This is a genomic window from Rossellomorea aquimaris (assembly GCF_000935355.1).
Lineage (GTDB): Bacteria > Bacillota > Bacilli > Bacillales > Bacillaceae_B > Rossellomorea > Rossellomorea aquimaris_B.
The window spans coordinates 173014-230684 of record NZ_JXZC01000005.1 but is presented as its reverse complement, the minus strand read 5'-3'; the positions used below and the strand labels follow the sequence as shown (position 1 = coordinate 230684).

Annotated in this window: 49 protein-coding genes and 1 other annotated feature (1 of these 50 running past the window's edge); of the genes, 35 read left to right on the top strand and 14 right to left on the bottom strand. The window is 43.1% G+C overall.

Annotated features, from left to right (window positions below):
* Nucleotides 1-548: the 3' end of an acetate--CoA ligase gene (gene acsA, locus TV75_RS14240; RefSeq protein WP_044339446.1), read on the top strand. 1171 nt of this gene lie to the left of the window's left edge; 548 of the gene's 1719 nt are visible here — the last part of the coding sequence; the start codon falls outside the window, past its left edge; it ends in the stop codon at nucleotides 546-548.
* Nucleotides 549-855: 307 nt separating this feature from the next.
* Here the strand turns inward: acsA and TV75_RS14235 are convergent, their stop codons facing one another.
* Nucleotides 856-3804 (bottom strand): transglycosylase domain-containing protein, encoded by a 2949-nt coding sequence (locus TV75_RS14235; RefSeq protein ID WP_044339445.1) that lies wholly within the window; start codon nucleotides 3802-3804, stop codon nucleotides 856-858.
* A 185-nt stretch (nucleotides 3805-3989) separates the two neighbouring features.
* Nucleotides 3990-4199: a binding site (T-box leader), on the top strand.
* Nucleotides 4200-4271: 72 nt separating this feature from the next.
* Between TV75_RS14235 and tyrS the strand changes: the two genes are divergently transcribed.
* The gene (gene tyrS, locus TV75_RS14230) at nucleotides 4272-5534 is read left to right on the top strand and encodes a tyrosine--tRNA ligase (protein ID WP_044339444.1); all 1263 of its coding nucleotides are present in this window, start codon (nucleotides 4272-4274) and stop codon (nucleotides 5532-5534) included.
* Between the two features lie 338 nt (nucleotides 5535-5872).
* Here tyrS and rpsD read toward each other — a convergent pair whose 3' ends face one another.
* Nucleotides 5873-6475, bottom strand: coding sequence for a 30S ribosomal protein S4 (rpsD, locus tag TV75_RS14225; RefSeq protein ID WP_034765742.1), 603 nt, complete (start codon nucleotides 6473-6475; stop codon nucleotides 5873-5875).
* 338 nt (nucleotides 6476-6813) lie between these two features.
* Here rpsD and TV75_RS14220 point away from each other — a divergent pair, with 338 nt between their 5' ends.
* The 3 genes from TV75_RS14220 (at nucleotide 6814) to megL (ending at nucleotide 10648) form a co-directional block, all read left to right on the top strand.
* Nucleotides 6814-7419, top strand: a complete 606-nt coding sequence (locus TV75_RS14220) for a hypothetical protein (protein ID WP_044339443.1) — start codon at nucleotides 6814-6816, stop codon at nucleotides 7417-7419.
* Nucleotides 7420-7462: 43 nt separating this feature from the next.
* Nucleotides 7463-9295 (top strand): sensor domain-containing diguanylate cyclase, encoded by a 1833-nt coding sequence (locus tag TV75_RS14215; RefSeq protein WP_044339442.1) that lies wholly within the window; start codon nucleotides 7463-7465, stop codon nucleotides 9293-9295.
* Between the two features lie 171 nt (nucleotides 9296-9466).
* Nucleotides 9467-10648: a methionine gamma-lyase gene (gene megL, locus TV75_RS14210; protein WP_044339441.1), complete on the top strand. Its 1182-nt coding sequence runs from the start codon at nucleotides 9467-9469 to the stop codon at nucleotides 10646-10648.
* A 60-nt stretch (nucleotides 10649-10708) separates the two neighbouring features.
* On the opposite strand, the gene TV75_RS14205 is transcribed toward megL, so the two are convergent.
* Nucleotides 10709-11350 (bottom strand): phosphatase PAP2 family protein, encoded by a 642-nt coding sequence (locus TV75_RS14205; RefSeq protein WP_044339440.1) that lies wholly within the window; start codon nucleotides 11348-11350, stop codon nucleotides 10709-10711.
* 223 nt (nucleotides 11351-11573) lie between these two features.
* Nucleotides 11574-12059, bottom strand: a complete 486-nt coding sequence (locus TV75_RS14200) for a GAF domain-containing protein (RefSeq protein ID WP_044339439.1) — start codon at nucleotides 12057-12059, stop codon at nucleotides 11574-11576.
* 284 nt (nucleotides 12060-12343) lie between these two features.
* Between TV75_RS14200 and refZ the strand changes: the two genes are divergently transcribed.
* A complete protein-coding gene (gene refZ, locus TV75_RS14195) occupies nucleotides 12344-12997 on the top strand; it encodes a forespore capture DNA-binding protein RefZ (protein ID WP_044339438.1) in 654 nt (217 codons plus the stop codon).
* Nucleotides 12998-13046: 49 nt separating this feature from the next.
* On the opposite strand, the gene hisJ is transcribed toward refZ, so the two are convergent.
* The gene (gene hisJ / locus TV75_RS14190; protein WP_044339479.1) at nucleotides 13047-13838 is read right to left on the bottom strand and encodes a histidinol-phosphatase HisJ; all 792 of its coding nucleotides are present in this window, start codon (nucleotides 13836-13838) and stop codon (nucleotides 13047-13049) included.
* Between the two features lie 288 nt (nucleotides 13839-14126).
* On the opposite strand from hisJ, the gene ezrA reads away from it, so the two are divergent.
* Nucleotides 14127-15821: a septation ring formation regulator EzrA gene (gene ezrA / locus TV75_RS14185; RefSeq protein WP_044339437.1), complete on the top strand. Its 1695-nt coding sequence runs from the start codon at nucleotides 14127-14129 to the stop codon at nucleotides 15819-15821.
* Nucleotides 15822-15906: 85 nt separating this feature from the next.
* Here ezrA and brnQ read toward each other — a convergent pair whose 3' ends face one another.
* The gene (gene brnQ / locus TV75_RS14180; RefSeq protein ID WP_044339436.1) at nucleotides 15907-17247 is read right to left on the bottom strand and encodes a branched-chain amino acid transport system II carrier protein; all 1341 of its coding nucleotides are present in this window, start codon (nucleotides 17245-17247) and stop codon (nucleotides 15907-15909) included.
* Nucleotides 17248-17574: 327 nt separating this feature from the next.
* Here brnQ and TV75_RS14175 point away from each other — a divergent pair, with 327 nt between their 5' ends.
* The 6 genes from TV75_RS14175 to rarD all read left to right on the top strand — a co-directional run bounded on the left by TV75_RS14175 (nucleotide 17575) and on the right by rarD (nucleotide 25138).
* The gene (locus tag TV75_RS14175; RefSeq protein ID WP_044339435.1) at nucleotides 17575-18726 is read left to right on the top strand and encodes a cysteine desulfurase family protein; all 1152 of its coding nucleotides are present in this window, start codon (nucleotides 17575-17577) and stop codon (nucleotides 18724-18726) included.
* Entirely contained in the window at nucleotides 18723-19934 is a 1212-nt protein-coding gene (thiI, locus tag TV75_RS14170) for a tRNA uracil 4-sulfurtransferase ThiI (RefSeq protein ID WP_044339434.1), read from the top strand. Before TV75_RS14175 ends, thiI begins: the two co-directional genes overlap by 4 nt.
* Before the next feature lie 84 nt (nucleotides 19935-20018).
* Nucleotides 20019-20222 (top strand): alpha/beta-type small acid-soluble spore protein, encoded by a 204-nt coding sequence (locus tag TV75_RS14165; RefSeq protein ID WP_044339433.1) that lies wholly within the window; start codon nucleotides 20019-20021, stop codon nucleotides 20220-20222.
* A gap of 612 nt (nucleotides 20223-20834) precedes the next feature.
* On the top strand, nucleotides 20835-22418 hold the full coding sequence (gene mbcS, locus TV75_RS14160; RefSeq protein WP_044339432.1) for an acyl-CoA synthetase MbcS: 1584 nt from the start codon (nucleotides 20835-20837) through the stop codon (nucleotides 22416-22418).
* A gap of 126 nt (nucleotides 22419-22544) precedes the next feature.
* A complete protein-coding gene (locus TV75_RS14155) occupies nucleotides 22545-24143 on the top strand; it encodes an amidohydrolase (RefSeq protein WP_044339431.1) in 1599 nt (532 codons plus the stop codon).
* A gap of 77 nt (nucleotides 24144-24220) precedes the next feature.
* Nucleotides 24221-25138, top strand: a complete 918-nt coding sequence (gene rarD / locus TV75_RS14150) for an EamA family transporter RarD (RefSeq protein WP_044339430.1) — start codon at nucleotides 24221-24223, stop codon at nucleotides 25136-25138.
* Between the two features lie 199 nt (nucleotides 25139-25337).
* Here the strand turns inward: rarD and TV75_RS14145 are convergent, their stop codons facing one another.
* Entirely contained in the window at nucleotides 25338-26138 is an 801-nt protein-coding gene (locus tag TV75_RS14145; RefSeq protein ID WP_044339429.1) for an NAD kinase, read from the bottom strand.
* Between the two features lie 157 nt (nucleotides 26139-26295).
* Between TV75_RS14145 and sppA the strand changes: the two genes are divergently transcribed.
* Complete coding sequence (gene sppA, locus TV75_RS14140) at nucleotides 26296-27306, top strand: signal peptide peptidase SppA (protein WP_044339428.1); 1011 nt, start codon at nucleotides 26296-26298, stop codon at nucleotides 27304-27306.
* A 65-nt stretch (nucleotides 27307-27371) separates the two neighbouring features.
* Nucleotides 27372-27857 carry an RDD family protein gene (locus tag TV75_RS14135; RefSeq protein ID WP_044339478.1) on the top strand — a complete coding sequence of 162 codons (486 nt, stop codon included), beginning with the start codon at nucleotides 27372-27374 and terminating at the stop codon, nucleotides 27855-27857.
* A 279-nt stretch (nucleotides 27858-28136) separates the two neighbouring features.
* Here the strand turns inward: TV75_RS14135 and TV75_RS14130 are convergent, their stop codons facing one another.
* Entirely contained in the window at nucleotides 28137-29090 is a 954-nt protein-coding gene (locus TV75_RS14130; RefSeq protein ID WP_044339427.1) for an IS3 family transposase, read from the bottom strand.
* Entirely contained in the window at nucleotides 29087-29398 is a 312-nt protein-coding gene (locus TV75_RS14125) for a helix-turn-helix domain-containing protein (RefSeq protein WP_044339426.1), read from the bottom strand. The genes TV75_RS14130 and TV75_RS14125 overlap by 4 nt, the downstream gene beginning before the upstream one ends.
* Nucleotides 29399-29713: 315 nt before the next feature.
* Between TV75_RS14125 and TV75_RS14120 the strand changes: the two genes are divergently transcribed.
* The 6 genes from TV75_RS14120 to TV75_RS14095 all read left to right on the top strand — a co-directional run bounded on the left by TV75_RS14120 (nucleotide 29714) and on the right by TV75_RS14095 (nucleotide 35811).
* Entirely contained in the window at nucleotides 29714-30424 is a 711-nt protein-coding gene (locus TV75_RS14120) for a DUF2953 domain-containing protein (protein WP_044339425.1), read from the top strand.
* A gap of 15 nt (nucleotides 30425-30439) precedes the next feature.
* Nucleotides 30440-30919 carry a GerW family sporulation protein gene (gene ytfJ, locus TV75_RS14115; RefSeq protein WP_044339424.1) on the top strand — a complete coding sequence of 160 codons (480 nt, stop codon included), beginning with the start codon at nucleotides 30440-30442 and terminating at the stop codon, nucleotides 30917-30919.
* Between the two features lie 129 nt (nucleotides 30920-31048).
* Entirely contained in the window at nucleotides 31049-31549 is a 501-nt protein-coding gene (tpx, locus tag TV75_RS14110; protein ID WP_044339423.1) for a thiol peroxidase, read from the top strand.
* 131 nt (nucleotides 31550-31680) lie between these two features.
* Nucleotides 31681-32667, top strand: a complete 987-nt coding sequence (locus TV75_RS14105) for a class I SAM-dependent methyltransferase (protein WP_437176714.1) — start codon at nucleotides 31681-31683, stop codon at nucleotides 32665-32667.
* Nucleotides 32668-33098: 431 nt separating this feature from the next.
* Nucleotides 33099-34292, top strand: coding sequence for an acetate kinase (locus TV75_RS14100; protein ID WP_082051287.1), 1194 nt, complete (start codon nucleotides 33099-33101; stop codon nucleotides 34290-34292).
* A gap of 679 nt (nucleotides 34293-34971) precedes the next feature.
* On the top strand, nucleotides 34972-35811 hold the full coding sequence (locus TV75_RS14095) for an EcsC family protein (RefSeq protein WP_156142447.1): 840 nt from the start codon (nucleotides 34972-34974) through the stop codon (nucleotides 35809-35811).
* A 19-nt stretch (nucleotides 35812-35830) separates the two neighbouring features.
* On the opposite strand, the gene TV75_RS14090 is transcribed toward TV75_RS14095, so the two are convergent.
* On the bottom strand, nucleotides 35831-36148 hold the full coding sequence (locus TV75_RS14090; RefSeq protein ID WP_044339421.1) for a hypothetical protein: 318 nt from the start codon (nucleotides 36146-36148) through the stop codon (nucleotides 35831-35833).
* 209 nt (nucleotides 36149-36357) lie between these two features.
* Between TV75_RS14090 and TV75_RS14085 the strand changes: the two genes are divergently transcribed.
* Together TV75_RS14085 and argH are read left to right on the top strand one after the other, a co-directional pair.
* Entirely contained in the window at nucleotides 36358-37569 is a 1212-nt protein-coding gene (locus tag TV75_RS14085) for an argininosuccinate synthase (protein WP_044339420.1), read from the top strand.
* Nucleotides 37566-38960 (top strand): argininosuccinate lyase, encoded by a 1395-nt coding sequence (argH, locus tag TV75_RS14080; RefSeq protein ID WP_044339419.1) that lies wholly within the window; start codon nucleotides 37566-37568, stop codon nucleotides 38958-38960. Before TV75_RS14085 ends, argH begins: the two co-directional genes overlap by 4 nt.
* 65 nt (nucleotides 38961-39025) lie before the next feature.
* On the opposite strand, the gene TV75_RS14075 is transcribed toward argH, so the two are convergent.
* On the bottom strand, nucleotides 39026-39478 hold the full coding sequence (locus TV75_RS14075; protein WP_044339418.1) for a universal stress protein: 453 nt from the start codon (nucleotides 39476-39478) through the stop codon (nucleotides 39026-39028).
* A 108-nt stretch (nucleotides 39479-39586) separates the two neighbouring features.
* On the opposite strand from TV75_RS14075, the gene TV75_RS22145 reads away from it, so the two are divergent.
* Together TV75_RS22145 and TV75_RS14070 are read left to right on the top strand one after the other, a co-directional pair.
* Entirely contained in the window at nucleotides 39587-39739 is a 153-nt protein-coding gene (locus tag TV75_RS22145) for a hypothetical protein (RefSeq protein WP_172655772.1), read from the top strand.
* A gap of 234 nt (nucleotides 39740-39973) precedes the next feature.
* Nucleotides 39974-41068: a flavin monoamine oxidase family protein gene (locus tag TV75_RS14070; protein WP_044339417.1), complete on the top strand. Its 1095-nt coding sequence runs from the start codon at nucleotides 39974-39976 to the stop codon at nucleotides 41066-41068.
* A 172-nt stretch (nucleotides 41069-41240) separates the two neighbouring features.
* Here TV75_RS14070 and TV75_RS14065 read toward each other — a convergent pair whose 3' ends face one another.
* From TV75_RS14065 to TV75_RS14055, 3 genes are all read right to left on the bottom strand, one after another.
* A complete protein-coding gene (locus TV75_RS14065) occupies nucleotides 41241-41663 on the bottom strand; it encodes a hypothetical protein (protein WP_044339416.1) in 423 nt (140 codons plus the stop codon).
* A gap of 134 nt (nucleotides 41664-41797) precedes the next feature.
* Nucleotides 41798-42601, bottom strand: coding sequence for a proprotein convertase P-domain-containing protein (locus tag TV75_RS14060; protein WP_156142445.1), 804 nt, complete (start codon nucleotides 42599-42601; stop codon nucleotides 41798-41800).
* Between the two features lie 613 nt (nucleotides 42602-43214).
* The gene (locus TV75_RS14055; protein WP_044339414.1) at nucleotides 43215-43781 is read right to left on the bottom strand and encodes a TetR/AcrR family transcriptional regulator; all 567 of its coding nucleotides are present in this window, start codon (nucleotides 43779-43781) and stop codon (nucleotides 43215-43217) included.
* Between the two features lie 159 nt (nucleotides 43782-43940).
* Here TV75_RS14055 and TV75_RS14050 point away from each other — a divergent pair, with 159 nt between their 5' ends.
* The 10 genes from TV75_RS14050 (at nucleotide 43941) to TV75_RS14005 (ending at nucleotide 57475) form a co-directional block, all read left to right on the top strand.
* Nucleotides 43941-45998, top strand: coding sequence for an efflux RND transporter permease subunit (locus TV75_RS14050; RefSeq protein WP_044339413.1), 2058 nt, complete (start codon nucleotides 43941-43943; stop codon nucleotides 45996-45998).
* Nucleotides 45999-46000: 2 nt separating this feature from the next.
* Complete coding sequence (locus TV75_RS14045) at nucleotides 46001-47791, top strand: X-X-X-Leu-X-X-Gly heptad repeat-containing protein (RefSeq protein ID WP_044339412.1); 1791 nt, start codon at nucleotides 46001-46003, stop codon at nucleotides 47789-47791.
* A gap of 512 nt (nucleotides 47792-48303) precedes the next feature.
* The gene (locus tag TV75_RS14040) at nucleotides 48304-49380 is read left to right on the top strand and encodes a peptidyl-alpha-hydroxyglycine alpha-amidating lyase family protein (RefSeq protein WP_044339411.1); all 1077 of its coding nucleotides are present in this window, start codon (nucleotides 48304-48306) and stop codon (nucleotides 49378-49380) included.
* Nucleotides 49381-49502: 122 nt separating this feature from the next.
* On the top strand, nucleotides 49503-50750 hold the full coding sequence (locus TV75_RS14035; RefSeq protein ID WP_082051286.1) for an extracellular solute-binding protein: 1248 nt from the start codon (nucleotides 49503-49505) through the stop codon (nucleotides 50748-50750).
* 129 nt (nucleotides 50751-50879) lie between these two features.
* The gene (locus TV75_RS14030; protein WP_044339474.1) at nucleotides 50880-52109 is read left to right on the top strand and encodes a carbohydrate ABC transporter permease; all 1230 of its coding nucleotides are present in this window, start codon (nucleotides 50880-50882) and stop codon (nucleotides 52107-52109) included.
* A 1-nt stretch (nucleotide 52110) separates the two neighbouring features.
* Nucleotides 52111-52953 carry a sugar ABC transporter permease gene (locus tag TV75_RS14025; protein ID WP_044339410.1) on the top strand — a complete coding sequence of 281 codons (843 nt, stop codon included), beginning with the start codon at nucleotides 52111-52113 and terminating at the stop codon, nucleotides 52951-52953.
* Nucleotides 52954-53025: 72 nt separating this feature from the next.
* Nucleotides 53026-54183 carry an ROK family transcriptional regulator gene (locus TV75_RS14020; protein WP_044339409.1) on the top strand — a complete coding sequence of 386 codons (1158 nt, stop codon included), beginning with the start codon at nucleotides 53026-53028 and terminating at the stop codon, nucleotides 54181-54183.
* Nucleotides 54184-54252: 69 nt separating this feature from the next.
* Nucleotides 54253-55110, top strand: a complete 858-nt coding sequence (locus TV75_RS14015) for an alpha/beta hydrolase (RefSeq protein WP_052504565.1) — start codon at nucleotides 54253-54255, stop codon at nucleotides 55108-55110.
* Nucleotides 55104-56900, top strand: a complete 1797-nt coding sequence (locus tag TV75_RS14010; protein WP_044339408.1) for a glycoside hydrolase family 13 protein — start codon at nucleotides 55104-55106, stop codon at nucleotides 56898-56900. The genes TV75_RS14015 and TV75_RS14010 overlap by 7 nt, the downstream gene beginning before the upstream one ends.
* Nucleotides 56897-57475, top strand: coding sequence for a sugar O-acetyltransferase (locus TV75_RS14005; protein WP_044339407.1), 579 nt, complete (start codon nucleotides 56897-56899; stop codon nucleotides 57473-57475). The genes TV75_RS14010 and TV75_RS14005 overlap by 4 nt, the downstream gene beginning before the upstream one ends.
* Nucleotides 57476-57671 lie beyond the last annotated feature (196 nt).

The following is a 57671-nucleotide window of genomic DNA, read 5'->3' as shown; positions in this document are numbered from 1 at the left end:
TGGATGATCAAGGAAACGAAGTGCCTCCTTACCGCATGGGGAACCTGGCAATCAAAAAAGGCTGGCCATCCATGATGAACCAGATCTGGAATAATCCCCAGAAGTATGAATCATACTTTATGCCTGGTGACTGGTATGTTTCAGGAGATTCAGCTTATATGGATGAGGACGGGTACTTCTGGTTCCAGGGCCGAATCGATGATGTCATCATGACGTCTGGAGAACGAGTTGGACCTTTCGAGGTTGAAAGCAAGCTTGTAGAACATCCTGCGGTTGCAGAAGCAGGTGTCATTGGAAAGCCAGATCCGGTTCGTGGCGAAATCATCAAAGCGTTCATCGCTCTTCGCGACGGATATGAAGTGACGGATGATCTGAAAGAAGAGATTCGTCAATTCGTGAAAAAAGGATTGGCTGCCCATGCGGCTCCAAGAGAAATAGAATTCCGTGACAAACTGCCAAAGACCCGAAGCGGAAAAATCATGCGTCGCGTGTTGAAGGCATGGGAGTTAGACCTCCCTACGGGTGATTTAAGTACAATGGAAGATTAATAGATGGAAGAACCCCCGCTTGTTGAGCGGGGGTTCTTTTGTGGTTACTGTTTTGGTTGAGGTTGATGATTGGGGAGGTAAGGATGGGGTGGGTGCGAAGCTTGTCGGATTATAAAAAATGGCAGATAAAAATAGGATATGGCAGGTGAATTGAAAAAACGGCAGATAAAATAAGTATATGGCAGACAAATGTCCAAAGTGGCATGAAACATCAAAGGCCAGTCCCAGTCAATATTCCATCCCCCTAACCCAAAACAAAAAAACGAGCAAAAAGTAAACACTTTTCGCTCGTTTTTCAACTTGTAATTTAGTTCTCCTCAGCAGGTGGCTCAGGTTCAGCCGGTGGTTCGGTTCCTCCGCCATCGTCACCGCCTCCGCCATCACCGCCGCCATCATCAGATGGAGGTGGCGGTGGTGGCTCAGGCTTGTCTGGTTTAGGAGGGGGGTCGGCTGGTTTATCACCAGGTGGTTTCGGGTCCGTAGCCGGTTTTTCAGGCTTTGGCTCAGGCTCCGGTCTTCCAATTTGTACAGTGTTGGAAGGGGCAGATTGTCTTCCTGCTACGTCAACGGCAACCACAAAGAAATCACCATTTCCGCCGGATACTGAATAACTCCCGCCAGACTTGACACTCCCGACCTTTCCGCCGGATTTACTATATACACGATATCCGACGACATCACTGCTTGCGGACGACGTCCAAGTGATGGTATTTCCATTCGCACTTGCTTTTACCGTACCAGGAGCTGATCCGTCGTCAGAAATTTTATTTTCTGCGATCAGAACATTTTTAAATCGATTGTCACCTTCTGGAATAAGTTTATTTGGATCTCCAGGTACAGAACCAAATACATTCTTCACAAAGTCAGGATTCAAGATCACTCCCGGTTGTGAAAATTCCGCAGGCGTACTAGGCAGTGCTAAATACTTTTTGCCGTTTACCATCACATAACGGCTCATGAGTAAGCTGTCGTCTGTTTTGGTTGGTACGTACTTAGCGTTAAATAAATCACTTTTCACTAAGCCGGCTTGACTGCAGGCTTCTGATGGCAGTAAGCCTGAGATCGAGCAGAAGGATCTTCTTACGATGCCCTCCGGTGCTGTAAACGAAGCATCGGGATCAATCAGCTCAGGAGCCAGGTCCCTCGTATCATTCAATAAGTATGACCATAAGCGGATATTACGTAATCCATAATGTCCATACTGTGCCCGGGACCCCGGTGTATTTAATGAAGAAGGCGTGTCATACCCGAACCAGGTTCCGAATGTGATGCTCGGATTGGATGCGACAAACCAGTGATCCTTGTAGTCCTGACTCGTTCCGGATTTCCCGGCCCAGTCTGAACCAAAGTTCAGGTATTGCTTGGCGTAACGTCCCGTACCCAGAGAGTGATCAAGGGTATCTCTCATCATATCGATGGTGAGGTAAGCAGTCTGCGGACTAAATACATCCACCGGTTCTACTTTATGCTCGTAAACGACATTCCCTTCTTGATCGACAATTTTATCAATCATGTAGGCATCGATAAATTTTCCGCCATTTGCAAAGGTAGTATAGGCATTCACGTTTTCCTCCACCGTCACACCACTTGTCGTGGCCCCCAGTGCAAGGGACAGGTTATTGTCATATCGGCTGGTCAGTGATGAAAAGCCCATTTTCAGAAGGAACTCTTTAAAGGGATTCCGGTTATAGATATTGGCATACGTCCTTACAACAGGTAAGTTCAAAGATTCTGCCAGTGCATATCTTGCAGGGAAAAGTCCCCGTTCATTAAGCGAGTAGTTTTCAGGCTGCCATCCATTGATGTTCACGCCTACGTCAGGAATAGGGGATCCAGGTGAAATATATCCGTATTCCAGTGCCGGGGCATAAGCAAGTAATGGCTTCATGGTGGAACCGTTCGATCTCAGTGACTGGGTGGCATGGTTGATTTGTTCCGTTTTAAAATCACGGCCCCCGATGAAACTGATGATGCGACCGGTTTTGTTCTCGATCATGATCGCGCCGACCTGAACCGGTTGCTGCACTTCCACTTCTTCTCCTGTTTCAGGATCCGTTGCCGGTACAAATTTAGAAGGACCATACATTTCGTAGGCATCTTTGGTTTTCTGCATTTGATCATAGATTTTTTTATTGATGGTTGAATGAATTTCGTAACCGCTTTGACGTACGTTACGGTCAGCGAGCGTTCGGTATTTCTCTTCAAGTTCATCATTGTTTTCAAGATCTTGTTTTGAATATCCGTCTTTCTCAGCCAGTACATCCGTCATGATATCCACTGCTCTGCTTTCCAGTTCAGCTGTCAGCCATGGATATTGTTCGCTCGGTGATGGTTTAGGCTTGATAAAATCTTTCGATAGGTCATAAGCAACAGCATCATTGTACTCTTTCTTCGTAATGTACCCTTCCCGGTGCATTCTGTAGAGTACAGTGTTTTTGCGGCTCATTCCAGCTTCCAGATTCTCTTTCAATTCTCCGTTATTCGTAAATGGAGTGTAAGAGAAAGGAGCTTGTGGAAGTCCTGCAATGAACGCGGATTGAGGCAGGGTTAAGTCCTTGGCGTCCACTCCGAATATCCCTTGGGCAGCCGATTGGACACCGGCGATATTCCGGCCGGAAGAATTACGTCCAAGTGTAGCTACATTCAGGTACGCTTCAAGGATTTCGTCCTTTTCAAAGAAACGTTCCAAGCGAAGGGCAAGGAGAATTTCCTTTGCTTTTCGTTCAAAGGATACTTCATTCGTCAGAATTTGGTTTTTGATCAGCTGTTGAGTGAGTGTACTTCCACCTGATTGGGTAGAGGAATTGGTGAATTCCTGAAGTACGGCACGCATGATTGCTTTAGGTACGACACCGTTGTGATCTTTGAAGTATTCATCTTCCGTAGCAATGACAGCATTTCGCAGGTCTTCGGAGACATCTTTAAGCTTTACTTCTTCGCGCTCAAGATCAGTCCGCAGTTTTCCAAGATAGACCTTGTCTGCGAAGTAAAGCTGAGATGTTTCTTCATAGTTGTAAATGTCCTTTTTCATTTGGTCATAAGGACGAATCGGTTCTTCCTTCACGAGAGAAGCGAAATAACCCGCTCCGACTCCTCCTGCAAATGCAAAACCTAATACAAATAGAACGACAAGTATCAGGGATAGATTCCAAAATACTCCGTATGTAATTCTAGCTCGTTTTTGAACTCCAGTATTTGAAAAGAACCTGATTGCAGGATCTAATTTTTCGAGTAATTTGTTCCATTTTTCCTTCATATAAGCATTCCCCCCAGAACATTCCCATTATAGCATATTTACAGGAGAGCTGTCGGAAAAAGTCAAATAAAATGGTCTTTTATCATGTGTTTAGTTGACTAATATTTTAGAATGTGGTAAAAACCTTATATAGCTAAATGAATGAAGATCCGGCATAAAGTCGGATTTACTTACAAAAATGATTTGTGATCGCAATGAGAGGAATAAGTAGTCTGCCTTCCCTGTTATCAAGAGAGTCAGTGGTTGCTGTAAACTGACACAAATGGCCGATGAATTACATCCTGGAGCTTTTGCTGTGAACCTTTAGTAGCAGCAAACGGTTAAAGCCGTTATCTTTAATGAGTGAAGGATGTAATTCCTTAAATTGGGTGGTACCGCGCGACAGCGTCCCTGCATATATGCAGGGACTTTTTTGTTGTCTTTTTTTGGTATTCCCGTGCGTGTTTTACAAAAAAGGAGGAAAAAACATGGATTTGATAAAAGATTTGGAATGGCGTGGAATAACGTATCAGCAAACGGACGCTGAAGGGTTGAAGGACCTGTTGAATAAAGAAAGCATCTCGATTTACTGCGGGATCGATCCGACAGCAGACAGTATGCATATCGGGCATCTGCTCCCATTTTTAACATTGAGACGCTTCCAGAATCAAGGGCATCGTCCACTTGTGCTAGTGGGAGGGGCAACCGGATTGATCGGAGACCCGAGTGGTAAAAATGAAGAGCGTAAACTGCAGACAATTGAAGCGATTCAGGGGAATGTGGCGAGTATTAAAGTACAGCTGGAAAGTATCTTTGATTTCGAAGGGGAAAATGGTGCAGTGATGGTGAATAACTATGACTGGATCGGAGCAATGGATGTTGTAACATTCCTTCGTGATTTCGGTAAGCATGTGGGTGTAAATTACATGCTGGCAAAAGATACGATTTCATCTCGCCTGGAATCAGGTATTTCGTTCACTGAATTTACGTATACCATTCTTCAAGCCCTGGACTTCAATCATCTATACGACAACTACAATTGCAAGCTTCAAATCGGCGGCAGTGACCAGTGGGGAAATATCACGACCGGCCTTGAATTGATCAGACGTACTCATGAGGAAGAAACGAAGGCGTTTGGTTTCACGATTCCACTCGTGACAAAGGCAGACGGAACTAAATTTGGTAAAACCGAAAGTGGAGCGATTTGGTTGGATCCGAAGAAGACATCTCCTTACGAGTTCTACCAGTTCTGGATCAACGCGGCTGATGCAGATGTCGTGAAATACCTGAAATACTTTACATTCCTTTCACATGAAGAAATCGATGCATTGGCTGGGTCCGTTGAAACGGAGCCTCACCTTCGCAAGGCGCAAAAGGCGCTGGCTGAAGAAATGACAAAATTGATTCATGGCGAAGAAGCACTTGATCAAGCCATCCGCATCACACAAGCATTATTCAGTGGTGAAATTAAGACATTATCGGCTTCTGAAATTCTGGAAGGATTCAAAGATGTCCCTTCCTTCGAACAGCCTAAAGGAGAAGAGATCGGATTGATCGACCTTCTCGTAAATGCAAAAATCTCACCATCTAAGCGACAAGCCCGTGAAGATGTCGGGAATGGAGCGATTTACATTAACGGGGAACGTGTAACAGATCTTCAGCATGTGATGGATGAGAAAGATATGATTGAAGGACAATTTACCATCATTCGCCGCGGAAAGAAGAAATATTTTAGAATTCAGTACGTATAATACTATTATTGAATCTGACAGTGCGGTATCCGTTACTCTTTTGTGGAGCGGGTACCGTGCTTTTTTATGTGCGGAAGGGGGATTTGAAAATATATCGTATTAATTGAAAATAAAAGTGCCATTTTTGAAAATATATCGTGAAAATTGAAAATAAACGGTCCATTTTTGAAAATATATCTCAAATACTTCTTAAGAAGCGCTTCTCATAATTCCATCACATACGTAAAATATCGTGAATTCTACGATTTTCACTAATAAATGTCCAGACAATGACTTAATCTATTAAAGAAATCAAAAAAACACTGTCCAAAAAATGGACAGTGTCTTTCTTACAAAGATTAACGAGAGTAGAACTCAACGATAAGAGCTTCGTTAATTTCAGCTGGTAATTCAGAACGCTCAGGAACGCGTGTGAAAGTACCTTCTAATTTGTCAGCATCGAAAGTTAGGAATTCAGGAACAAAGCTGTTCACTTCCATCGCTTCTTTGATGATGTCAAGGTTGCGTGATTTTTCACGAACTGAGATTGTTTGACCAGGAAGAACGCGGAATGAAGGGATGTCTACGCGAGATCCGTTCACTGTTACGTGACCGTGGTTAACAAGTTGACGTGCTTGACGGCGAGTACGAGCAAGACCTAGACGATAAACAACGTTATCCAGGCGGCACTCAAGTAGCGCCATGAAGTTTTCACCGTGTTTACCTTGTAATTTGCCAGCTTGGTCAAATAGGTTACGGAATTGACGCTCAGTTACTCCGTACATGTGACGAAGTTTTTGCTTCTCTTGAAGTTGTAAACCGTACTCAGAGATTTTTTTACGTTGGTTTGGACCATGTTGTCCAGGAGCGTAAGGACGCTTTTCTAATTCTTTACCCGTACCGCTTAGAGAGATTCCAAGACGACGAGATAATTTCCAGCTTGGGCCAGTATATCGAGCCATGAATGACTCCTCCTTTATTGTTTTTATTTTGTTGTAAAATAAAAACACCTGTGAATAAACAATTATGTGTATTTTGTTTTCATGTACCTTCGCCCTAGCAGCAGAGGGTTACAAGATACACCTCAAGATGTAGAGGAACAAAATACGATCATAAAGGACTTCACTGAAGCTGCATTATTTTACACAAAGAATATTATATGACGCGAGAGAATAGAAGTCAAGGAAGTATTTCAGTATTCATAGATTTATGCAAAGGTGATGGGCTAAACAAAATAGTCCATAAGTCATTTCTTGTGATATAATAAAACTTGGAAAATATGTTAAATAGGTGAGTACCATTGAAAGAATCAATTAGAGAAAAAAACCTTCGACTTGTATTGATCGGCCTTTGCTTATTGATTGTTTTAGGAGGGTTTGTTTATTCCTCTGCCTCCTCTGAACAAGCGGATGTGCCTGAACAATCGATCCATGCGGAAGTATTATCTGCAGGAAACGGGGAACGGAATCCCGTCATTGCAGTTGCGAAGATGGTTCAAGATCAGCCTGTCCTTATTATATATGAACTTGATAGAAGCAATCAGTATTATTTTAAGGTATTACATAGTGTGTCTTTAAAGAAAACCGTGAAAAAGGTAGGGATCACTAAAGAGGAAAATGGGATCTGGGTCCAATTAGATAACAAACAGTGGGTGTTATTTTCGGATTCTTTAGAGGTTTTGCAAGAGGAGAAGGAAGCACCTTCTCGGCTCATTTCCAGTCAACAACCCTTTGAATATGATGAGCAGGATCAGATGATCGGCATTTCCTTAAGGGGAAACAAAGACCTGATTGAACTGGATTTGTCTGATCGAAAAGCGGAACCCGTGGAAGTCCATCCCTTATCCGTCGATGAGTCGTTATGGCTCGTTGTATTTCAAGAAGATCTGGTACTGGCTCAGGGTTAATGATGATAATAGTTTCACAAACCTTTTAGGTGTGGGTGAGAAAATGTATATAATTCATAATTCTTTGCTTGAATATAAGTCAAAGCTGTTTGATTTAATATATGAAGAATTGTCAGCCGAGTCAGGTCATTCTGCTCATCTGCAAAAGTGGCTGACGATCATTAAAGACTGCCTTGATATTGATCGGGCATTTTTATATTTTTATAGCGAGTCTGCCTATTTCTTATATCACCCCAGTGACAATGAGGATGTTCCCCTCACGCTTGCTGAAACAAGGGAGGAATACATTCTTCGTCCTGTTATGGTGGAGGAAGAGAATGATTTCACTATCCGTTTTCACTTTACGAATAAAGACGGCAGTCCTTCAGCCATTCTTCTAGTAAAGAGGGATGAACGTAAAGAGAAGGCAGACGATAGCTGGCTCCATTCTTTCTGGGAAGCAAGCAATCAATTTTTACAGCATACAGGTGGAATCCAGACCGTACGTGAAGATGAGAAACGGTACAGGGAATTATTTAAAGTAACGGAGATCTTTCACTCGACCAGGGATGTGCATACGCTTCTAGTGGAGATCATTGAAACGTTGAAGCAGGTGTTTCCAATCGATGAATTCCACTTGTTATTGTCTAACGACCGATATGAATTCGGGACACTTCCCATTAAAAACTTTGACTTTGATCATGCCGATGAGTCTGCCATGCAGGCATTTGTCAATGGGAATATTGAAGTCGGGGAACAGAATGTCCTGTATGCGCCTTTAAAAGGAAAGCAGGGAATCTATGGGGTGCTTGAGGTGAGGTCAAAATCCCATTCAACCTTTACGGACCAGAAAATCGAGTTCATTCGCCTGCTTGCCTATACGGCTGGGAGTGCCCTTGAAAATGCCAAACTCTACGAACAATCCAAAAGGCTCATCACCGATTTGCAGCTTATTAATGAAACCTCCCACCAATTGAACCTGAATTTGCGTTTGACGGATACGGTTATGTTCTTAAAGAAGCAAATTAAACGTTCCTTTCAAGCATCCGCCATCGGATTTGTTCTACATCAAAACGGGGAAGATAGAATCCTGGAAGAAAGCTCTTCTGTTTTTTTTGAAGAAGAAGGTGAAAAGTACATCTCCTATGTAAAGGCGAGAATCGAGAAGGAACGGGATGCAATCTTTATGGGAGATGTGAGCGATCGATTTGATCGAGGGGCGGCCTTTCCATCGGTCATGGCCGTGCCCATGATCCAGAATGAAGCCCTGTTAGGGTTTTGCGTAGTGTTACATAAAGAGCCTTACATGTTTTCATTTGATATGTACAAGCTGCTTCAGTCCTTCATTCATCACTCGACCCTTGCAATAACCAATGCAACCCTTCGTGAGAAGCTCGAACATATGGTCATTACCGATCATATGACCAAACTATTCGCGCGGAATTATCTCGATGATGAGATGGAATCTTCCATGAGTAAGGATTCATTGGGTACCCTGCTGTTAATTGATATCGATGATTTTAAAGCGATCAATGATAACTACGGTCATCAAATTGGTGATGAAGTAATCATCCGGGTGTCGAACCTGATTCAAGGGATCGTAAGTCATGATGGATTTGTTGCCAGGTGGGGTGGAGAAGAATTAGCGGTCTACTTACCTTCTCTTGATCTTGAGGATGGATGGGGAATTGCTCAGCGCATCGTCGAGCAGGTTCCTGTAAAAACAGATCCTGCCGTGACCCTGTCCTGTGGATTATCCACATGGAGAAGATGGGACGACCAATGCCCTAAGTCTGTGAAGGAATTAGTAAAGAAAGCAGATGAAGCACTCTATCATGCAAAGAATAATGGTAAGAACCAGGTTGTGAAAGATTGTGATGGAATCATCATGGAATAATGTCCTTCAAGAAGCCGGGGTCGACATGTCTCTTCCGGCTTCTACTTTTATGGGGGAAATCAGACAATTTTCCTTTATCACTTTAGTGTAACCGCTTTCTTTTTTGACAGGGTTATCATATTCTAGAATAGTAGTTACTTAGACTTAAAGGGATTACTGGGAGGAATACGTATGAAAGAAGAGAAGCGTTTTGAAACAAGGGTGATTCATGAGGGGTATGCATCATCTCAGCATTTTGATAGTTTAGCGCCACCTTTATACCAAACTTCTACCTATACCTTTGCAAATGCGAAACAAGGGGAAAATCGATTTGCTGGTGAAGAGGAAGGCTATATATATTCAAGACTTGGAAATCCGACGGTATCGATTTTGGAAGACAGGATGGCGTCACTCGAAGGGGGAGAGGCAGCCCTTGCCTTTGGTTCCGGTATGGCGGCAGTGAGCGCGGTGCTGTTTTCGTTAACAAAATCAGGGGATCATATCCTATGCTCTCAAGGGGTGTATGGCTGTACGTTCGGTTTACTTGAGCTGCTTCAAGAGAAATTTGCGATTGGGCATGATTTTTCTTCCATGGATTCAGAGGAAGAAATCCGAGGGAAAATCACAGAACAAACGAGCTGTATCTATGTAGAAACCCCGATCAATCCGACGATGCAATTAATTGATCTTGAGCTTGTGGTGAAGGTCGCCCGTGAAAAAGGGATTCCGGTAGTGGTAGATAATACATTCTGCTCTCCTTATTTACAACGACCATTGGAACTGGGATGCGATATTGTCATTCATAGCGCGACAAAGTACATCGGCGGTCACGGAGATGTGGTCGCGGGACTCGTTGTTGGATCACAGGAGAAAATGGCTGAAATCCGGATGACGACTCAGAAGGATATTGGAGGAATCATTTCTCCCTTTGATGCATGGTTATTGCTGCGCGGGTTAAAAACATTGGCCGTGCGAATGGATCGTCACTGTGAAAGTGCTGAAAAAATTGCCGATTTATTAGCAGGGCATCCGGCTGTCGAAACGGTTATTTACCCTGGACATGCAAATCACCCTCAGCACGCTGTCATGAAGAAACAAATGAAAAAACCTGGCGGGATGATTTCCTTTACGCTGAAAGGCTCTAAGGAAGAAGCCCAGAAGTTCATGGATGATCTCGAAATGATCAAGATCGCCGTCAGTCTGGGGGATGCAGAAACATTGATCCAGCATCCGGCGACCATGACTCATGCAGTCGTACCCGAAGAGTCAAGAAAAAGCATGGGAATCAGTGACACACTTCTAAGGCTTTCTGTAGGATTGGAAGCGTCGGAGGATATATGGAGTGATTTATCGCGTGCGTTGGATAAGGCATAAAGGAAAACAGGAAGGAACCAGGTTGACTGGTTTCTTCCTGTTTTTGTATGGCGATGATTTTTACTCTTTTAAATAGGCTTGATTTGATTTCTTTGTACTTACTCCATAAAGCTCAAAAATAATGCCATAGATGAACACCGTTAAAAAGATCGAGCCAACCATGTCGAGAACATAATGTTGTTTAACAAAAAGGGTTGAGACGATAATCAACGAACCCATTATCGGCACAAAGACAGAGTGGAACGAGTGTTTATTTTTAATATTGATATTGGCAAGAATGATTGAAAATGTCGTTAAAACATGGATGCTTGGAAATGCATTATACGGCTGGTCATGACTATAGATCATCCCTACCAGGTGGATAAACATTCCGTCTCCCGTAAGTTCCGGACGAGGTACGGTAGTTTGAAAAAAAAAGTAAATAACGAAACATATCAACTCACCGATAACAATAATGCTCATTGTTTTCATGAAGATATGGACGTCTTTATACCAAAAGTAAAAAAGGTACCCTAAAATAAACGCGTACCAGAAAATATAGGGCACAATGAAAACCGGCACGAATGGGATCCATTCATCAAGTGTTGTAGAAAGGATGACCGCTTCACGGGTATCCGTATTCAGTAGTGTGTATAACAACCCTAATGCCGGCATCACCAGCAAACATAATAAATAGGGTAAGTCTTTTTTCTTATCGCTCATATGACACCCCTCTTACCTGGAATTCCTTCTGGATATTGTATGGAATGGTCCAGTCTAAAGTTCTCATTTCCCTTACTAACTTCCCTATTTGTACGATAGAAAAACGTAAACTTTTTACCATTTACAGTTGTGACAACTTCAAAACTTCATTGTGATCAAAAAAAGACCCTGCCGAATATGAATGTTCATATTCGGCAGGGTCTTATCCAATTCTGATCCCGTATCAAAGATGTTTTAAAAGTTCTTCCACAAAAATCTCCAAGTACTTCTGCTCCTCTTCGTCAAATCTAGCTTTTTCCGGACTATCAATATCCAGTACCCCGATCAGTTTTCCTTCTTTCACGAGAGGGATGACGATTTCAGATTGAGAGGCTGCATCACATGCGATGTGCCCCGGGAATTGGTGGACATCATCGATCCGAAGCGTTTTTTGTTCACTTGCAGATGTACCGCAAACGCCTCTTCCTAATGGAATTCTTACGCATGCAGGCAGTCCCTGGAATGGTCCTAATACCAATTGATTGCTTTCTTCTTCATATAAATAAAAGCCTACCCAGTTAATGCGGTCCATAAATTGATTTAATAGGGCAGAAGCATTGCTTAAATTCGCCACTTGATTTGGTTCGCCTTCTAATAAAGCTTTCAGTTGTTTTGTTACAAGACCAAAGCCCTGTTCCTTTGTACCTTGATATTTTTCTACTTTAAACACCAACAACTCCCCCAATTCTACATAATATGCGCTATTTCACGTCTGTTTTTTCCCTTTAGCCCTCAAGGTAACAAATCCTGTCGAGAAATACTTAAAGGAAATCCACATGAAAACACGAATTCTTTGTGTAAACAAACTATAATAGAAACATCTATTGAACCATTTTTAGCATATTTCATCCTAACCTTCAATGAATAAGATTTTTTCATCAAAAGATTTTTAATAGATTGAATCCTCGTCACTGTTTTTTTCATAAGCCTATCATATTTGAAAGAAGGGGAAATATGAAAAAACTAGATACCTCCATACCCACGAAAGAAGCTATTTTTCAAGCAGCCGTGTATTTGTTTTATGATCATGGTTTTGATGGGACCTCAGTCCGGGATATAGCAAAAAGAGCGAATGTAAATCCTGCTACCATCTCCTATTACTTTAAAGGGAAGCAGGGAGTGTTGGAAGCATGCTTCACTCATTTCTTTGAACAGTATCTGCGCTTTCTTCAGGAAGAAGTGGAAGCCTTGAACTATGTAAGTGCTGATTTATGCTTAAAACGGGCAGTGTACAAAATCTTGAAATTTCAAAGTGAAAATCATCAATTAGCCAGATTTATCTGGAGGGAAGTATCGATTGATTCGCAGGTTGTGCGTGAAATCATTTCTTCCTATTTAATGAAAGAGCGACATTATATGAAACGGTTATTTGAACAAGGGATGAAGGATCATGCATTGAAGAAGCAGCCTGTCAGCTTTTTAGTGATCCAGCTCAAGTCCATGCTGACCATGCCGTTCCTCAATAGTCAGCAACTAAGGGAAGTATGGCAAATGTTTCCTCAGGAATATTATTTTATCGATCAATACTACAAGAATATCGATCAATGGATTGATTTGCTACTCGTTTCTGAAGCAAAGGAAGTCATGAAGAAAGAGCTTATTATCTAGGCAGATAGACAAAGAACTCTTCTCGTCTAGGAGAAGAGTTCTTTGTCTTTCAGAGTTTCATCTCTGCCCTGCCTTGTTCAATACCGGCAGCTGTATGGGCATCGGAACCGTAAACGGTTTTGATGCCTAAGGAAAGGGCTTGTCGGATGATATCTGCTGGCGGATAGGACTCACCACAATAGGGTTTAACCAGGCCTGCGCCATTATAATCCAATTCCAGATTTCCCGATTCCATCTCTTTTAATATCATGGAAGTTTTATCTGAAAAAGTATGGGAAGCGGGATAGAGCTGTTGAAATTTCTTTACGAGGGTCATATGACCGATCCGCTTAGGCTTATAGGGTCCCAAGTCAGCTCTGATCGACTTTAATACCGTATCATAATAGCGTTCGTAAATCGCATCGACGGATCCGTAATGCTCAATCATAGATTGGAATACTTCAGGGCTGAAGTCCAGACAATCCCATCTTCCCTCGTGCTGTAAAAAATGGACGGATAGAATGCTATCATCCAATCGAGGCCCGTAAGCATTTAAAAATTCCGCTGTTTCTTTTTCAAATCCAGCAATGTAATCAACCTCTAATCCTGAACGGATCGTGATTCTATCTTTATATTTCCCCTTAAGGATATCCAGAGTTTGAAAATATTCTAAAAGATGTGATGGGTCCATTCCGCTATCCTTGTCCGGTGTTGTATCTTCAAAGCCCTGGGGAAGTGGCGCATGCTCCGTAAATGTTATAGCAGAATAGTTTAAGGAGATCGCTCTTTCAATATACATTTCAAATGAATCCTCACTTCCATGAGGACAAAAAGGGGTATGAATATGTCCGTCCACTTTCACCAAAAGTCTTCACTTCCTTGTTTTTTAGTATGAAAAAGCACTGTGAAATCAAATTGCCGCCTTCACTTTCGCATATGCAATGAAAAGTAATATCAAAAATACATATAAAAAAGTCAATTTCCCCTTGATATTACTGAAAATGTCTTTTTATCACTGAAAAATTAGAAATTAATAGTCAAAAATTGTCGTTAACATGGTATCATTATAGCAATGAGAATTTATTAATGAAACAATGAAACATTCAAATTGATATAGATGTCTACTGAATAGTTGAACAGGGGGCTTAAGATGCAATACGTCATCGGTGGAATAATACTTATCTTAATCATATTCCTTATTGGTTTTATCTCTAGAAAAAAATATTATGCTGAAATCGATCGTTATGAAGCTTGGAAAATCGAAATTATGAACAAGCCGGTTTCAGATGAACTCTCCAAAGTGAAACAATTGAATATGACGGGGCAAACAGAGGAATTGTTCGACGGTTGGAGACAGGGATGGGATGAGATTGTTGCTGTGCAGCTTCCTGATGTTGAAGAACTACTATTCGATGCAGAAGAGTACACCGATAAATTTCGTTTTTCGAAAACAAAAGAGACCCTATCCTTGATCGACAAGGTCCTTACAGAAACTGAAGAGAAAATTAAGGAAATACTATCAGAATTAAATGAATTAATTGGCAGTGAAGAGAAGAACCGTGAAGAAATCCAATCTCTTCAGGAAGAATATAGAAACAGTAAAAAACAGTTACTTGCGTATCGTCATACATATGGTCAAACAGCTAAGTACATAGAGAATACCTTGGATAAGCTCGCTGAACAAATGAACCGATTCAATGAATTGACAGAGCAGGGGAATTATTTGGATGCGAGAGAAATCGTGCTTAGCCTGGCACAGGAAATGAAAGATGTTTCCTACAAAATGGAGACGATCCCTAAGCTGATCACCGATTGTGAAAATGTTTTACCATCTCAGTTATCGGAGCTTGAAGCTGGTTACGTGGAGATGAAGGACCAAGGATACATGCTTGATCATATCGAAGTTGGAAAAGAGGTCTCATCCCTGAAGGAAACCCTCCTCCATTTCAATAAAAATCTTGAAGAGCTTCATGTAGAAGAAGTAGAAGAAGGTATCCAGGAAATCAAGGTGACAGTCGAGACCCTATACGATTTGCTGGAAAAAGAAGTTCATGCCAAGCACTTTGTCCAACAGTATAAAGATCAGACGACTGAAGGATTGATCAAGGCCAAGGAAGATAATGAAGATATCCAATCTGAAGTAAGCTTAGTGAAACAAGGCTACCATCTTCATGATGCAGACCTTGGAACACCTAGCGAAATCGAAAAGAAAATCATTCACCTTTCAAAGCGCCACGAAATGTTGATGAATAAAGAAGAATCGAATGGCACAGCCTATTCCACTTTAAGTGATGAATTGAAGGAAATCAGAAATGGGCTGGAAGAACTGAATCGGGAGCAAAGTGAGTTTACCATCTACTTACAGAACTTGCGTAAGGATGAACTGGCAACCCGTGAGAAAATTCAGGAGCTGAAGAAGAAGGTGGCTGAAGCCAGCAGAATGATCTCAAAGAGTAATGTTCCAGGCCTGCCTGCAGATTACAAAGATCTTCTTGATGAAGTACATCTGAAGATCGAGCAAGTGAATGCCAGTTTAACGGAGAAGCCTTTAAACATGAAGTTTGTACAAGAAACATTAATGGGGGCTGAAGACACTGTCGATCATTTCTATACGAAGACGGGAGATTTAATCGATAATGTCCTTCTATCGGAGAAAATCATTCAATACGGAAATCGCTATCGCAGTAAGTATAGTTCAGTCAGAGATGGTCTTCAGTCTGCTGAAGAAGCCTTCCGTGACTATGATTACCGAAAAGCATTAGAAGAAGCCGCAACAACGATTGAAAAAGTAGAGCCGGGTGCTCTTAAGAAAATAGAGAAAATGATGGACCTTGAGGGAAAATGATAATCCTCACAAATTAAAAGGACTGATTTAGAATCTTGATTCTAAATCAGTCCTTTTTCATGTTTACCATCCCTTGGGATCGGTCTTAACTGGCTTCAAACGTGCGCTTCGTCTGCCCTGCAAGTGCGGCAATCACGAAGCCGATGATTGCACCGACCATCGCCGGTACTAACCAGCCGATCCCTTGTGTGTAGAAAGGAAGAAATTCAAGTGATTGACTGATGGCTGTCACGTCTACCCCAGCGGTTTTAATGCCATCAATTAAGCTGATTAAACCTGTTGGAATCAGGGCTCCCACGTAGACGAGAGAATAGCCGTTGAATCCATTGTGCATGAATGACAGTAAGATCAATACGATGGCCAATGGATAAATGAAGATGAGTACCGGTAATGATACCGCAATCAGCTGAGTCAACCCAATATTGGCAATAATCATACTAAATGCAGACATGATGATCACTAGCTTCGGATAAGATACCGGAAGAATCTTCGCGAAATATTGTGAACATGCAGAAACGAGTCCGACTGATGTAGTGATGCATGCAAACGTGATTGCCAGTCCCAGGATGACTGTTCCTAAAGAACCGAATAAATGACTCGCTGCCGCTGATAGAATGGCACCACCGTTAGCTTGAGTACCGATGGAATCTGTACTTGTAGCTCCAATGTAACTTAAAGATAAATAAACAAGTGCTAAACCGATTGCAGCGATGACCCCTGCAATGATCGTTATCCGAGTCAGGTTTGCTTTACTCGTCACACCACGGTCTTTAATTGAATTGATCACCACAATCCCAAACACTAAAGCAGCGATAGTATCCATTGTCAGATACCCTTCAATGAATCCTTTGAATAAAGGCCCATCCTGATAAGCGGGGTTCGGTGCCCCGAAATCTCCCATAGGAGTTACGATACTCTTGACCACTAAGATTGTAAGGATCACAATCAGGGAAGGTGTTAAAATCTTTCCGATTCTGTCTACGAGCTTTGAAGGGTTCATCGCAAGCCATGCGGTTAATCCAAAAAAGATGATCGTATAAATGAATAAAGGAGTTCCGTATTTTGCAACATCTCCAGGTAAAAATGGGATCACTCCGATTTCATAAGCAACCGTACCGGTTCTCGGAATCCCGAAAAATGGTCCAATGGCCAAGTACATCACAATCGTAAATACTAGTCCATATAAAGGATGAACTCGATTTGCAAGTGTCTGAAGATCTCCTCCAGATTTGGCGATGGCGATAACACCCAATAAAGGAAGTCCCACTCCAGTTATGAGAAAGCCGATAATACCTGTCCACACATGTTCTCCGGCTTGCTGCCCTAAAAATGGCGGGAAGATCATATTACCTGCTCCGAGGAAAAGAGCAAAAAGCATTAATCCTATCGTAAAGATTTGGCTAAATGATAGCGCTTTCTCTTTCATATATACCCCTCCGTTTGTAATCGTTATCATAAGCAAAAAATATCTTATCATAAGATTGTAGAAAAATGTCGAAAAACTAAATAATCTTACAATTTAGTATATTTAAATAACTTTCGTGGTTATTTCCTTTATGATTCTCGCAAAAATTCTGTCATTTTTCAATGATTATTTTTGGAAATTGCAAAAAATTATCGAAATAGCATAGAGAATTAGTATTACTACAATAATATCTTTCCCTGCACCATGAATATCATTTGGGTTCGGGATGATTTATGGTAAGATTAGTGATTGAATATATCTGCTAGCTTAGTAAAAGAGGGTGGAATCTTGATTTACTTAGATAATAGTGCAACAACCAAGCCATATAAGGAAGTACTGGATACATTTATTAAAGTGAATGAAAGTTATTATGCCAACCCTTCATCCATCCATTCTTTTGGAGGGCAAATAGAGAAATTAATTCAGCAGTCCAGGGAGCAAGTGGCTTCTTTATTAGAGATAAAAAAGAAAGAAGTGTTTTTCACTTCCGGTGGAACAGAATCAAATAATCTGGCGATAAAAGGGACGGCTTTGCAATACGGTCACAGAGGGAAACATATCATTACGACCAAAATAGAACATCCTTCCGTCCAGAATGCCGTAAAGCAATTAGAGGGGCTCGGGTATTCTGTGACGTATCTTGATGTGAATGATCAAGGCAGAATCCGGCCTGAAAAAGTAAAAGAAGCAATTCAGGATGACACCATTCTTGTATCTGTCATGCAAGTGAACAACGAAATCGGAAGTGTCCAGCCCATCCGGGAAATAGGGACGATGCTGAAGGACTATCCAAAGATCCTTTTTCATGTCGATGCCGTTCAGGCGTGCGGAAAGGTCCCTCTTATTTTAAATGAGAAGCTCATTGATTTATGCAGCATTTCCGCTCATAAAATTCATGGGATCAAAGGAACAGGAATGCTATTCGTGAGGGACGGACTCCAGCTTTCGCCTATCATATCCGGCGGGGAGCAGGAAGGTAATCTCAGAAGCGGTACGGAAAATACAGGGGGAATCGCATCATTTGCAAAAGCATTAAGAATGCACCTGGCGGAAAGTATACAGAAGCTTCCTTTAATGGAAGAAAACCAAAGGTATTTAAGGAGAGAATTGGAAAGGATGGAAGGTGTGACCGTTCATACACCCCTCTCACATCATGCCCCTCACATCCTTAACTTTTCCATACAGGATTTCAAAGGTGAAGTGGTCGTTCATGCATTAGATCGGCATGAGGTGTATGTGTCGACAACAAGTGCCTGTTCCTCCAAGCAAAGTAAGCCAAGTCAAACGCTACTATCCATGGGTGTACCAGAGAATCTGGCGAACAGCTCCATCCGAATCAGCTTATCTTTTCACAATACAATGGAAGAATGCCGGCAATTCATACAGTTATTAAAGAAGGAAATAGCTCTATTACAAAAGACAATGAGGAGATCACGATGAATTATAATCGCATACTAGTAAGATACGGTGAGATTTCAACAAAAGGTAGGAACAGAAAGCAATTTACAGCTAAGTTACGGGAAAACATCTTGGAAGCATTGAAGGATTTTCCGACGATCTCGGTTTCAGCAAGCCGCGACCGACTGCATATTCAGTTAGGTGACGAGAACGGAGAGGAGATTATCCCAAGATTGGAAAAGATATTCGGGATCCAATCGTTCAGCCCGGTTGTAAAGGTAGCCCAGGATATTGAAGAAATAAGCAAAGCAGGATTAGCGCTCGTTCAGAAGAATTTCGAGCCTGGAAAAACATTTAAGGTATCTGCCCGCAGAGCGGATAAAAAGTTTTCCATGGACACCAATGAATTGAATTACGAAGTGGGATCCTACATTCTTCGCAATATGGACGGTTTAAAGGTCGATGTGAAAAATCCCGATATTAAATTAAACGTAGAAGTGAGAAAAGAAGGTGTCTATCTCTCCTCTGAAATCTATCAAGGCTCAACCGGGATGCCTGTAGGGGCAAGCGGGAAAGCGATGCTGATGCTCTCAGGAGGGATCGATAGTCCGGTTGCAGGTTATTTAACGATGAAAAGAGGCGTCGAGGTGGAGGCCGTTCATTTCCATAGCCCGCCATTTACAAGTGAAAGGGCCAAGCAAAAAGTGGTCGATCTTTCGAAGAAGCTGTCTGCATTCAGCGGGAAGGTGAAGTTGCATATCGTGCCGTTCACGAAAATTCAGCAAACGATTCATGATCAGGTTCCTGAAAATTACACCATGACTTCAACGCGACGGATGATGCTCCGGATTGCAGATCAGATTCGCCATAAGAACGAAGGGTTGGCACTTGTGACCGGGGAAAGCCTCGGACAGGTGGCGAGTCAGACTTTAGAGAGCATGCAAGCCATCAATGATGTCACCAACACACCGGTGTTGCGACCGCTCATCGCTATGGACAAGTTAGAAATCATTGATATCGCTCAAAAAATCGATACACATGACATTTCAATTCTTCCTTACGAGGATTGCTGTACGATTTTCACTCCTCCAGCACCAAAAACAAGACCTAAAAAAGAAAAAGTGGAGTATTATGAAAGCTTCGTTGATTTCGACACCCTGATTAAAGACGCAGTGGACGAAACAGAAACCATTACGATCGATGGATCGACAGGTTTAAATACAGAAAAAGCATTTGACGAACTACTCTAAAATTTAGGATTATTTACCAACTGTTTTCTTTGCATGAAGCCATGTGTTTTCGCACAATCTATATTCACAAGGAGGTGAAAACACATGGCAAACAGAAGTTCAAATCAATTAGTAGCTCCAGGAGCTCAACAAGCAATCGACCAAATGAAATACGAAATCGCTTCAGAATTCGGAGTTCAACTTGGTCCAGATGCAACAGCACGCGCTAACGGTTCTGTAGGTGGTGAAATCACTAAACGTTTAGTTCAAATGGCTGAACAACAAATCGGTGGCGGATACGCAAAATAATTAAATACAATGGCTACAAGGAGCGAGATTCTCTCGCTCCTTTTTATTTTTTCTTTTTGGCTCTGTTAAAGTCTAATGTTGTTTTTTACTATGATGAAAGAGGATGGGATAAAACTAAAAATAGAAGTGTATTCTCAATACCGCTAATGATTTCCGTGCAAGACTACGCTTTCCGCGGGTAGCCCGTGAGCCTCCTCGGCAAGCCTGCGGGGTCTCACATAAGCTACTTTTCCCGCAGGAGTCTTCGTCTTGCACTCCAATCAACCGCTGGAAATAGCTAAAATCAAATGTACCGAAATTAAATAATAAACACACGAACAAATCTGTTAAAAATCAATAAATTTATGATGGAATCTCCAGCACTTGGAACCAAGCAAGATAATTATCGAGATATTTCCTTGCTACATAGAAGCACAGAGTGGATTGTAGCGGAAGGCACTTGACTCTTGGGGGAGATAGAGGAAAGGTCGAGACCCCAAAAGCAGCGGAGGTGAGTCGTTTGTCGAAAGTCCTCACAATTTGACTATAAACGAAATATAAACAAACAATTTAAAAAATTTAAATTTTTTTGTATAATGAAGAAGTAGTATCGACAAACAAGGGGGAGTCAGAATGAAGAGGGAAGAATTGATCGCACCGGAAAAGTACAATTTGGTAGAGGAAGTAGAGAAGTTTGCAAGTGATCAGGAAAAGCTTGCGATCAAGTGGGAAAACGAAGAAGGAACAAAGGAAGAAATTACATACTCACAGTTATTAAAAAATGTAAATAAAATTGGAAACGTTTTCTCCGGTTCGAACCTTGAAAAGGGGGATGTCATCCTGGTCATGGTTCCACGCTTAATTGAAGCGTACGCCGTGTATCTTGCAGCCCTTAAATCCGGCCTTGTTGTGATTCCAAGCTCGGAAATGCTGCGGACAAAAGATCTGGAGTATCGTATCGATCACGGGGATGTAAAAGGGATTGTAGCATATTCTCCATTTGTTGAGCAGTTTGAAAACGTAAGGGGAATGGAGAATCTTAAGAAGTTCGTAGTGGGAGAAAAGCAAGACGGCTGGATTGCAATCGAAGAAGAAATGAAGACAGCGTCTGAAGAACTATCATTCGCTGACACAAAGCGTGACGATATGGCGTTCCTTTCCTATACGTCAGGTACGACAGGAAATCCTAAAGGAGTAGTACACACTCATGGCTGGGCATATGCTCACTTAAAGACAGCTGCCCGTGAATGGCTATGCATCGAAGAAGGAGATACGGTCTGGGCAACGGCAGGTCCCGGTTGGCAAAAGTGGATTTGGAGTCCGTTCCTATCTGTACTGGGGTCTGGAGCTACAGGACTTGTTTATCAAGGGAAATTCGACCCCAATAAATATCTCCAAATGCTTCAGGACAATCGGGTAAATGTTCTGTGCTGCACACCGACAGAATATCGCTTGATGGCAAAAGTGGATAATCTCGGATCTTATAAACTGGATCAATTACATAGTGCGGTATCGGCAGGGGAACCATTAAACAGGGAAGTCATCGATGCCTTCAAGAGACACTTCAATATTGAAGTCCGTGATGGCTATGGCCAAACAGAAAATACGCTCCTCGTCGGCATCATGAAAGGCATGGAGCTGAAACCGGGCTCCATGGGAAAACCGACTCCCGGGAACAGGGTCGAAATCATCAACGAAGAAGGGTACCCATGTGAAGTCGGTGAAGTGGGAGACATCGCGGTTCATGTAGAAACACCTGCACTGTTCAAAAATTATTATAAAGATCCAGAAAGGACTGCGATGCAATTCAGAGGCGATTACTACATTACGGGTGATAAAGCGAAAAAGGATGAAGACGGTTACTTCTGGTTTGAGGGCCGCGGTGACGATATCATCATCAGCTCCGGCTATACCATCGGACCTTTCGAAGTGGAAGATGCACTGGTCAAGCACCCATCCGTCCAGGAATGTGCCGTTGTAGGAAGTCCCGATGAAGTAAGGGGACTGATCGTGAAAGCCTTTGTCGTCCTGCGTGGTGATGTGGATCAACAGGATCCGGAATTGATTCCTGCCCTTCAGCAGCATGTTAAAGACTTAACCGCACCTTACAAATATCCTCGTAAGATTGAATTCGTGAATGAATTGCCGAAAACAACTTCAGGCAAGATCAGAAGAATCGAGCTAAGACAAAAAGAAATGAGTTCAGTTAAAAACTAATCTGGGATAGGGAGCCTATAGGGCTCTCTATTTTTTATGGGGAACCATACACCTTTCCCCTTTCAGAATCTTCCTATAATATGGTACATTTGAAAAATAGACTTTTATGAAGAAAGGAAAAACATCATGGGCACTTTATGGAAAAACGGAATCATCTACACAATGGAAAACGAAGGACATCATGTTGAAGCAGTCTACACGGAAAATGGAGTCATCAAAGGCCTCGGCTCATCCGACGAATTGGAAAAGAATGAACAGTTCACGATCGAGTCCGAAGTAGATCTTGGGCAGAAAGTGATGTTCCCGGGGTTTGTAGATAGTCACATGCATCTGATCGGTCACGGCGAAACGTTAATGAGGCTGGATCTTTCCAGTATGAATAGCAAGCAGGAAGTGTTAGAGGCAATCAAAGAAAAGGCACAGGACCTGGAGAAAGGTCAATGGGTCATCGGTGAAGGCTGGAACGAAAACCTCTGGAGTGATGCGGAGGTTTTAACAAAGCAGGAAATTGATGAAGTCGTACCGGATCATCCTGTTCTATTAAAACGCATTTGCCGTCATGCCATGGTGGTGAATACACTCGCCTTAAAAAATGCCGGTATTGATGAAGGGACTCCAAATCCTGGCGGAGGGTTAATTGAGAAGGACGCAAGTGGTGCCCTAAACGGCCTGTTAAAGGATAAGGCCCAGGATCTGATGATCGATGCATTACCCCCGATCTCATCCGAGTATCTGGTAGAGGCCCTGACAAAGGGGATCGAAAGCTGCTGGGAGAATGGACTGGTCGGTGGTCATACAGAGGATTTAAGCTATTATGGAAACTTTAAGAAAACGTATGATGCATTTGTCAAAACCATTACCGAAGGCAAGAAAAAATTCAGGTCTCACCTGCTGGTCCATCATGAAGTGATTGAGGATTGGAAGGAAGATGGACATCACTTCCAGAGTGGCGATCAATTCATTGAATTCGGTGCCATGAAGATCTTTGCTGATGGCGCTTTAGGCGGAAGGACAGCCCTGTTAAGCTATCCATACGCCGATGATCCAAGTACAACCGGTGTCAGCATCCATACAAACGAAAGGCTTCTTGAACTTGTGAAAAAGGCAAGAAAGTATGATCTTCCCATTGCCGTCCATACCATCGGGGATCAGGCTTTTGAAAATGTAGTGGATGCCATCATCGAAGAGCCATCTCACTTTGAAAGACGGGATCGACTCATCCATGCACAAATCCTGCGGAAAGAACTGATCGAGAAAATAAAGGATCTTCCGTTGATCCTTGATATTCAACCAAGATTTGTTGCGTCAGATTTTCCTTGGGTAGTCGAGAGACTTGGCGAGGAAAACATGCAGTATAACTATGCGTGGAAAACCCTGCTTGAAGAAGGCATTCCATGTGCCGGTGGATCTGATGCGCCGATCGAACCGATTAATCCGCTATTGGGGATCCATGCGGCGGTTACGAGAACGAATCCATTGGATCCTGATAAAACTGAGTATCGCCCGGAAGAAAAACTGACAATGTATGAAGCCATATCCCTTTTTACAAAAGGAAGTGCCTATGCCTGTCATCATGAACATGACAGAGGCGTGATACGCGAAGGTTTTACAGCGGACTTTACCGTTTTAGACATTGATCCCTTCAAAGAGGATGCCGATCTCTTGTTAGACAAAGTGGTAGATATGACGATTGTGGACGAGTCTATCGTTTATAAAAAAAAATAAATAATCATTGCCCCCAAAACTTTTCATGGATATAATGGAGATATTTCGGAAATAGAAATAGTTTTGGGGGTGTTTTTATGAAGCAGAACGACCAAGCTGGAATCATCTACACAGCTTTTTCATATTTTTTATGGGGAATCCTCCCGATCTATTGGAAATGGTTAAATCATGTTTCCGCCTATGAAATTCTCGCTAACCGCATTTTTTGGTCCTTTTGGTTTATGCTCTTATTTTTATTCGTCAGTAAACGCTGGAAGGACTTCCAGGCATATATAAAAACATCGCTTACGAAAAAGAAGCAGCTGTTTGCGCTACTACTGGCTTCTTTATTGATCAGCATGAACTGGTTCATTTATATCTGGGCCGTGAATACAAATCAAATGGTGGAAGCGAGCCTGGGTTATTATATCAACCCCTTGGTAAGCGTATTGTTAGGGGTATTCATCCTGAAGGAAAGCTTGTCAAAGGCTCAAATCGTCTCCTTTGGATTGGCCGCGGTCGGGGTTCTGATCCTAACGATATCCTACGGTGACTTCCCATGGATCGCCATAGGTCTTGCATTCTCTTTCGGATTATACGGATTAGCCAAAAAGCTCATTCAGGTCGAATCATCCATCGGCCTGACCCTGGAAACCATGACCATCGCTCCAGTGTCCTTACTTTACCTAGGCTACATGTACAATGAAGGTTCCATGTCTCTATTCCATGTATCGTTAGGGACGGACCTCTTATTAATGGGTGCCGGGGCGGTAACCGCCATCCCTTTATTATTCTTTTCAAAGGGTGCTCAGCAAATCCCGCTTTACATGGTCGGGTTCCTGCAATACATTGCACCGACCCTCACATTGATACTTGGCATTTGGGTCTATAACGAAACATTCTCATTCACCCATCTCATTTCGTTTATGTTCATATGGCTCGCCTTAACCATCTTCACAGCTTCAAGAGTGCAGTACGCCCGAAAGCGAAGAAGGGAAGCGAGATTGTCTGCGTGATGAAATGCGAAACGCTCCAGCATGTGCTGGAGCGTTTTTTATAGGGACGGACCTTGGTTTTGTTCACTGGTAATAGGGACGGAACTTGCACTTGTTCACAATTTGGCACAACAACCGATCAAAGTGGCACAAGTTGGCCTGGTTTTGGCACAACAGACAGGAAAATGGGGTTCTGATACCCATTCAGAACCCCATTTTTTTATAAGAACGAACGCTTCACTTTTTCCCAGAACGAATTATCTTTTAATTTTACCGTTTTAATGATTTTATCGCTTAATTTCGCTTCGACTTTTTCCACGTGTTGAATACTGAGAGCCTCATTGTCCATCCCCATTGCAGGGTAGTCATTACCGTCCTGGACAATCTTAAGGACCAAACGGCGCTTATCACTGAGAATGAAGGAAGACCCGAGGGTACGATAGCGATTATTATTCAGGGACGCCATCTCGCTCACTTGAATACAAGGCAGCATGGGATCCACCACTGCTCCGCTGACGGATTTATTGTAAGCCGTACTTCCTGTCGGCGTTGCAATGATCATGCCATCTCCCCGGAACGTTTCGAAATGGTTTTCATCGATGAATACGTCCATGACAAAGGTTTTGATGATGCCGGAGCGGATGCTGAATTCATTCAGACAATGGAAGGAAGTTTGGTTATCAACGGTTACTTCTATGGTCGGATATTTGCGAACTTCGATTTGCTCGGTTGTCATCGCTTCAATCATTTTGGACGTATCGTCAATATGGAAATCACAATACATACTCAGGGTGCCACCTGTTGAAACGCCTGCATACAAGCAATCCTGCCTGAAGCCTGTTTGGCGGACGGCTTGAAGGAACGTTCCATCCCCTCCGATACTGACGATGATATTCGCTGTCTTTGGAGAATCGACAATGTTGAAATCATAGCGCTTGGCAAGCTCGTATAAACGGTCGAGCTTTGCCTGCATCCCTTCTTCGTGTAAGGCATAGAAATAAATATTTCGACGGTTATTCATCGTATGTACCTCCCTGGAATTAAAAATAAGATAATTTTTCCCATTTCCTTAAAATTTTGCTAGAATCTAACTTAGTGAATATTCTATCATGTTTTCACGTGAGAATGATATTCATATCCTTACATAAGATAGGGTAAACAAGGGAGGAATATACAAAATGAATGCAAAAAGATGGACGGCATTAGGTATTGCTGTTGGGTTATTTTTTGTTTCTGTCGTAGTCAATTTCGCTACATCTGCGGCAACCAGTGATTTTGATAAAGCATTTGAAGATATGTTTGGCGGAACGGAGGATGCTTTCGGTGAAGAAGTGATTGAAGAAGGAAATGCACAGAAACGAATCGCTGTTTTAGAAGTGGAAGGCGTCATTCAGGATACGGGCGGAGCTACATCCGTATTTGAAAGCCCTGGATACAATCACGAACTCTTTATGAAAAAGCTGGATGCGGTTCAAGAAGATAAATCTGTTAAAGGGATTATCTTGAAAGTGAATTCCCCGGGTGGAGGCGTAGTGGAGAGTGCTCAGATCCATTCGAAGCTTGTTGAAATCATGGAAAAAACGAAGAAGCCGATTTATGTATCAATGGGGGGGACTGCAGCTTCCGGAGGTTACTACATATCTGCACCGGCTACGAAGATATTCGCCAGCAAAGAAACATTGACCGGTTCACTCGGTGTCATCATGCAAAGCATCAACTACTCTGAATTAGCAGAAAAATATGGGGTCGATTTCGTGACCATCAAGAGTGGACCATATAAAGATATCATGAGTCCGACCCGTGAAATGACGGATGAAGAGAGAAAGATCCTTCAATCCATGATCGACAATTCCTATGAAGGCTTCGTGGATGTCATTGCGAGTGGCCGCGATATGTCCGAAGCAGAGGTCAAGAAAATTGCAGATGGAAGAGTATACGACGGAATCCAGGCCAAAGAAGCCAATCTGATTGACGAATTCGGCTATGTAGAAGATACCATCGAAGCCATGAAAAAAGACCATAAGTTAAAAGGTGCTCAAGTATTTGAATACACTGCAGGCGATCCTTTCTCTGAATTCTTCAGTATGGGTGCCAAGAAAATGATCGGGCAGGACATGGAAGCTGCGGCATTGATGAAGCTGCTATCCAAACCAAATTCTCCACGATTAATGTATCTATACTCTGAATAAGGAAGGTGAATGACGTGAGTGACACACAAGATCGTTCTGTACTACATGATGAAGAGCGGGAGCGTATCGAAATTCATTCGCCATCTCCCCATCAATCGGGGCTGGGCGATGGATATTACTTAGCAGGATTTTGGATAAGGTTTTGGGCATATTTACTGGACCTTATCGTGATTGGAAGCATTACACGATTAGTCGTCAATCCAATTTTAAAACTATTGGATATTTCACTATCGGAAGGCTCCATGTTTGCTCCTATTTCGATATTAACGAGTATTGTTTTTTATGGATACTTTATTTTAATGACAAAATACTTCAGCCAAACAATCGGTAAAATGGTATTCGGCATTAAGGTCATCGATTTAAAAGGGAAGAAGCCTTCGTGGGGAACGATTATCTTCAGAGAATTGATCGGTCGTTTTATCTCTACCACGATCTTCATTCTCTACGTGGTTGTAGCCTTTACGAATAAAAAACAAGGAATACATGATTTGTTCGCCGATACGACGGTGGTTCAGGAAAAGAAGAAGCTGGAATTTAGGCCTGCGCTTTAAATTAGAAACCAAACCTGTTTTGATGGGTTTGGTTTTTTTTATTGAGAGAAGTGTTTTATATTTACATTAATTGTAAGGAGACGCAATAACCGTAAAGAACGACGCAAATAATTGAAAAACGACGCAATTACGGTTACAAATGACGCAAATAATTAAAATAAGACGCAAATCCGGTTTGACCCCCTAATTACTGACGTTTTCTCCAAGGGTCTTACTTGTACTTAGTTTTTCATTTTGTTTTTCCTTCTTCGCTTTTATGAAGAAGGAAAAACCTTTATTTTAAAGGCTTAAAGCCATTTCTTCAGGAAAACCACTATCTTTGTATTTCTCATGAAACTTCACGGGTGACATTCTTCCAAGGCTTCCGTGATATCTACGGTGGTTGTAGAATTCCATAAACTCATCAATTTCGTAATACGCTTCTTCAAAATAGGTAAATTCATATCGCCTGAATAAATCACGTTCCAAGATACTAAAAAAGGATTCGATATAGGCATTGTAGTTTGGTGACCTTGGGGGAATCCGTTCATGAAAAACGTTGTTTTTCTCACAAAACTCCCCAAATAAATTACTGATAAATTGCGGCCCATTATCTGTTCTTATCACAATGCAATGGCCTTTAGAATCATCTATGACCTGTAACTGTCGTCTAATAATGGCTTCATTAAGCATTCCGGTTATATCTTTGGCTGTACACCTTGGTCCTCTGTAATATCCAACGATGGAGCGATCGAAGACATCAATTGCACATGCCACAAAGAAAAATCTCCTGCTTCCAACAATGCTTCCATACTTAATATCAAGCTGCCAAAGTTGATTAGGGGCAGTAATGATACGATTACGAACAAGTCGTTTGGGGTATTTGGGATTTCCATGTCGTTGTGGAAGTAGAATTCCTAATTTTTTGCACAACCTGGCTACCTTTTTATGATTAATTTGAAGGTCGTGTTCATCATTTAATAACTGAGCGAGATTCTTCACACCATACGTGGCACCATCGCCCTCGATGGCCTCCATCAAGAATTCCTCAATCTGCTCATCTGGGATGAAGTCACCTGAAGTAGTCTTTGAATACCCTGGAAAAGGACGCCCTCTTTTCTCTACCATTTCAACTGGTTCGTCAGTGGCATTATGGTAATAATACAGGGATCTGTTTGTCCCTGTTATTTCAGTGAGCTTAGTAATATGAAACCCCTCCTTTGCCCATACTCGAATCTCTTCTAAGACGGTCATGGCCGGTATTGGTTTTTTTTTAATAAGTTTCTAAGCATCGCAACTTCAAGTTCTTTTTCACCAAGCAGTTTCATCGCTTGTTCATATTTTGCTTTAAGCTCTTCTTTAGAAGGCTCAGTGGATAAGATAGCAGAAGCAGGATTTTCCATTTGATCACGTACCTCATCCTCATATTCCTTGATCCACCTTGTCAAAGTAGACCGTGAAATCCCAGCGTTTCGAGAAATAGATGAATAATTCCCACTCTCTAAAGCCATCCGTACATAATTTCTCTTTACTTCTTCTAAGGCTTCAATCTTTTTCGACATGGAACAGACCTCCAAAATTCCTCTGTATTTATGGTTCTAGTGTACTGTTTTTGGTACAAAAGTGTCCAAAGGAATTAGGGGGTCGTAAAGAATCCAAAGGGAAACGACGCAATTATTAAAAAGCAGGCGCCCGGATCGACCTCCACTGACCGAAAAATCATCCAGAGACCGGAAAAAAATCCACTATCGCAAGTATATTCTTCAAATATTACTCCTTTTTCCCGTTAAACAAGCCGCTTCCAAGCACAATATCTTTACCCCATAGTTTATTTTCCCGGGCAAAGGCCATAATAAGAGGTTGAAGGGTGTGAAAATATGAGCTGGTGGATTTGGACTTTATTGATCGTTATGGCACTTATCTTGTTAATATTATTTCTTCTTATTATAACGAAGCTGACCGTTACTCTCTCTTTGTACCACGGGAATGACAATGACCATTTCAAGGTGAAGCTTAGGGCATGGTTTGGCTTGCTAAAATATACAATCGATATTCCGTTAGTCAAACTCGATGACGATGGTCCGAATATTGTGTTTGAGGAAGAACAAAAAAGAGGCAATGAAAGCAATCCATCAAATAAAAAGACTTCTAAAAAGAAAATCACTCCAAATGATTTTATAGATAGTTTGAATGATACGAAGGAGATCATCATCCATGTCCAGTCACTTCACAGAATCATCAGGTCGTTTCTCAAGAAAGTCAAACTGGATCATGTGCATTGGAAGACGTTATTCGGCACTGGGGATGCAGCATCAACAGGGACGTTAACAGGGACAATCTGGGGTATGAAAGGGAGCATCATCGGCATTCTGAGCGGTTATATGCGCTTACAATCCATGCCCGTCATAGAGGTGACTCCGACATTCCAGCATGCTGTGATCCAAACGCAATTTTCATGTATTATCCAGTTTCGGATAGGGAATGCTATCCTAGTAGGTTTCAAGATACTTCGGTACTGGCGAGGCGGTATGGCTAAGTTCAAGACAAAACCCCTTTCCACAATTTCTGGAGAAAAACATTCAGTTTAATAAGGAGGTCTTTATATGTCAGAACATCCTATTGAAGGTCTAATGACCACGGCAATGGAAAATTTAAAAGAAATGATTGATGTGAATACGATTATCGGTGATCCCGTTGAAACACCCGATGGAAGTGTCATCCTGACAGTATCGAAGGTTGGCTTTGGATTTGCTGCAGGTGGAAGTGAATTCATCATTGATGGCAAAGGAAAAGAGGATGGTGGCGGAAAAGGCGGAGACGGCGGAAGTGACAAGTCATCCCCTAAACAGCAGCCATTCGGTGGAGGTAGCGGGGGCGGTGTCTCCATTACCCCGATCGCATTCCTGATCGTCAGCTCAAAAGGAATCAAGATGCTCCATTTAGATGAAAGCACTCATCTGATCGATCGCCTGCTGGACTTGGCTCCGGGTGCCATCGAGAAGATTCAGGGTATGATGAAAAAGGACGATAACAAGCAGGACAATAACAGTCAGGGTAATCATAATCAAAAACTTGATCTGTAAAAGATGGAGAGCTTACTCGAGTATGAGTGAGCTCATCTTTTTTTTGAAAACAATCCCTATGATTTGCTTTACCACATCGTTTTTCTGTACTATAAACATGTACATATTATTATGGAGGAGGAACAAATAATGGCAAACATTACATTTAAGAAAAACCCTGTCACTCTATTAGGTAATGAGGTAAAAGTAGGGGACAAAGCTCCCAACTTCACAGTATTAGCTAATGATCTGTCGGAAGTCACACTGAATGATTCCAAAGGCAAGGTGCGTTTGATCAGTGTCGTTCCTTCCATAGATACATTTGTTTGTGATGCACAAACACGCAAGTTCAATGAAGAAGCAACAAAGTTTGATAATGTAGAAGTATTGACGGTTTCCGTGGATCTTCCATTCGCGCAAAAGCGCTGGTGCGGAGCGAACGGAATTGAAAATGTCCAGACGCTTTCCGATCACCGCGACCTTTCTTTCGGTGAGGCATTCGGCGTACACATCCAGGAGCTTCGTCTGCTTGCACGTGCGGTATTCGTCGTAGACAGCAATGATGAAGTGACGTATGTGGAATATGTAAGCGAAGCGACTGATCACCCGGACTATGACGCTGCCGTAGAAGCAGTGAAAAACGCGAAATAATCCTGTCTAAACCAGAATATTCTTCAAGACATGCTGACCTGACTTACCCATGGTCAGCATTGTTTTTTTTACAAACGGTATGGACAGAGGTAAAATAGATGAATGAAATTGTGATAAAGGAATGAATGCCGATGATTAATTCGCCAGTCGAATCATTATTTGGAATAATCGATGAAACGGCTACACTGCTGCAAGAGGAATTAGCATGCAGCTATTTAGAGGCCGTAGCCGAAACAGGGGAAAACCTTTTTCAGGGTGACGTCCTGCAAGAGGAAGTAAGTGAACTGACCAAGAAACGTTTGAACAAGAAGTACGATGAAGTGAGCCTTTCTCAACTCGAGAATGAAAATATCCGTAAAGCCTTTCAATTCGCGATTTTAAAAGGAATGAAAGAAAACGTTCAGCCGAACCATCAAATGACACCGGACTCTCTTGGTTTATTTATTAGCTACCTGGTCAATAAATTCACCAAGGGCATGGACAAGCTCACCATCCTGGATCCGGCGATCGGGACAGGGAACCTCCTGACGACGGTCCTCAATCAGATGCCGGGAAAAGAAACGCAATCCATCGGGGTCGAAATCGATGAAGTATTAATCAAACTCGCCTACGTAGGAGCCGATCTTCAAAAACATCCACTACAGCTCTTTAATCAGGATTCAATCGAACCCCTGTTCATCGACCCTGTAGACCTTGTGTTATGTGACCTGCCAATCGGTTACTACCCGAACGATCTACGAGCACAGGATTATGAGCTGAAAGCAGAAGAAGGTCATTCATATGCCCACCATCTGTTTATGGAACAGAGCCTGAAGCACACGAAAGAAGGAGGATACCTTTTCTTCATCGTGCCAAATGGACTTTTCGAATCTCCGTACAGCGCACAGCTGCAAACGTATTTGAAAGAAAAGGCCGACATCCAAGGCTTCTTACAGCTGCCCCTGTCATTATTCAAAAATAAGAACTCAGCAAAGAGCATCCTGATCCTTCAAAAGAAAAAAGAAGGAATTAAGCCTCCTAAGGAAGTATTGCTTGCTCAGCTGCCAAGCTTATCAAATCAACGTGCCCTGCAGGACATCATGTCCAAAATCGATCAGTGGCTTGCACAGAATAAATAGTGATTTTTTACAGGACTGCCTTTGGCGGTCTTGTTTTTTTGTGTTTTATTCTCCATTTGTTGGGGGTATGAAGGAAAGAGGGGTTCGATTTTGATTTATCGACCGTTAAAAGTATATATCGACCGTTAAAAAAATATATCAACCGTTTTTTCATTTTATCAACCAAACTTTCACTATACCGACCGTTCTGCACAATTCGACGAAATTCGCCACCCGCCCGCGAAGTCCAACTTCTACCGTAACCACTCTTATCACTATGAATTCTAATTTTTGTGAAAATATTTAATTTAACATGAAAACGATGTCATTTCAAGCTTTTTCTTGAAATAGGTGGGAGTCAGTGATTTAATGGGGAATTGAGAGATAAAAAATGATTCAATGAACAGAATAAATAAGAGTCAAGAGATCGAAAACAAAAGGAGCGATACAACGTGGCAAAAAAAGTGATTGCAATTAATGCTGGAAGCTCTTCTTTAAAGTTTCAGCTTTTTGATATGCCTGAAGAAACGGTTATTACAAAAGGTCTTATTGAACGTATCGGACTGAACGATGCGGTATTTAATATAACAGTGAATGATGAGAAACGTGAAGAAGTAACAGATATCCCGAACCATGAAGTCGCGGTTAAAATGCTGCTTGAAAAGCTGACAGGCTTTGGCATCATTGATTCACTTGATGAAATCGACGGGATCGGACATCGTGTTGTGCACGGTGGCGAGGTGTTCAATGATTCCGTTCTGATTACGGAAGACGTAGTGTCTAAGATTGAAGAACTTTCTGATCTGGCTCCACTTCATAACCCAGCCAACCTTACGGGTATCAAGGCATTCCAAAACGTATTGCCTAATGTGCCAGCGGTTGCTGTCTTTGATACAGCGTTCCACCAATCTATGCCGGAAAGCTCCTTCTTATACAGCCTTCCTTATGAGTATTATGAAGATTATGGCATCCGTAAGTATGGCTTCCACGGTACTTCCCACAAGTATGTATCAGAGCGTGCAGCGGAAATGCTTGGCCGTCCGAAAGAGCAAGTTCGCCTGATCTCTTGTCACTTAGGTAATGGTGCAAGTATCGCGGCGATCGAAGGCGGTAAGTCGATCGATACGTCAATGGGCTTCACTCCTCTAGCAGGTGTTGCCATGGGAACACGTTCAGGTAATATCGATCCGGCCCTTATCCCGTTCATCATGGAAAAGACAGGATCAACGGCTGATGAAGTATTGAACATCCTGAACAAGAAATCCGGTATGCTTGGTGTATCCGGGTTCTCAAGTGACCTTCGTGATATCGAGCAACAGGCTTCTGAAGGTAACGAGCGTGCGGAACTGGCTCTTGAAGTGTTTGCCAACCGTATCCATAAATACATCGGTTCTTATGCATCCCGCATGTATGGTGTAGACGCAATCGTCTTCACAGCAGGAATCGGAGAAAACAGTACGCTTATCCGTGAAAGAGTCCTCCAAGGCTTGGAATTCATGGGCGTATACTGGGATCCTGCACGTAACCAGGTCCGCGGTAAAGAAGCATTCGTTAACTACCCGCATTCACCTGTAAAAGTCATGATCATCCCGACGAACGAAGAAGTCATGATTGCACGTGATGTAGTGGAAAAAGGAAATATCTAATAACGCAAACAGGATTGCCTTAATGGTGATCCTGTTTTTTTATAAGCTTTTTTTGCAAAGTTTGTTGTTTTTAACATAATTTCTGCAAGGCTCTGTCAATTAGTTTGTGCTAGATGGAGAGGGGAACTGCTCCGCTTTCCGCGGACGTTCGGCCGAGCCTCCTCAGCTTCGCTTCCGGGGTCTCGGCACGCCCGTACTTCCGCAGGAGTCTGCGCAGTTCCCCTCTCCATCTTTAATAGTTTTTTTGTGACAGAGCTTCAATGTGTAACAGAAAACAATATAAGTAGGAAAAATAATTCTTCTTTCCTAAAAGGACAAATCAATCTCTACTTAACTTAAATGAGATCGTTTGCTAAAAAGCTTGTTTTAATTATTTTCGATTAAGGATACATGCTCAGAAAGTTGATTGGAGCGGAAGGATGCTCGACTCCTGCGGGAATAGCTGGACAGGTGAGACCCCGGAGGCGCAGCCGAGGAGGCTCACCGCCAGCCCCGCGGAAAGCGAGCATCCTGGAGCGGAAATCAACTAGTACTTTTTCTTCTGCAATAGCAACATACTTTACGAAAGACCCTATTAATAATATCAGAGTATTCAAAAGACTTTCTTGTGTATAAGTGTTGTCCTCCCCAGATATGGTATACTATACGTAATTTAATGAATGTAAAAGGAGTGGGAGAAGTGAACTGGTCAGAACGAGATAAGCAGGTATGGCAGTCGATCAAGACGTGGAGAGATGAATTATTTGAATACGAAGCGAATGATTTGGAGCATACATATGTGAAATGGTTGGATTACGCCTTTGAATCGATCCCGGAAGATGTTCAGGCTCAATTTTTCCAGCGTCTGGATGGCTGGTTGTTTCACATGCATTCTCTTATTCAAGGCTCACAGATGCAAAACGATGCACGTGAGCGCATCCTTGTGACGGCAAGAGCTTTTAATCAAGATATTCAGACGGTTGAGGATCTTCATTATTTAACGATCGATCAGCTTCATTACATAGCGGAACAACATGCGGGACGTCATCGCATCTACTCTTTAATACAAGGAGGGGTGACGGGGACAGGCGGCCTGGTGGCGATCGGTTCAGATCTTCCTGCCATGCTTGTCATCAATCTGCGTTCGGTGCAGCTCATTGCCATCACCTATGGATTTGACGTTCAGACCCCATTTGAAATGATGACGTCACTGAAGGTGTTCCATGCAGCCACGCTGCCGGCAAGGCTTCGGGCACTTGCCTGGGAAGATCTGATGGAGGACTTGAATAAGAAGGATTCCAATTACTTCTATGACGGATCGGAGCAGCTGACAGACTATACGTGGCTGGAAGGGTCCATGAAGCAGGCACTAAAAGCAATGGCCATCACCATGTTCAAAGGGAAGAAATGGTCAGGTCTTCCTCTTGTCAGCATCGCCATCGGGGCTGGATCCAATTATCAGCTTTCCAGGAAAATCACTGATTTTGCGGAAAAGTATTATCAATACCGCTATTTGCGTGAAAAGAAAAATGATCAATAAACAAAGGGGGATGATGTACTCACATCATCCCCCTTTGTGTTTTTTCCGGATTGGTCCGGTACCAGATCCATAAATCATTGATTTCTGAAGCCCTCTCTGAAATCTCTCCATTGATCATGCAGGACCTTTCGAAATTGTCTTCTTGAGCCAATTCCGCCTGCAATCTCTCAATCTCCACTTCAATTTCCTGGATCCGGTCAGGAATCATTCCCCGTACGCGCTCCCATTCAAGAAGAATCAATTCCTGTTCCTCAGAAGAATAAGAGTGCCATTCCTTCAAGAATCGGGGAAGGTAGATTCCGAGCCTTGAATTATATGAGAAAAATTCGTTCTTCATCTATCCTGATGCTCCTTACGTATCATTCTTCTTTCATCCTACAATAAATGAACCGACAAGCCCAGCAGGAAGGCAATCTCAACATCATTTTATAAAATATTTATACAAATTAATGAATAAGTATTGATGATTTTCTGATAAACTGCTAATATAAATTCATCTTAAAGAATAATTATTCAATATATATAGATTAACAGGAGGAGATACGGATGAATAAAAAAGTGGTATTAGCCTACTCAGGTGGTTTAGATACGTCGGTTGCGGTTCAATGGTTAAAGGAAAAAGGATATGAAGTGATTGCGTGTTGCCTGGATGTTGGAGAGGGAAAGGATCTGGATTTCGTTCAAGCAAAAGCGCTGAAGGTCGGAGCTTCAAAAAGCTATGTGATCGACGCGAAAGAAGAATTCGCGAATGATTATGCCCTTCTTGCCTTACAAAGTCACGCTCTGTACGAAGGGAAATATCCGCTGGTTTCTGCTCTATCAAGACCTTTGATTGCTAAAAAGCTTGTGGAGATCGCTGAACAGGAAAATGCTACAGCGGTCGCCCACGGATGTACGGGAAAAGGGAATGACCAGGTGAGATTTGAAGTATCCATCGCGGCATTGAATCCTTCTTTAGAAGTGATCGCGCCGGTTCGCGAATGGAAATGGTCACGTGAAGAAGAGATTGAATATGCGAAGGATAAAGGGATCCCTATCCCCATCAATCTCGATTCCCCTTATAGCATCGACCAGAACTTATGGGGAAGAAGCAATGAATGTGGTGTACTTGAAGACCCATGGGCTGCTCCTCCAGAGGATGCATACGACTTGACGTCGAGCATTGAAGCATCACCGGACGAAGCTGATGTGGTCGAGATTACATTCTCTAATGGTGTGCCTGTTGAATTGGATCACGTTGCCCATCCACTAGATGAGATTATTTCCAAGCTGAATATCATTGCTGGTAAACATGGGGTCGGACGTATCGATCATGTGGAGAATCGTCTGGTCGGGATCAAGTCACGTGAAGTGTATGAGTGTCCAGCCGCCGTCACGCTGTTAAAGGCACATAAGGAACTGGAAGATCTTACGCTTGTGAAGGAGCTTGCTCATTTTAAACCTGTGATCGAGAAGAAAATGTCGGAAATGATTTATGAAGGCTTATGGTTTTCGCCACTGAATCAAGCGCTGAAGGCATTCCTTGATCAAACACAGGTGTATGTGAATGGTGTCGTCCGCGTGAAATTATTCAAGGGGCATGCCATCGTGGAAGGAAGAAAATCACCTAATTCCTTATATGATGAGAAACTTGCGACTTACACAAAAGCGGATGAATTCGATCATGATGCTGCCGTTGGATTCATTCAATTATGGGGTCTGCCGACAAAGGTTTCAGCAATGGTCAACGCTGAAAAGAAGGAGAAAGTGACTCTATGAGCAAGCTCTGGGGTGGACGTTTTACAAAAAAACCGGAAGAGTGGGTGGATGAATTCAACGCATCCATCTCCTTCGATCAGGAACTGGTCCTTGAGGATATCGAAGGCAGCATCGCCCATGTAACGATGTTAAAAAAATGCGGTATCCTCACTGTAGGCGAAGCTGATCAAATCCTTGAAGGACTTCATGTTCTTTACGGAAAGGCTGAAAAGAATGAACTTCAGTTTTCTGTTGAGTATGAAGATATCCACTTAAACTTGGAGAAGCAGCTGATTGATTTAATTGGTGAGGTCGGCGGTAAACTTCATACAGGCAGAAGCCGTAATGACCAGATCGCGACAGACATGCATCTGTTTCTAAAGAGACGAGTGGAGGAAATCGTCACACTCGTTGAGGATCTTCAGCAGGCAATCATTGTTCAGGCGGAAGAAAATGTTGAAACGATCATTCCTGGGTATACTCATCTTCAGCGTGCCCAGCCGATTTCCTTCGCCCATCATCTTATGTGTTATTTCTGGATGATCAACCGGGATAAGGAACGACTCGTTGACTCTCTTAAAAGAATCGACATATCCCCATTAGGCGCCGGGGCACTGGCTGGTACTACGTTCCCGATTGACCGGGAATATTCAGCTGAACTGCTTGGGTTCAACTCATGCTACGAAAACAGTCTGGACGCCGTAAGTGATCGTGATTTCATCCTGGAATTCCTGAGCAATAGCTCCATTATGATGACCCATCTTTCTCGCTTGGCGGAAGAGATGATCCTCTGGTCCACGGAGGAGTTTCGCTTCATCGAGCTCGATGACAGCTTCACGACTGGAAGCAGCATCATGCCTCAAAAGAAGAATCCTGATATGGCGGAGCTTGTGAGAGGGAAAACGGGGAGAGTGAATGGAAATCTTATCTCTCTACTTACCGTCTTAAAGGGCTTGCCCCTTGCGTACAACAAGGACATGCAGGAAGACAAGGAAGGCATGTTCGATACCGTTAAAACCGTAGTGGGATCTTTGAAAATCTTCACTGGTATGATCTCTACGATGAAGGTGAACACGAAACAAATGGAGGAAGCGGTAGGGAATGATTTCTCCAATGCGACGGAACTTGCCGATTACTTGGCGACAAAAGGGATTCCGTTCAGACAAGCCCATGAAATCGTCGGGAAGCTGGTTCTCTATTGTATTAAAAAGGGCTGCTATCTGAAGGATATTACATTGGAAGAGTATGGTGAGTTTTCTTCATTGATAGAGGAGGACATTTATTCGATATTGACTCCGTATTCGGCTGTTGAAAGAAGAAAGTCTTATGGTGGTACAGGATTTGAGCAGGTGAAGGTGCAGATTGAGAAGGGGAAATCTCAATTGAAAACATTTACTGCTCAATCAGTCTAGATAAAAAGGAGCCGTTGAACGTAGAGTCTATCTGCATTCAACGGCTCTTTTGGTTAATAAAATCATTACTCATCCAATTCTTCTGTCCGGACAACGAGAACATCACAATGGGCAGCTCTTGTAATATGCTCTGACACACTTCCGATGAGGAATCGTTCGACGGCGTTAAGTCCGGTTGCGCCGCATATGATAAGGTCTGCTTTGACGTTCTTGGTTGCTTCTCTTGGGATGATCACTTTAGGGGAACCGTACTCGACATAGGTTTTCACTTTTGTTAACCCTGCTTCTGCAGCATCTGCTTTGTACTCGTCTAACAATTCTTCAGCATACTTGATAGCTCTTTCTCCTACCGTGCGATCGTAGGATTCAATCGCCGCGAAGGAACGGGTATCGATGACATGTATCAATGATAATGTTGCATCATTACGTTTAGCGATGGCAATCCCTTTTTTGAACGCCCATTCTGCTTCTTTGGATCCATCAACGGCTATTAATATGTTCTGATATTTTAAACTCATTGTTATCCCCTCCTTACCCTTATCATACTATATTTTTCCACTCATATCTGTATCTAATTTTCGAACAATAAAAGGGAAACGACTACTTATTTATAAGGGGGAATCGACATGAAGAAAAGAGATCCGAAAGAGCAGTTCACATATGATGAGCAGGCAAACGAGCAGGTAAGCCAGCAGATCATGGATTCTTATACGAGCGGAGTCATTGATACGGAAAATGGTCATTATGGCACGTATGAGAATGAAGAGTATGAGAAGTAGGTAGATGATAGAGAGCTTGTAGGGACGATGAATGCCCGCAAGCTTTTTTATTCAATGAAATTCAAGGTGAAATAGAGGAAACAGCCCCTGGCACATCTTTTGCCAGGGGCTGTTTTAAGTGAAAATGGCATATGGTTCTGCTAAACTTCTCTATTATGACATGATGCTTCATTGTTGGGATTAGATAAACATTAAAAAATAGATGGAGTGAACAAATAGATCGGAGGTAATGAAATGAAAGATCCAATAATCATTGTAGGAGCTGGTTTAAGTGGTCTCCGGGCGGCTTCTCTGCTTATTGAGAAAGGCATGGAGTGCATTGTACTGGAATCGCGACAGAGAATAGGCGGCAGAGTGTTGAGCAGTGACGTGGATGGACCGGACTTTGGCAAGGTTGATTTGGGACCAACCTGGTTCTGGCCGGAACATGAGCCCACTATCACGTATCTTGTCGAAGAACTCGGCTTACAGACGTTTGTACAGCACACTGAAGGAGCAATTCTTTTCGAACAGTCAAAAAATGAACCCGTCCAACGGCATATGTTGCCGAAAGGGGCTATTCAAAGGTCTGTTAGGCTTATTGGCGGTGCTCAAGCACTCATTGACGCCTTATCAGAAACTCTTCCTGAGGGGACGGTCGAATTGAATGCATGCGTAACCGCAATACGAATGGATGAAGAGGGGAAGGTCATTGTTGAAGCAGAGCAAGCTGGTGGAAGAAAGAAAATTATAAGAGCGGGAGCTGTCATCCTAGCATTGCCTCCCCGAATCGTGGAGCGTCGCATTGAATTCTCCCCTTCACTTCCAGATGAGATCGTGAAAAGCCTGTTAGACAAACCAACGTGGATGGCGGGACAGGCGAAGGCGGTTGCAATTTATGAACGTCCCTTCTGGCGGGAAAATGGACTTTCCGGACAGGTAACCAGCTGGGCCGGTCCCTTACAGGAAATCCATGATGCATCACCCCATACAGATTATGGTGCACTCTTTGGCTTCTTCGGGATACCTGCTAATATGCGCCAAGAGCTGGGTGAGGAAAAAATCCTCGAACTTGTCATAGAACAGTTGACCAGGCTCTTTGGGGCGGATGCCGATCAACCCCTTTCTCTCATATACAAGGATTGGTCCATTGATTCCCATACTGCGGTGGAAGAAGATGCAGCCCCTCTTACCAGCTTTCCGGCCTATGGTCCACCGGTGATTACCGGAACCTGGGAAAAGAAGCTCATATTTGCCGGTACAGAAACATCCCCTGAACATGGCGGTCATCTTGAAGGTGCACTTCGGTCCGCTGAGCGTGCGGTTATGGAAGTGATGGAGCTAAAATAAACATATGACTAAAAAGGTCCTGCATCTGGAATGTTTTTTTAGATGCAGGACCTCGTATTGATTATAGTATTTTTAGATACCAAATTACTTTGGGTGTTTCGATTTGGAATCAACAAGTTGATTTAACTGATGCACTTTCCATGGAATCAATGGAATTGTCACCGTGGCTACATCAATCATTTCGCTTCATTAGCCATCGGAAAAAGGAAAATTTGTCAAAATACCTTTTTACCTTATTCAAAGTACTGTGGTTCTCAATATTTCTTTGTGGTTCTTGCTGATTTGTATGGGAGACCAAGTTTTTCTCGGTAAATAAAACTGATTTTTCTTTTGGTGCAGGTTCTAATAGAGTAGAGTTAACTTGTTTTGAGTTTGATGAATGAGGGTTAAGTACGTTTTGAACCTGCTCGATCTTCTTGGGATTTTGATAAGTATGAACTTGTTTACTTTTAATGATATTGGAAGAAACTGATGGTCGGGTTCTCTTATTGCATCCGCAGCTGGATGGACGCTTTTTTGGACGCTTGTAAGCTAGGACTTCCACAATCACTTCAGTTGATTGTGTCTTGGGTGAAAGGGGCAATTGTTCATTCATAGTGCATACCTTCTTTCTTATTGTGTGATAAAGAACAACAAGGTATAAAAAGGTTATTAGAAAAACCTCTTTATACCTGAGTAACCTATTGTTCTTTTCTTCTTAGGATTTAATAGGGTTCACTTATTTCTTTATTAGCAGGTTGTAGTGATTGTGATAGACCAACCGTTAGAGATGGAACCTGCATCAATACCTGCATTGTCTACAACAAACAAACTCCATGTGCCATTCGGGTTTAAACCATTAAAGTTGCTTAGTGCAACAACAGCATTCGGTACTGGAGCAGGTGCCGGGAAAGTGTCAACGAATCCAGCGCAATCGGTAGGTTGGTAAGTGCCGGAAGTAAGAATACCGCCGCATGGAACTGGGTTTACTGCCGCATCGTCAAATGTCAAAGTAAGGTTTGTAACACCTGAACCAGAATCAGGGTCCGACATAAGAAGGGTATTCGTTGTTCCATCCGGTGCTACAAGCATCACATCGACATCAAGAGGGAAAGTATGGGAAAATCCATTAAGGGTAGCAGTTACTTTAGTAATGGTTCCGTCCAAGCCAGCAACATTAATGACAGATGGATAAGGATCAGCTGGACCCGATGTGCCTCCGCCGCCAGGAATAGTAATGGTCCCAGTGTTACTAAAGGTAGCAGTTGATGGAACACAGAAATCAAAATCGCCGCTAAACGTTAAAATTGTGTCGCATGCGTTTGTACAATTAGCCGATTCTACAGTTTGATTCACTACATCGATATTAGTCAGATCAAAACCTTCGCAAGGATTTTCACCTTCACATGTGTATAAAAGAATATTGTCTACACAACTTTCCCCATGACAGCAAATGTGACTGATATTTCCTTGGCTATCCATCACTTCCAGGGACGCAATATACCGAATAGACCCCTGTGCCACAAGCCGGTTGAGTGTAACTGGGCATAGCAAAGGTGCATTTGGGGGACATGGGTTAGGGATAGTCAATTCTGTTTCACAAGTTTCAGTGTTACAGAACAAGCAATCCGTGTTAAAAGCTACAGAATAATTAAAGCTCTCATCGGGATTCTGTACAGGGGTGAATCCTTCTGGTACAACAAAAGTACAACAAAAACCTACTAACTGATTACAAGGTTCACAAGCCATTAATATAGCCTCCTATTAAAATGTATTTGTCTTTTATTCAAGACAAGATATCTTATGTACCTTTACTAGTTTTCGGTTGGACAAGTGCATTGGTGATATAGACTAAATAAGCTCTAGTTCAATGAATATTAATGGGAAAAAACAAAATAGAGGATAGAAATAGAATGGTAAGGGATTGATTACTAGTACCTATTTCTAGTTTATCGCACCATTTTAATAGGATGTAAGAAGTAAGGAATGGGACACTCAATTTCGCGTCAGGCAAATTCTTAAAGCCTCAGATTCGAAAGTGCTCAAAAAAGATGCCTGATACGTTTAAGAATAAACGTGTCAGGCATCTTTTTACTTCCGCTGGTGACTGCTTTGTTGTTTCAATCAATGTGCTTTACGATCGAGTTATAAACCTTGTTCTGGAAACCTACCTAACCCCCGACAACCCCCGATTAATAAACCGGTGCAAGATCCCCGCCATCTCTTCAGGGGTCTTATCCATCCCATTCTCCACCCAGTTTTTGATGACATGAATACTTCCGCTCACCATGAACATATTGATGTATTCATAGGTTTCTTGATCCAGCCTGCTATCGGTGATCCAGTTTTTGAAGATGAATTCGTGGGTGATGATCATGCCTTTTTTGAGGAAGTACATATCGCTGTTCTCGCTGAGAAGGGCCTCGCAGATGTCGCTTTTGTCGGCGATGTATTCAAATAGTTTTTCGGTCATTTGCAGGGCTTCTTCTTCTTTTGAAAAGTTGTACTGACCAAGTGTGATGGTCAGGTCCTCGATGAATTCTTCTTCGATTGCTTCGAGCAGTTCGTACTGGTTTGAGTAGTGGGCATAATAAGTGGATCGGTTGATGTCCGCCGTTTCGCATATTTCTTTGATGGTGATGCTTGAAATTGACTTATCCTGCAGTAGTTTTAACAGGCTGTCCTTTAAAACCATGCGTGTATATTTTTTTCGTCTGTCCATTTTTGAGTTCAACGATCAGCGTTCCTTTCCTGCTTTTTCTGAGTTATCCAACACACGTGAGTGATGTGTTGAGTATTGAACATTCCTTATGCAACTGTCCGTTGAATATCCAACACGGTGTTTATTATAATGATAAGGTGAAAATGTGTGAGATACAAGTGAGGTTGAGAAATGATAAATATAGCAGCATGGATCATAAAGCATAAGAAGGCTGTATTGATGACGTTTATATTGGTGACGCTTCTGTCGACGGTGGCGCAGTTTTTTGTGAAGGTCAATTATAATATGGTCGATTACTTGCCAGATGATGCCCAGTCGACTCAGGCGATGGACATCATGGAAAAGGAGTTCACGGGTGACGTTCCCGATACGCGGGTCATGGTGCCCGATGTGTCGATACAGGAGGCACTCGCCTATAAAGAAAAGCTGGAAGCCATAGACGGTGTTTCGGACGTGATGTGGCTGGATGATATGGTCGATCTGAAGACGCCTTTGGAAGTGGCGGACGAGGAGACGGTCGAGAATTACTATAGTGATCGGAATGCGCTGTTTTCCATCAGTGTCCGTACCGGCGATGAGGTCCGCATCACCGATGAGATCTATGAGCTGATTGGCAGTGAGGGTGCGATTGCCGGTGATGCGGCCAATACGGCCAGTTCTCAGAAAATGGCGGGTAGTGAATCGATGTATGCAGGGATGCTACTGGTACCCCTCATCATCCTGATTCTAGTCATCTCGACAACTTCATGGGTTGAACCACTGTTCTTCCTGACGGCGATCGGGGTATCGGTTCTCATTAACCTGGGGACGAATATCTTCCTCGGGGAGGTTTCCTTCGTCACCCAGTCGGTTGCACCGATCCTGCAGCTGGCAGTGTCACTGGATTACGCGGTGTTCCTGCTTCATAGCTTTTCTGATTACCGGAAAGTGACGGATGATCCGGAAGAAGCGATGAAGCTTGCGATGAAGAAGTCGTTCCCTGCAATCACGGCAAGTGCGGCAACGACATTCTTCGGGTTTATCGCCCTTACGTTCATGGAGTTTCAGATCGGTTCTGATCTCGGGGTGAATCTCGTGAAGGGGATCGTCCTGAGCTTCATCAGTGTGATGGTGTTCCTGCCTGCACTGACGCTTGTTTTCTATAAATGGATGGATAAGACGAAGCATAAGAGCTTTGTTCCGAGCTTCACGGGGATCGGGAACAAGGTACTGAAACTGAAGGTACCGAGCCTGATCTTTGTATTTGCGATTCTGGTTCCAGCCTTCCTAGGGCAAACGAATACTTCATTTATTTACGGGACGGGTGAGCAGCCGGAAAACACCCGTGTCGGAAGTGACTTTAAGAAGGTGGAAGAGGCATTCGGGGAAACGACGCCCATCGTTCTGTTGGTTCCTAAAGGTGATGTGGCAAAGGAAAAGGAACTCGTGGAGGATATCGAGGCACTTGATTATGTGACAGGAGTCATGGCGTATGTGAATCAGGTTGGTTCTGAGATCCCGCCTGACTACCTGGATAAATCAATCACGGATGAATTCTACTCTGAAAATTACAGCCGTATCGTCATTAACACGAATCAGGGTACGGAAGGTGAAATTCCTTTTTCCATCGTAGAGAAAGTGGAAAAAGCGGCGGCGGATTACTATGGAGATAAAGCCCTGGCACTTGGGGAGAGCGTGACGCTTTATGACATCAAGAATACCGTCAACAAGGATAATGTGGTCGTGAATGTGCTGACGGTCGTGACGATTGCCCTTGTGCTCCTGTTCAGCTTTAAATCGATTACGATTCCGGTAGTATTGCTCATCACGATTGAAGCGGCCGTATGGATCAATTTGTCGATTCCATATTTCACGAATACACCACTCGTGTTTGTAGGATACTTGATCATCAGTACGGTACAGCTTGCGGCGACGGTCGATTATGGGATTTTATTCACAGAGGCCTATACCCATTATCGCAAGGAAATGCCAGCGAAAGAAGCAATGGTGAGAACCCTGGATGAGAAGACATTCTCGATTTCGATTTCGGCAGCGATCCTTTCGAGTGTCGGCTTTATTTTGTGGATCACCTCGTCCAATCCGATCGTTGGATCCATCGGTCTATTGATGGGCAGGGGGGCCCTGCTTGCCTTTATCATGGTCCTCTTTGTCCTGCCGGCGATGCTCTTGGTATTTGATAAATTAATCAAGAAAACAACCTATAAATCACATTATTATGAGGAGAAATGATGATGAGAAAAAAACAATTACGTTACTCTGCACTCGCATTGATGCTATTCTTGCCTTCATTTCTTAGTGTACCGGCCCAGGCGGCAACGGAAGGAAAGGTCACTTCGAAGGATGAAGTCGTGTACGCGACACTGAATGCAGCTGGAGACCTGGATTCGATCTATGTCGTGAATACCTTCGAGGTAGCTCGTGCCGGAAAGGTCCTCGATTACGGAGAATTCAGCAGCGTCAAGAATCTGACGGATTTGAAGAAGCTTGAGCTGGAGGGGCAGAAGGTTGAAATGGATGCCCCTGAAGGAAAGTTCACGTATCAAGGAAACATGAAAGAAGATAAAAAGTTACCATGGGATGTGACGGTATCGTATAGCTTGGATGGGAAGAAAATCGATCCATCACAACTTGCGGGGAAAAGCGGACATCTTGAAATCAACATCGATACTGCTGAAAATAAGAATGCAGGTACTGTATTTTATGAGAATTATTTATTGCAGGTTTCCCTGAACCTGCCGAATGCGTATGAGAACATCGAAGCGGCAGACGGAATGGTGGCGAATGCTGGGAAGAATAAGCAAATCACCTTTACCGTCATGCCTGGAAAAGAGAAAAAGCTAAGCGTGGAAGCGGATGTAGCGGACTTTGAGTTCGATGGAGTTCAAATCGCCGCGGTCCCTTCCACACTCCCAATCGATACGACGGGAACAGAAAATATGACGGATGACATGTCGGAGCTATCTGGTGCCATCGGCAAGCTAAATACCGGGGTGGCCGACCTGAAAAATGGTGTGTCCCAATTGAACAATGGGGCAGCGAGCCTGCGTGATGGTTCGGCTCAATATAAAAATGGCATCAGTGAATTGAACGGTTCTTCGTCTCAAATTATCGGAGCCTCGAATTCTATCGGCGATGCACTGCGAACCATCAATCAGTCACTGGCTGCGAATCCTGCTGAAATGGATTTATCAGCTTTGAACGAGTTGCCGGCTGGTTTGACCCAATTGGCAGATGGCCTGACACAAGCAGCGAATGGGTTATCGACCCTGCAGAAGAACTATTCTTCAGCCTACGCTGCATTGGACGATGCGATGGCGGGAATCCCCGCTTCCGAGCTTTCGGAAGAAGAGATTGCTGCATTATATGAAAGCGGAGCGGACCCCCAGGTAGTGGATAAACTGGTGGAGTCACATCAAGCTGCGCAAAAAGTGAAGGGCACCTATGCAAGCGTCAAGGAAGCCTTCGCTGCCGTGGAACCGACCTTGAATCAGGTGAGCGGTTCCGTCAACGAGATGAGCGGACAGCTGACGTCCATCTCGAATAATCTGTCTGCATCATTGAAAGAAACGGATATGAGCGGGTTTGCTCAGCTGCAAAAAGGACTGGGTGAACTGTCCGCCAACTACGGCGACTTCCACTCCGGATTGGTACGCTATACAGAAGGCGTGGGTCAGTTATCCACTTCTTACGGGAAGCTTCATTCAGGCATTGCCGAACTGGCTGGAGGAACCAACGAATTAGAAGGTGGAGTCGCAGATCTTCACAGTGGAACGAGCGAATTGCATCAGGAAACGAAAAACCTTCCTGACAAAATGCAAGAGGAAATCAATAAGATGTTGGCTGAATATGATAAGTCCGATTTCAAACCGGTCTCCTTCGTATCCTCCAAGAACGAAAAAGTGTCTTCCGTGCAATTTGTGATCAAGACCGAAAGCATCGAAAAAGAGGAACAGGAAACGAAGAAAGCAGAGCCGAAGAAAGAGAAAGGGTTCTGGGAGTTGTTGATGGATTTGTTTAAGTAACCTGAAAGTATTTGATGAATGACGCAAAAGTGGTTGGGTAAGAGCCACTTTTGTGTCATTTTTTTGGCTCTCAAAATTCTCAGTATCACCTCATTAAATATTCCACCTCTTTGGAAGCTTGAAATGAATCAGATGATTTATATGTAACGTATCCTTACCTGCATCTCTAAAGAAAACTCGACAAGGCGAATCAATTTTTTAAAAAAAAGGATCAATAAATCCTCTCTAGGAATAATAAATCTGAAACAGGATTAATAATCCCAAATCAGGATTGAAAACGGCCATTCAGGATCAATTCTCACGCAAAGGGAAGCCTCCTCTGAATTAACTGCCCCAAATCCGTCCCCATTCAACCGTTAAGAATTCTTTCCAGCTAAAAAAAGACAATACACACCATAGGTCTCCAGACTGATATATTTTATGTCACAGGTCAGAGGCAACTTCCATCCAGCATATGTTACATTCATATCAGCAATCATAAAGAATAAACAAACATATGGAGTTGAGTTGTAATGCGAAAGAATATTCTATTAGTGATAGGTATCCTCCTTATTTTGGGAGCTTTGATAGCATGGTTCAGTCGTGGAGGAAGTGATACAGTGTATAAGGAAGTCCCTGAAGCAAAACAGTCAAAGGATTATAAACCTGAAATTCTTTGGCCGCTGACAGAGGAAGATAAAGAAATGGCAGGGGAAGCCAGTGGAGTAGCCGTCGATAGTAAAGGAGATATCTTCTATTTACATCGGGGAAGTTCGGAATATGGTGGAGAAAGCTTAATACAGGAACCTGCCCTCATTGTGATTGACGGGGAAACAAAAGAGGTGAAAGACCGTTGGGGGAAGAATATGTTTGCATCCCCTCATGGCTTGGAAATCGATGATGAAGATAATGTTTGGATCACGGATATAACGCTGAACAAGGTGTACAAGTTTACACCTGATGGTCACTTACTGGCCACATTTGGAGATGACTATCCATTTTATATGGAGGCTGCTTTGCGGATAAGGAATGTCCTTCCCAATCTTCCAACCGGGATGACTAAGTTCACATTTGCCCGCCCTACGGATGTTACTGTCATGGAAGATGGTTCATTCGCCGTAAGCGATGGTTACCGTAATAGAAGGATTGTGAAATTTGATTCTGATGGAAATTTCCTTTGGGAGAAAAATGACCTAGGGAACGGTACGGGTGAATTTAACCTTCCTCATGGAATTTCTCATGATCAGAAAGGGAACTTGTTTGTGGCAGATAGAAACAACGCACGAGTTCAGGTGTTGAACAAGGATGGGGAATTCCTGGATGAGTGGGAACAGAAGGAAATAGGTCGTCCCTTCGGTGTGGAAGTAGGGAATGATGGAAACGTGTATCTGGTAGATGGCGGTGATGCACTTTATCCAAACACAGGAAGAGGATCACATCAAGTAGTGATAGTAAATAAGAATGGTGAAATCATCGACCGATTTGGAAAGTGGGGATCAAAAGCCGGGGAAATGAAGGTTCCCCACGATGTCGCGGTGAATCAAAATGGAGATATCTTTGTGGCAGAACTTCAGAATAACCGGCTGCAAGTATTCAGGGCCAAGGAATGATTGTAGAAAAGGGCACAGACGTGTGCCCTTTTTTTATTGCTTTGAAAGGGCTTGCGAAATTTCTGAAATCTATTATACTATTAATTAATTAAATGAATTAATCAATTAGGGGGTTACAGTAAATGAATATGGTAAAAGCTTTATTGCTTATAGGGGCTTTAATAGGTTTAGGCGGATGTGGACCAGATGAGTCTTCATCTGTGGACGAAAAAAAGGTGAATTCAAAGCCTGAAAAACTTATTGTTTGGGAGGATATTGGGAAATCAGATGCCTTGGAACCAGCTATTAAGAGCTTTGAAGAAAAGACGGGAATAAACGTAGAACTTAAAGAAGTAGAAATGTCTTCTCAAATGAAGGAGAGAATCAGGTTGGACGGACCCGCAGGCACAGGACCAGATGTATTTACCCTTCCCCATGATCAGATCGGACAGCTGGCCATCGAAGGAATTCTGAAGCCGATTGATGTAGACGAGAAGATACTTAATCAGTTTACGGATTCTTCCATCGATTCCCAGACCTATGACGGGAAGATGTATGGACTGCCAAAGGCTGCTGAGACACCGGTGCTGATTTATAATAAAAAACTTGTGGATCATGCACCGGCATCCATGGAAGAATTATATGCCTTATCGAGAAACACAGAACCAGGCAAGTATGGATTTCTAGCAGTTTGGAATAACCTTTACTTTGGCTTTGGAGTCATGGGAGGCATGGGCGGCTATATCTTTGATGACGAAAATGGAAGTCTCAATCGGAAGGATATCGGCTTAAACAATGAGGGCTCCGTCAAGGGAGCGGAATACATCAAGAAGTGGTATCAAGAAGGATTATTCCCTAAAGGATTATTCGGTGAAAATGGTGGTGCCACGATGGAAAGCTTGTTTATAGAGGGAAAAGCCTCAGCCGTAATGGCGGGTCCCTGGGCATTTAATAGTTTTAGAGAAGCTGGGGTCGATATTGGTGTGGCTCCATTGCCGAAACTGCCAAATGGCGAACCGATGAAGACGTTGATCGGTGTCAAGGGTTGGCATGTCAGCAGCTATTCATCTCATACCAAATGGGCTCAGAAGCTGGTCGAACATTTGACAAGTGAAGAAAATGCCAGAATCCGTTTTGAAACGACAGGAGAAATCCCACCTGTCAAAAGCCTCCTGAATGCTCCGCTTATCCAGGATAACCAAGAAGCCAATGCTGTTGCGGTTCAATCAACATATGGTGCCCCAATGCCGAATATTCCAGAAATGGGAGAGGTTTGGGGACCGATGGGGACAGCGCTTGAGTTGATCACCTTAGATAAGAAACCAACGGAAGAAGCTCTTGATGAAGCGGTAAAGACGATTCAATCTTCCATAGAAGCAAATCATCAATAAGGAGGGGGCGAATCGATGAATAGCGTAAGAAAAGAAGAACTTGAGACCTGTGACCTTACTGAAAAGCCATCGCATTTTCAGAAACAGGCACCGGGCACAAAACACCGATGGGTTGCTGCGGTGTTATCGATGATCCCGGGGCTTGGACAATTATATAACCGGCAATTTGTAAAAGGCTTGATATTCTTGGTGATGGCTGGCTCGTTCTTTATTGCTTTTCATGATTTATTGGATATCGGGCTCTGGGGATTAGTGACGCTTGGAACGGAATTGCCCCGTGATCATTCCATATTCTTGTTGATCCAGGGGATCATCGCTTTGGTAGTCACGCTGCTTGGGCTGGCGGTATATGGATTCAATTTCTATGATGCCTACCAAACAGGTAAAAAAAGGGACGAACGCCGTTCAATAAGCTCAGTGAAGGAGCAATACCGGAACCTGATTGACTCGGGGTTCACATATTTAATGTTAACCCCCGGTTTTCTCCTTTTGTTATTTGTTGTTGTGTTTCCGATCATCTTCATGGTGCTTCTGTCATTCACGAATTACAATCTTTATCACTCCCCGCCTGCCAAGTTGGTAGACTGGACAGGATTTCAGAATTTCGTTGATTTAGTGAAAGTCGATATTTGGAGGGAAACGTTTCTCAGTGTCTTTGCCTGGACCATTATCTGGACCTTTGCAGCGACAACTGGGCAAGTTGTGATTGGTATTCTGTTAGCAATCGTAGTGCAACAAAAGGAAATACGGGGGAAGAGAGTATTTCGGACCATCTTTATATTACCTTGGGCCATCCCGGCCTTCGTTTCTGTCTTAATCTTCTCAGGTATGTTTAATGAGAGTTTTGGTGCCATTAATCAGAACATCCTTCATTTCTTTGGAGTCGATGCGGTTCCATGGCTGACGGAACCATTCTGGACGAAGATAGCTTTAATCTTCATTCAGTGGTGGCTTGGATTTCCATTCATCTTTGTGATGGTGACGGGGGTCATCCAGTCAATACCCGGCGAGTTGTATGAAGCTGCCGCAATGGACGGGGCTTCACGCTTTAGTCAATTTAAGGACATTACCCTGCCTATGATTCTATTTGCGACTGCTCCGATATTGATTACACAATATACGTATAACTTTAATAACTTCAATGTGATCTATTTATTTAATGGAGGAGGTCCCGCGGTTTCCGGTCAGAATGCAGGGGGAACGGACATCCTAATATCGTGGGTGTACGAACTGACTATGGCTTCTGCACAATATGGTAAAGCCGCCGCCATTACAATGATTCTATCAATCATCGTCATTGTGATCGCGTTATGGCAATTCAGGAGAACAAAATCATTCAATGAAGAGGATATGATGTAATATGAAAGCAGCATGGTGGAATGGAATACGAATAACAATGTCATATGCATTTCTCTTTACAGCAAGCATCATCGTGCTATATCCGGTCTTATGGGTTGTTGGAGCTTCACTGAATCCTGGAGACAGTTTAACAAGCTCTTCCATCATTCCGGACAATTTCACGTTTGCTCACTATCAAACGCTGTTTGATCTTGAGAGTACCCCCTATCTTCTATGGTACTGGAACACCATCAAGATTTGTTTCATCACCATGATACTGGCCGTCATTTCCATTGGGCTGATTGCCTATTCGTTTTCACGTTATCGATTTAAAGGGAGAAAAAACGGCCTCCTTTTATTCCTGATACTACAAATGGTGCCTAACTTCTCTGCTTTGATCGCGATCTATGTGTTTGCGAATATGACAGGTTTGATCGATACCCACCTTATCTTGATCTTGATTTATGTCGGTGGTTTGATCCCTATGAATACGTGGCTTGCGAAGGGTTACTTTGACACAATCCCCCAATCGTTGGACGAATCAGCCACGATGGATGGAGCTGGTCACCTTCGCATCTTCTGGCAGATCATCATGCCTTTGGCGAAACCGATTCTTGCCGTGGTCGCTTTATTCAGTTTCATTACGCCTTTCACAGATTTCATATTGGCGACGATTCTGCTCAGATCCGAGGAGAAATATACCCTTGCTGTTGGGCTTTATCAATTAATCAGTTCTCAGTTTGGTAATTCTTATACTCAATTTGCTGCAGGGGCAGTCCTGATTGCTATTCCGATCAGCATTCTATTCTTATCGTTGCAACGTTATTTCACTACCGGTCTGACAGCTGGAGGAACCAAAGGATAATAGGAATCTATTGGTGATCAAAGGTGAAGTCTGATATATTAGTCATATTAACGTTGGAAAAGGAATGGAATCATGGGATTAACAGGGCAGAATACACAAAGAACCAAACAATTTAACCGCTCCCTCGTCTTGAAGACGATGTTGAGAAACGGACCGATTTCAAGGCATCAGATTGCTGAGCTGACCAATTTGACCCGGGGTACCATTACGTATATAACCTCCGAGCTTTTAGAAGAGGGATTGATTCAGGAACAAGGGAGTCTCCCGGTTGAGAAGCAGGGGGCTGGCCGGAAATCCGTTGCCCTTACTCTCCGGGATGAAGCCGCATGGGTGATTGGGATGCATATCGGGATGAAAGAAATCTCCATCGGGTTAGTAAGCTTGAACGGAAAGGTGAAGGATGTAGTCAGAACCACTCCTTCCAAAGAGTATACGGTCGGTGCCTACCTTCATTTTATCGTGGAAGAATTAAAGACTTTTATTAGCCGGCATTCAGGTAATGTGATTACTGGGTTAGGAATCGGCGTCAATGGGCCCGTGGATATCAAGAAGGGGACGGTCCTTGGAAACGATGAGGAAGGCTGGCCGGAAATTCCCCTATATGACTATTTGCAGAACCACTTTACATTCCCGGTGTATGTCGACCGTGATGTCAGCTCCATGACCCTGGCAGAGAAGTTGTTTGGTGAAAGTAAGCATTTCGATCAGTTTATGTTTCTCTATGTGGGCCGCACCCTTGGGTCTGGTCTCGTATTAAATGACACACATTTCCGGAGTGGTAAATCAGGTGGTGGGGAATTCGCTCACATGACTTATCAACCCGGCGGACGGCCATGCTGGTGCGGAAACAAGGGATGTATCAATGAATATGCATCCTTGCAAGCCCTTGCCGAGGAGCGGAAGAGTGAGTCCATTGAGGAGTTAACACATTCTATCCTAAAGGGAAACGCAGAATCCATCACTGCCCTGCAGGCTGCAGGGGAGAAGATATCAGTACCGTTATCCTCCTTCATCAATATCATTCATGTTCAAAGAGTGGTGATCGGAGGGCCGCTGGAACGGTATAATAAGGTCCTTGCCGATATGATCAGCAGGCAAGTCAACAATCAGGCATACGTAGCTTCCTTGCAGAAGATCGATTTTCAGGCATCCAGTCTCGGAGAACATATTGAAGTCATCGGCGCAGGAAGTCTCGCCCTGCTGAATGGGATCTATCAATACAAAAGTTGAACGTGCACGTGTTCAACTTTTTTTACCACCAATAGTTAATTCATTGAATCAATAAAAGGAGAACAAATCATGAGCTCATCTATTCAAACAATTGAAAACGTTTCATCCGTTTATCTGGAGAATACACGCAATGTCCATATCTACCTGCCTCCAAGTTATCATGATGGGAGTAAGCATTATCCAGTATTGTACATGCAAGACGGTCAGAATATCTTCCACACTGCATTTAATGGACAATCCTGGAGGATGCATCAGATAGCGGATGAATTAATTAAACAAGGGGAAATGGAAGAGATCATTATTGTTGGAATCGAGAATCACCCGACTGAACGATCAAACGAATACAATTTTTATTTTCAAGGAGACCCAGAAGTGGATGTGCCGTTTTCAACAACACCTTTTTCTGCGAAGGGGATTCAGTATGAAACATTCCTGATCCGTGAAATCAAGCCTCTAATCGATCAGACATATCGAACCAAGAATAATACTGAATGTACGGCTTTGATGGGTTCATCCATGGGAGGAGCGGTCAGCTATCATATCGGCTTTCGCAACCCGGATGTATTCAGTATGGTTGGCATCATGTCGCCTTATTTCTATTATCATCATAAGGAACTGAAACAGGATATAAGCCTGGTGAATAAATTTTCAGAAAAAGTCCCATTAAAGAAAATCTGGATGGATATAGGGGCCGAAGAAGGTCCATTGATTGAAGTCCCTCAAGTGGAAGATATGGCAGCACATCTTCTGGAATTGGGATACGAGCATGAAAAAGAATTCCTGTTTCAGATTGATCACTCTGGTAAACATACAGAAGATGACTGGGCGAAAAGGGTTCATGCCCCCCTGCTCTATTTCTTTGGAACAGAAAAAGGAAATGCTGTACTGATTGATTTGTTAGAAAAGGAGGAGGAAGTGGGATGCTGAGAGAAGCCGTTTATCACCGCCCAAAAGGAAACTATGCCTATCCGTTGGATCACGACACTCTTCAATTCAGGATCCGAACGAAAAGAAACGATGTCGATTCTGTTTATTTGATATGGGATGATCCTTTTCGTGGTGAAGTGATCGATCACGTGTGGAGCTGGATTCCTAAACAGATCGAAGAAATGAATAAGTGCGGCTCGACTGAATTATATGATTATTGGACAGTGAGTATCAGGCCCCGGGACAAAAGGGTGAAATATTCCTTCGAGCTTCGGGATGGGATTGAAGTAGTATATTTCACTGAAAAGGGATTTTATCCATCCCTGGACGAAGCCATATCATCATTCTTCTTTTATCCATTTTTATTAGAAGAAGACGTATTTGCCGCCCCGGAATGGGTGAAAGATACGATATGGTATCAGATATTTCCTGAGAGATTTGCCAATGGGGACAAGGGAAATGATATTCAGGGAACACTCCCTTGGGGAAGTGAAGAACCAAGTGAACACACTTTCTTCGGCGGAGATTTCCAGGGAGTCATCAATAATCTCGACCATTTGGATGAGCTGGGCATCACAGGGATTTATTTCACTCCCATCTTCAAAGCTCCTTCCAATCATAAATACGATACGGAGGATTACTTAACAATTGATCCTCAGTTCGGTGATAAAGAGACGTTTAAGCAATTAGTGGATGAGTGTCATAGGCGAGGAATCAAGGTTATGCTGGATGCAGTGTTTAATCACTGCGGCTTTACCTTTCCTCCCTTTCAGGATGTATTGGCGAACGGTGAGAATTCCCGGTTTAAGGACTGGTTCCATATTGATGAATTCCCGTTACAGACCGCCCTGGTCCCGACCTATCGAACGTTTGGATACACCTATACCATGCCGAAATTAAATACGGCCAATGAAGAAGTGCGCAACTACCTGCTGGAAGTCGGCAGATACTGGGTAAAGGAATTTGACATTGACGGCTGGAGGTTGGATGTAGCGAATGAGGTTTCCCATGATTTTTGGAGGGAATTCAGGAAAGAGGTAAAGAAGGTCAAGCCGGAACTCTATATCCTTGGGGAAATCTGGCATGATGCCTTACCATGGCTTCAGGGAGATCAATTTGATGCGGTCATGAATTATCCCTATACTTCCCCTGCATTGGACTTCTTTGCGAAGGGGTCGATCACAGCCCTTCAACTGGCCAACCAGACAACGGATGCTTATTTGATGTACCCGAAACCGGTCATGGATGCTGCTTTCAATTTGCTTGGGAGTCATGATACCCCGCGAATTGCCACTTTATGTGGAAACGATTCGAGGAAGGTAAGGGCATTGTTTACTTTCTTGCTCACTTCCCCTGGTACTCCGTGTTTTTATTACGGTGATGAAGTCGGTATGACTGGAGCGATGGATCCGGGGTGCAGAAAGTGTATGGAATGGGATACAGAAGAGCAGGACCGGGAGCTGCTTACCTTTATCACCGGGCTTATTGATATAAGGAAAAGGCACCGGGCATTGGGCAGTACAGCCAGTATAGAATTCATCCAGAGCCCTATTGAAGAGGACGTGATTGGGTACAAAAGAAGCTATGGTGATGAGACCGTCTTATGTTTTCTCAGCCGTTCAGACAGTAGTAAATCCTTTCAAATGCCTGAAAACCTTATTGGAAAAACAGTAGAGGATTTACTGACTGATGAAGATTCTTTCATGGTATCGTCCGATATGCAGGTGGAGGCTTTCGGGACTAAACTTTTGAGAATCGTAGATGACAGAAAAAGGAGAAAAGACAGATGACAGAAAAAGAAAAAATGTTAAACGGAGAGTACTACAACGCAAGAGATCCCGAGTTGATGGAAATGGCCCAGAAAGCAAGGGCCCTGATGGATAAGTTCAACTTCTCCCAGCCAGACCAGGCAGAAACTAAACAGGAGATTCTAACAGAGCTTCTTGAATCAATGGGAGAAAACGTTTGGGTGGAAAAGCCGTTCTACTGTGACTATGGTCAAAACATTTCAATTGGTAAGAATACGTTTATCAACTTTAACTGTACCATTTTGGATACAAATAAAGTGACGATAGGGGAAAACGTCTTGATTGCTCCGAATGTCCAGATTTATTCGGCCACTCATCCCCTCCAGGCGTCCGAAAGAATCAACCTCCACCATGGTCCGGATGAAGCACCTTACCGCACCCTGACTAAGCCAATCTCCATAGGAGATAACGTGTGGATAGGGGGGAATTCAGTCATTTTGCCAGGAGTCACGATAGGAAATAATGCAGTTATCGGAGCCGGAAGTGTTGTGACGAAATCAATACCGGAAAACAGTGTAGCAGTGGGGAATCCTTGCAGAGTCGTAAGGGATATATAGAAAGTGAATAAAGAAACACCATAGTGAATCGGAAAAAGGCTGGGACAAGAGTGTGTTGGTCTACCGAAAACCCAAACAAATCTGTTTCCGAATGGGCAGGTTGGTTCGGGTTTTTATTTATTTTCGGTACAAGTGATTTTAGCCGTCTCCACGGGGCGACGGAATACTATCAATTCAACTGTATTATCATGGATTG

What these genes read in the sequence shown, in the direction of transcription:
- TV75_RS14035 (WP_082051286.1), top strand. Translation starts at nt 49,503, where the DNA reads ATGAATATGGTAAAAGCTTTATTGCTTATAGGGGCTTTAATAGGTTTA.
- TV75_RS14235 (WP_044339445.1), bottom strand. Translation starts at nt 3,804, where the DNA reads ATGAAGGAAAAATGGAACAAATTACTCGAAAAATTAGATCCTGCAATC.
- tyrS (WP_044339444.1), top strand. Translation starts at nt 4,272, where the DNA reads ATGGATTTGATAAAAGATTTGGAATGGCGTGGAATAACGTATCAGCAA.
- TV75_RS14075 (WP_044339418.1), bottom strand. Translation starts at nt 39,478, where the DNA reads ATGAGTTTAAAATATCAGAACATATTAATAGCCGTTGATGGATCCAAA.
- TV75_RS14010 (WP_044339408.1), top strand. Translation starts at nt 55,104, where the DNA reads ATGCTGAGAGAAGCCGTTTATCACCGCCCAAAAGGAAACTATGCCTAT.
- thiI (WP_044339434.1), top strand. Translation starts at nt 18,723, where the DNA reads ATGAATTATAATCGCATACTAGTAAGATACGGTGAGATTTCAACAAAA.
- TV75_RS14025 (WP_044339410.1), top strand. Translation starts at nt 52,111, where the DNA reads ATGAAAGCAGCATGGTGGAATGGAATACGAATAACAATGTCATATGCA.
- TV75_RS14125 (WP_044339426.1), bottom strand. Translation starts at nt 29,398, where the DNA reads ATGTCGAAAAAGATTGAAGCCTTAGAAGAAGTAAAGAGAAATTATGTA.
- TV75_RS14105 (WP_437176714.1), top strand. Translation starts at nt 31,681, where the DNA reads ATGATTAATTCGCCAGTCGAATCATTATTTGGAATAATCGATGAAACG.
- TV75_RS14020 (WP_044339409.1), top strand. Translation starts at nt 53,026, where the DNA reads ATGGGATTAACAGGGCAGAATACACAAAGAACCAAACAATTTAACCGC.
- TV75_RS14205 (WP_044339440.1), bottom strand. Translation starts at nt 11,350, where the DNA reads ATGAGCGATAAGAAAAAAGACTTACCCTATTTATTATGTTTGCTGGTG.
- rarD (WP_044339430.1), top strand. Translation starts at nt 24,221, where the DNA reads ATGAAGCAGAACGACCAAGCTGGAATCATCTACACAGCTTTTTCATAT.
- sppA (WP_044339428.1), top strand. Translation starts at nt 26,296, where the DNA reads ATGAATGCAAAAAGATGGACGGCATTAGGTATTGCTGTTGGGTTATTT.
- TV75_RS22145 (WP_172655772.1), top strand. Translation starts at nt 39,587, where the DNA reads ATGAAGAAAAGAGATCCGAAAGAGCAGTTCACATATGATGAGCAGGCA.
- TV75_RS14130 (WP_044339427.1), bottom strand. Translation starts at nt 29,090, where the DNA reads ATGACCGTCTTAGAAGAGATTCGAGTATGGGCAAAGGAGGGGTTTCAT.
- TV75_RS14085 (WP_044339420.1), top strand. Translation starts at nt 36,358, where the DNA reads ATGAATAAAAAAGTGGTATTAGCCTACTCAGGTGGTTTAGATACGTCG.
- TV75_RS14065 (WP_044339416.1), bottom strand. Translation starts at nt 41,663, where the DNA reads ATGAATGAACAATTGCCCCTTTCACCCAAGACACAATCAACTGAAGTG.
- TV75_RS14215 (WP_044339442.1), top strand. Translation starts at nt 7,463, where the DNA reads ATGTATATAATTCATAATTCTTTGCTTGAATATAAGTCAAAGCTGTTT.
- TV75_RS14090 (WP_044339421.1), bottom strand. Translation starts at nt 36,148, where the DNA reads ATGAAGAACGAATTTTTCTCATATAATTCAAGGCTCGGAATCTACCTT.
- tpx (WP_044339423.1), top strand. Translation starts at nt 31,049, where the DNA reads ATGGCAAACATTACATTTAAGAAAAACCCTGTCACTCTATTAGGTAAT.
- TV75_RS14070 (WP_044339417.1), top strand. Translation starts at nt 39,974, where the DNA reads ATGAAAGATCCAATAATCATTGTAGGAGCTGGTTTAAGTGGTCTCCGG.
- ezrA (WP_044339437.1), top strand. Translation starts at nt 14,127, where the DNA reads ATGCAATACGTCATCGGTGGAATAATACTTATCTTAATCATATTCCTT.
- TV75_RS14030 (WP_044339474.1), top strand. Translation starts at nt 50,880, where the DNA reads ATGATCCCGGGGCTTGGACAATTATATAACCGGCAATTTGTAAAAGGC.
- TV75_RS14120 (WP_044339425.1), top strand. Translation starts at nt 29,714, where the DNA reads ATGAGCTGGTGGATTTGGACTTTATTGATCGTTATGGCACTTATCTTG.
- TV75_RS14155 (WP_044339431.1), top strand. Translation starts at nt 22,545, where the DNA reads ATGGGCACTTTATGGAAAAACGGAATCATCTACACAATGGAAAACGAA.
- TV75_RS14015 (WP_052504565.1), top strand. Translation starts at nt 54,253, where the DNA reads ATGAGCTCATCTATTCAAACAATTGAAAACGTTTCATCCGTTTATCTG.
- rpsD (WP_034765742.1), bottom strand. Translation starts at nt 6,475, where the DNA reads ATGGCTCGATATACTGGCCCAAGCTGGAAATTATCTCGTCGTCTTGGA.
- argH (WP_044339419.1), top strand. Translation starts at nt 37,566, where the DNA reads ATGAGCAAGCTCTGGGGTGGACGTTTTACAAAAAAACCGGAAGAGTGG.
- brnQ (WP_044339436.1), bottom strand. Translation starts at nt 17,247, where the DNA reads ATGAAAGAGAAAGCGCTATCATTTAGCCAAATCTTTACGATAGGATTA.
- TV75_RS14005 (WP_044339407.1), top strand. Translation starts at nt 56,897, where the DNA reads ATGACAGAAAAAGAAAAAATGTTAAACGGAGAGTACTACAACGCAAGA.
- megL (WP_044339441.1), top strand. Translation starts at nt 9,467, where the DNA reads ATGAAAGAAGAGAAGCGTTTTGAAACAAGGGTGATTCATGAGGGGTAT.
- TV75_RS14050 (WP_044339413.1), top strand. Translation starts at nt 43,941, where the DNA reads ATGATAAATATAGCAGCATGGATCATAAAGCATAAGAAGGCTGTATTG.
- TV75_RS14165 (WP_044339433.1), top strand. Translation starts at nt 20,019, where the DNA reads ATGGCAAACAGAAGTTCAAATCAATTAGTAGCTCCAGGAGCTCAACAA.
- TV75_RS14145 (WP_044339429.1), bottom strand. Translation starts at nt 26,138, where the DNA reads ATGAATAACCGTCGAAATATTTATTTCTATGCCTTACACGAAGAAGGG.
- mbcS (WP_044339432.1), top strand. Translation starts at nt 20,835, where the DNA reads ATGAAGAGGGAAGAATTGATCGCACCGGAAAAGTACAATTTGGTAGAG.
- TV75_RS14040 (WP_044339411.1), top strand. Translation starts at nt 48,304, where the DNA reads ATGCGAAAGAATATTCTATTAGTGATAGGTATCCTCCTTATTTTGGGA.
- refZ (WP_044339438.1), top strand. Translation starts at nt 12,344, where the DNA reads ATGAAAAAACTAGATACCTCCATACCCACGAAAGAAGCTATTTTTCAA.
- ytfJ (WP_044339424.1), top strand. Translation starts at nt 30,440, where the DNA reads ATGTCAGAACATCCTATTGAAGGTCTAATGACCACGGCAATGGAAAAT.
- TV75_RS14045 (WP_044339412.1), top strand. Translation starts at nt 46,001, where the DNA reads ATGAGAAAAAAACAATTACGTTACTCTGCACTCGCATTGATGCTATTC.